The sequence below is a fragment of the Rhodococcus sp. BP-332 genome, assembly GCF_019836065.1.
Taxonomy (GTDB): Bacteria; Actinomycetota; Actinomycetes; order Mycobacteriales; family Mycobacteriaceae; genus Rhodococcoides.
On sequence record NZ_JABUEC010000002.1, the window covers coordinates 627012 to 681834 of the forward strand.

Consider the following 54823-nt stretch of genomic DNA (forward strand, 5'->3'; position numbering starts at 1 on the left):
CGATCACGTCGGTGACCGGTCCGATGGAGGCGCCCAGCCCGTCCGCCAACTCACCACCGCGGTGCAGCTTCCAGGCGAGCGGCGCACGCTGGGTCTCGGCCATCATCTGCGCGGTGTCGAAGAAGGGCTTCAGGCTGTCGCCGAACTCCGACGACACGCGCGACGCCAGGTCGAGCACCCGCTCGGTGTTGTCCGCGTCCAGCACGTCGGTCAGATCGGCGAGTCGGCGGAAGACGCCGGTGACCGTCGCCGTCTCGGTGTCGTCGCCCAGCGCCAGGACGGTGTCCTCGCGCAGCGGGGATCCCTCTCCCTCCGAGTACAATTCGATGACCGTCGCTCCGAAGACCGTCGCGGAGGAGAACCGCGCGGTGACGTCGTCGGTCAGGACCGAGGCGACGGCCGGCTCGATGTGGGCGTGCACTCGCTGCGATCCGAACCCGAGCGGCTCGATCTCGTCGACACGGCCTATGGGGAGTCCGCGGTACTTGATGTCCGACCCGACCGCGAGGCCGTCACCGACGGCGGTGCTGTCGATCGTGAGATCGAAACGGGACTCGAAGTCACCGGTGGCGTACTTGCCGAGCACCACGCCGAGGACCACGAGCACGACGGCCACCACGAGGCCACGTACCCGGAGCGAGCGAGGGCCCGCGGATCTGCGGGACAGATCGTCGAAGACTGCCATGATCCCCTACCCCGAGATCCTGATGCCGACGTCGACTCCCCAGATGACCACGGTGAGGATCATGTCGAGGACGACGATGACGATGAGCGACGCGCGGATCGCGCGGCCAGACGCACGGCCGACACCCTCGGGTCCGCCCGTCGCGTAGTAGCCCTGGTAGCCGTGGATCATGATGACGGCGCCGACGAAGATGGTGGCCTTGAGCAGCGAGTACAGCAAATCCGACGGCTGCAGGAACGCCGAGAAGTAGTGGTCGTACGTCCCCGACGACTGATCGCCGAACGCGGCGACGATGAACGCACACGAGACGTAGCTCAGGATCAGCGTGAGCAGGTACAGCGGGATGATCGTGACCACGCCGGCGATGACGCGCGTGGTGACGACGAACGGGATCGAGCGGATCCCCACCACCTCGAGCGCGTCGATCTCCTCGGAGATGCGCATCGCACCGATCTCCGCCGTCATGCGGCATCCCGCCTGGGAGGCGAACCCGATCGCGGCGATCATCGGGGCGAGTTCCCGCGTGCTGGCGTAGGCCGAGATGAAGCCCGTGAGAGGACCCATGCCGACGAGATTCAGGGCGTTGTAACCCTCGATCCCGATGGACGACCCCACGGCCACGCCGAGGATGACCAGCACCGAGACGGTACCGCCGCCGACCACGAGATTACCGCTGCCCCAGGTGATGTCGGTGAGCACGATCATGGTCTGGCGCCGGTAGGCACGCAGGGTGTGCGGGATCGCGACGAGCACCTGCCACACGAAGGTGAGCTGATGCCCGAGGTGCTCGACCAGCCCGAGCGGTACGCGAGCGATGCGCTTGCCGCCGCGGACGAGCGGCGCGGTGCCGGGCGGGGTGTAGCGGGCGACGGTCATGGCGTCACCCGAGCCGCTGCGGAAGGAACATCGACACCAACTGGGTGGCGAGGACGTTGACGATGAAGGCCGACAGCACACCGACGACGACCGAGGCGTTCACCGCGTTCGCGACACCGCGAGGGCCCGACGTGGCCTCGAATCCGCGCTGGCACGCGACGAGAACCACGATGATGCCGAAGATCTCGGCCTTCACCATCGCGACGACCAGATCGGTGGTCGAGGCGAAGGACGCGAAGGAGGACAGGTAGCTGCCCGGCGTACCGCCCTGGAACCCGACGTTGACGACGTACCCGGACACCAGACCCATGAAGATGACCAGCGAGCACAGCAGCGGTGCGACGACGAGCATGGCGGCGAGCCGGGGAGTCGCGAGCCGACGCACCGGGTCGATGCCCATGACGCGCATCGCGTCGATCTCCTCGCGCACCGTGCGGGCACCGAGATCGGCCGCGATCGCGGATCCTGCTGCGCCGCCCAGCAACAGCGCGGTCACGATGGGCGCTCCCTGGCGGATGACTCCGAGGCCGCCCGCGGCGCCCGCGATGGACGTGGCACCGATCTGATTGGTCAGGCTGCCCACCTGGACCGAGACGATGACGCCGAACGGCACCGAGACGAGAACGGCGGGAAGCACGGTGACCGTGACCATGAACCACGCCTGGTCGAGGAACTCGCGCCAGGCGAAGCGCAGGCCCACCAGGTCCCGCACCAGGTGGCCGAACGCAGCGACCACGAGGTCGGCGAAACGACCCAGCGTGCGGGTGCCGGTGGTGACGCGGGAGACGAGCGGCATGCTGCGCGCCATGTCGATCCCCCCGTACGTCTCGAGTCAGTCGGACGCAGGTGGTGCGCCGCGCTGAAAACTAGCGCGGCAGAACGGGGATCGAGTCGGTTTCTCGGGAGTTCAGTGACGCCTGACAAACATCGGGCCCCGGACTAGGTCGCGATGCGACCGTTGACGTACTCGTAGAACCCGGCACTGGTCTTCTTGCCCAGCAGGCCGGCCTCGACCATGCGGAGCAGGAGAGGCGGCGGCGCGTACAGCGGTTCCTTGTACTCGGCGTACATCGAGTCGGCGATCGACTTCACGGTGTCGAGCCCGATGAGGTCCGACAGTGCGAGCGGGCCCATGGGATGCGCGAGGCCCAGCACCGTGGCCTTGTCGATGTCGTCGCGCGTGGCGAAGCCCGACTCGACCATGCGGATCGCCGAGAGGAGGTACGGCACCAGCAGAGCGTTGACGACGAAGCCGGACCTGTCCGCCGCGCGGACGACCTGCTTGCCGAGGACGTCCGCCGCGAAACGTTCCGCGCGTGCCAGGACGGCATCGGACGTCTTCAGCGACGAGATGAGTTCCACGAGAGGCAGAACCGGCACCGGGTTGAAGAAGTGCATGCCGATGACCCGCTCGGGGCGGGTCGTGGCCACGCCGAGCTTCATGATCGGGATCGACGAGGTGTTGGAGGCGAGCACCGCGTCGGGATCCGTGACCACCCTGTCGAGCTCGACGAAGAGGGCCGTCTTGATCCCCTCGTCCTCGAGCACGGCCTCGACGACGATCTCGCGATCGGCGAAGTCGGACAGCTGGGACGTGAAGGTCAACCGTGCGGCGGCCTGCTCACGTTCGCGCTCGGTGATCTTGCCGCTGCTGACGCCGCGGTCGAGCGACTTCAGGATGCGCGCCTTGCCCGCGGCAGCCAGTTCCCGTGTCTGCTCGAACACGATCACGTCGACGTGGGCGCGTGCGCACACCTCGGCGATTCCGGCCCCCATCTGTCCGGCGCCGACGATCCCGACACGTTCGATCTTGTCCACGGCCACGAAAACTCCTTCGAAATGGGACTCCCTGCGCGACAACGCGAGAGGGTGAGACGGGGGTAACTCTGCTGGGGCACGGGCGAAGCCGGGCCGATACGAGACAGGCGGCCCGCAACGAATGTCGCGAGCCGCCTGACTAGTGCGCTGAAACCTCGGAGTGGCGGATCAGTGGAACTGGCCCTCTTCGGTGGAGCCCTTCAGGGCTGCGGTCGACGTGTTGGGGTCGACGGTGGTGGCGATGCGGTCGAAGTAGCCGGCGCCGACCTCACGCTGGTGCTTGATGGCGGTGAAGCCCCGCTCCTCGGCTGCCTTGAACTCGCGCTCCTGCAGGTCGACGAACGCCGTCATGCCCTCGCGGGCGTAGCCGTGCGCCAGATCGAACATGCCGTAGTTGAGCGAGTGGAAGCCGGCGAGGGTGATGAACTGGAACTTGAAGCCCATCGCGCCGAGCTCCTTCTGGAACTTCGCGATGGTCGCGTCGTCCAGGTGCGCCTTCCAGTTGAAGGAGGGCGAGCAGTTGTAGGCGAGCAGCTGGTCGGGGAACTCGCTGCGGACCGACTCGGAGAACTTCTTGGCGACCTCGAGATCCGGCACGCCGGTCTCCATCCAGATGAGGTCGGCGTACGGGGCGTAGGCCTTCGCACGGGCGATGCAGGGCTCGATGCCGTTCTTCACGCCGAAGAAGCCCTCGGCGGTGCGGGTTCCGTCCAGGAACTCCTGGTCGCGCTCGTCGACGTCCGAGGTGATCAGCGTGGCTGCCTCGGCGTCGGTGCGGGCGATGATGACGGACGGCACGTCGGCCACGTCCGACGCGAGACGCGCGGAGGTCAGGGTGCGGATGTGCTGCTGGGTGGGGATGAGCACCTTGCCACCGAGGTGGCCGCACTTCTTCTCCGAGGCGAGCTGGTCCTCCCAGTGCACGCCTGCGGCGCCGGCCGCGATCATGGCCTTCTGCAGCTCGTAGGCGTTGAGCGCGCCACCGAAGCCGGCCTCGGCGTCCGCGACGACGGGCGCGAGCCAGTTCTTCACGGACGAGTCACCCTCGACCTTGGCGATCTCGTCGGCGCGCAGAAGAGCGTTGTTGATGCGGCGCACGACGCTCGGAACCGAGTTGGCCGGGTAGAGGCTCTGGTCCGGGTAGGTGTGGCCGGAGAGGTTGGCATCACCGGCGACCTGCCAGCCGGAGAGGTAGATGGCCTGGAGGCCGGCGCGCACCTGCTGCACGGCCTGGTTGCCGGTGAGGGCGCCCAGCGAGTTGATGTAGTCCTCGTTGTTCACGAGATCCCAGAGGATCTCCGAGCCGCGACGCGCGAGCGTGGCTTCCTCCACGACGCTGCCCTGCAGGTCGGACACCTGCTGTGCGGTGAAGTTGCGGGTGACGCCCTTCCAGCGGGGATTGGTGTCCCAGTCCTTCTGGATCTCTTCCGTGGTCTTCGGTGTGCCGGTGGTCGACATCGAAAAGCTCCGTCTCTGTTGCGTCTGCGTCGGCAGCGTGCTCGTGCTTCGCAGGCTTGCCAGGCATATCGGATGTACGACCCCACGATGGCACAGAGAAAAAGTGGTGTCTACCTGCTGAGACTGTAAATCTACGCTAAGCAGTACGCGCGTTCTGCGAATATTGCGAAGAACATCGCGAGTGTCGTGGCGGCTCCGTACCCGTCAGTAACCTGATAACCGCAGTTCGGGAACGAAATGCACGCAATGCCGAACACCGACGAGATCGCCGTGCGACACGCTCACTCCCGGCGTCGCCCGCGGCCGGCTGTGACCACCGTCACCGTACGTTCGTACTGTTTTCTGGTGCGTCAGGCTGTCGCGGCGACCCGACGACGCTCGGTCAGCACTCCCAGGACACCCATCGCCGCGATCACGACGCCGCCGACGAGCGCGTAGTAGTCCGCCGTGCTCGCACCGGCGGGGAATGCGAGGACGACGGGTGACGTCGCCAGCACGACACCGAGTACGACGTGGGCCCAATGGCTCGAGCGCGATGCACTGCCCATGGCCCACAGCGCCGAGAATGCCGCCAGCAGACCCAGCACGAGGATGGCGCCGGCCACCTCGCTGCGGTGGGGCACCGGGAGCCAGAGCGTCGACAACACCAGAACGGTGCCTGCCACCAGCACCACCGCGTCGCGGGCGATTTCCTGTCGTACCGAGTGGGCCATCTCGCTTCTCCTCACAGTCGTCTCTCACGTGCACTGCACATCTGCCCCCTGCAACGCCCAGTGTGCGCCCGTCTTCCCCGGCGCGCCCGTGTGTGACAGACCAGACCTGAAACCCGTCTCACCTGCAAGGACCTGGCAAAGACGGGGTAATGCCGGGGGCGTCCTAGACTGTCCGCATGGCACGGACCTACGTCGGCGGCCGGCTTCGCCAACTGAGGGTCGAGCGAGGGTTGAGCCAAGCGGCGCTCGCCAAGCAGCTCGCGATCTCGGCCAGCTACCTCAACCAGATCGAGCACGACGTCCGACCGCTGTCGTCAGCGGTGTTGACGCGCATCACCGCAGTGTTCGGAGTCGACACCACGTTCTTCTCCACCCAGGACGACACGAGGCTCGTCGCCGAACTCCGCGAGGTGACCCTGGACCAGGACGTCGGAGTCGACGCGGACATCGACGAGCTGGCCGAACTCGTGGCCGACCACCCGGCGATGGCGCGAGCGATGGTCACCATGCATCGCCGGTACCGCAACACCACCGCCCAACTCGCGGCGGCGACCGAGGACCGCTTCGCCGACGGCAGCGGCAGCGGATCCATCTCGAAACCGCACGAGGAGGTCCGCGACTACTTCTACCAACGCCAGAACTACCTCGACGCACTCGATCGTGCGGCCGAGGACCTGGCGAACCGATTGCGTTTCCACCGGGCGGACGTCGCGGCCGAGATAGCCAAACGGCTCCGCAATCTGTACGACGTCCAGGTCATCGAGCGCATCGACCTGGGCGAGAACGTCCTGCACCGCTTCGACGCACGGACCCGTGTTCTCGAGATCTCCCCGCGACTGTCGGCCGGCCAGAAGGTGTTCCGCTTCGCGGCCGAACTCGCGTACCTGGAGAACGGCGACCTGATCCGCAGCATGGTCGAGGACGGGGGCTTCACCGGCGCGGAGTCGCGGGCACTCGCACGACTCGGCTTCGCCAACTACTTCGCCGCGGCGACCGTGCTTCCGTACGCGCGCTTCCACGAGGTGGCGGAGGATTTCCGGTACGACATCGAACGACTCTCCGCCTACTACGCGGTGAGTTACGAGACCATCTGTCACCGGCTCTCGACGCTGCAGCGGCCGTCGCTCCGCGGGGTCCCGTTCTCGTTCGTCCGGGTCGACCGTGCCGGCAACATGTCCAAACGCCAGTCGGCCACCGGGTTCCACTTCTCGTCGAGCGGCGGCACGTGCCCGCTGTGGAACGTGTACGAGACGTTCGCCTACCCGGGCAAGATCATGACCCAGATCGCCGAGATGCCCGACGGTCGGCGCTACCTGTGGATCGCGCGCACGGTGGAGCGGCGAGCGGCGCGCTACGGCGAACCCGGCAAGACCTTCGCCATCGGTCTGGGATGCGAAGTGCGTCACGGAAATCGGTTGGTCTACGCCGACGGCCTGGAGTTGGACGGATCCTCCGTGGCGACGCCGATCGGCGCCGGATGCCGCGTGTGCGAGCGTGCCCACTGCCCGCAGCGTGCGTTCCCGCCGCTGGGTAAGGAACTCGACATCGACGAACATCGAAGCTCGGTGTCGCCGTACACCATTCGCTGACTCAGTCCTCTTCGGTCTCGAACTGCTGCTTGCGACGGCGGCTGCGCCGGATCATCAGCGCCACCGCTCCGCCGCCGACGATCCCCCCGACCACCAGGCCCGCCCACGTGTCGGCTCCCGCGCGGCTCGGCAGGTACTTGTCGGGAGCGAGCGTCACGCCGATGCCGACGAATGCGACGAGCATCAACGCGGCAGTCACGTTGGCACGCGCCGTGAACCACCGCGACTCTGCGAACAGGTCGACGTTCTTGGACTTGGCGTACCCGATGGTCGCGTAGTTCACGACCGCACCGAAGACGATGATGCCCAACGCGATCCACGCACCTGTCGGACCGGCAACCCATGGGAGGACGGCGGCGGCGATCAGCCCGCCGAAGATGTGCAATTGCAGACCCACGGCGGCTGCCTCGTTCCACACGTCTCTCTGACGCTCGTCGTCATAGAACTCGCTGTCCAGATCGCCGACCATTCGCATTGACGAGGTGAAGATGCTCATGTCGATTCCTCCTCAGGTTCGAGCCGATCATCGGGGGTGAGCGGGAAGAGATCCTCGACCGTCGAGTCGAGCGCTCCCGCCAGCTTCAGGGCCAGGTACACGCTGGGCGAATAGTCGCCACCCTCGACCGAGACGATCGACTGCCGGCTCACTCCGCACGCCCGCCCCAGTTCCGCCTGGGTCAGGCGCGACGACTTACGGAACTCCCGCACCCGGTTCGTCACGACCATGATCCGAGTCAACTCCACTTGTCATTAGGTGTCAAGACTTCTTGACATCAGATCACCGAGAGGCGGACGACTCGGGTGTTAGCCTCAGCGACGTGACAGGACACCGCACCCCTCCGGCCACCCTCCGCTCGCTGCGTCCCGTCAACTGGGGCATCGCCCGACTGGCCGGGGCGGTCACCCGCACCGGCGACATGCACCTGTTCTCCACTCTGGGACAGACGGGCGGCCTGTTCCGCGCCTGGCTGTTCTACAGCGGCCGCCTGATGCCGTTCGGTGGGTTGACCCGCAAGGACACCGAGACGGTGATCCTGCGGGTCGCCGCACTCCGCGACTGCCGGTACGAACAGGACCATCACCTCCGTCTGGGCGCGCGCGCCGGCATCGACGACGCCCTCGCCGACGCCATCGCCGCCGGTCCCGACGCTCCGGGTCTCGACAGTCGGACCGCCCTGATCCTGCGGGCGGTGGACGAGCTGGTGTCGACGCGCGATCTGTCCGACGCCACGTGGACCGAGCTGACGACCGTCTGGTCGTCCCGATCGCTCATCGAGTTCGTGCTGCTGGTGACCCAGTACGACGGACTCGCCACCACGATCACGACACTGCGCATCCCCCGCGACTACCAGTAGCTGCACAGACGAGAACACCCCGGTCGCTCGTGAGCGGCCGGGGTGTTCTCGTCGGAAGATCAGAAGTTGATCATGTGCCCTGCGAGGCCGTGGATGGCCTCCTGCAGTGCCTCGGACAGCGTCGGGTGCGTGTGCACGTTGCGCGCGAGTTCGGTGGCCGTCAGATCCCACTTCTGCGCGAGCGTCAGCTCCGGGAGGAGCTCCGAGACGTCGGGTCCGATGAGGTGCCCGCCGAGCAGCTCGCCGTGCTTCGTGTCGGCGATGAGCTTGACGAAGCCGGTGGGATCGCCGAGTCCGTGTGCCTTGCCGTTCGCCGTCATGGGGAACGTCGCGACCTTGATGTCGTGGCCGGCGTCCTTGGCCTGCTGCTCGGTGAGACCGAAGCTGGCCACCTGGGGCTGGCAGAAGGTCGCGCGCGGCATGAAGCGGTAATCGTCGATGGGAAGCGTCTCGGCGCCGCCGATGGTCTCGGCCGCCACGACACCCTGTGCCTCGGCGACGTGGGCGAGCTGCAGCTTCGCCGTCACGTCACCGATCGCGTAGATGTGCGGCACGTTGGTGCGCATGACCGAGTCGATGGCGATGGCCCCGCGATCGGTGACCTCGACGCCCGTCTTGTCGAGCCCGAATCCCTCGACGCGAGGAGCGAATCCGACGGACTGCATGACCTTGTCGACGGTGACCGTCTCGGTCTCGCCGCTCTTGTTGTTCTTGATCGCGACGGTGACCTTGCTGCCGTCGTCGTCGATGCTCTGCACCGCGGCGCCGGTCATGATCTTCACGCCGAGCTTCTTGTACTGCTTGGCGATCTCCTTGGAGACGTCCTCGTCCTCGTTCGGGAGCGCGCGATCGAGGAACTCGACGATGGTGACGTCGACGCCGTAGTTCTTCAGGACGTACCCGAACTCCATGCCGATGGCGCCCGCGCCGACGATGAGGATGGAGCCCGGGAGCTCCTTCGTCATGATCTGCTCCTCGTACGTCACGACGTTCTCGCTCAGCGACGTTCCCGGCAGCAGCTTCGTGGTGCTGCCGGTGGAGATGATCGCGTTGTCGAAGGTGACGGTCTCGCTGCCACCCTTCGTCAGCTCCACCTCGATGGTGTTGGCGTCGGTGAACGACCCCTTGCCGTCGAGCTGGTCGATCTTGTTCTTCTTCATCAGGAAGTGGATGCCCTTGACGCGACCGTCCGCGACCTTGCGGCTGCGATCGTAGGCAGCGCCGAAGTCGAACGACACGTCACCGGAGATGCCGAACTGCTTGGCTTCCTTGGTGAACAGGTGCGCCAGTTCGGCGTTGCGCAGCAGAGCCTTGGACGGGATGCAGCCCACGTTGAGGCAGACACCGCCCCAGTACTTCTGCTCGATGATGGCGGTTTTCAGGCCCAGCTGCGCCGCGCGGATGGCTGCGACGTACCCACCGGGTCCGGCTCCGAGAACGACGACGTCATAGTGTGAGGTCACGGTTGTCCACCTTAGTCCCGTCGATCCGGACACACATCGAAAGGTCCGGCTACTGGCTGGTAACCGGACCTTTCGTGTCTTTATTTCAGCGGCTCTACTCAGTCGGGGATCATGTCGAACGTGTCGGGGTTCGGGCCGGTGCGGCCGTCCTCACCCTTGTCCAGCGCCGAGATGTCGGCGATCTGACGGTCGTCGAGTTCGAAGTCGAAGATGTCGAAGTTCGCCTCGACGCGCTCGCGCGTGACCGACTTCGGGAAGATGATGTCGCCGCGCTGGATGTGCCAGCGGAGGGTGACCTGCGCGGTGGTCTTGCCGACGTCCTTCGCGATGCGCTCGAGCTCGGGGTCATCGAGAACCTTGCCCTGTGCGATGGGTGACCACGCCTCGGTGGCGATGCCGTGCTCCGCGCCGTACGCGCGCACCTGGTAGTTCGAGAAGTACGGGTGGACCTCGATCTGGTTGACCGACGGGACGGTCTCGGTCTCCTGCGCCAACTTCTCGAGGTGCGGCACCTGGAAGTTCGAGACACCGATGCTGCGCGCCCGTCCGTCCTTCGTGAACTCCTCGAGCACCTTCCAGGTGGAGACGTAGTCACCGTCGTACTGCGTCGGCAGCGGCCAGTGGATGAGGAACAGGTCGATGTAGTCGGTGCCCAACTTCTCGAGTGTCTCGTCGAACGAGCGACGGGCGTCGTCGGGGCGGTGGAAGCCGTTGTTCAGCTTGCTGGTGATCCAGACGTCGTCACGGGAGACGCCCGAGTCCTTCACTCCCTGGCCGGTCTCCTTCTCGTTGCCGTACATCTGCGCGGTGTCGAGATGGCGGTAGCCGACCTCGATCGCGGTACGGACAGCGTCCGCGGTCTTCTCCGGCTCGATCTGGAAGACGCCGAAACCCAGCTGGGGGATGGACCGGCCGTCGTTGAGGGAGAGGGAAGGAACGTGGCTCATGTGCGTGAACTCCTGTTCGTTGTTCGTGATCCGAGTTCGTGCTCGTGTGCGCGGAGTACCCCAGGACGGGGTCGGTGAAGCCACCCGCGGGCGCCCCGCTCCTCTGGTGCAACGGGTGTGTCGAATCGTTATTCCGGATCGATGGTCGTCGCGACGACGAGGACACCAGAATGACCACCATGAGCGACTTCAACTCGATGGTCGTCGCGGAGTTCCGCGACAACGGTGGACACGTGGCGACAGCCGGGTTCGGCGACAACCTCGTGGTGCTGCACTCGATCGGTGCACGCAGCGGCGAGGTGCGGCTCAACCCGCTCTTCGCGATCTCCGAGAACGGCACCTGGTTGGTGGTGGGCTCCGCGGCGGGGGCGGTGAAGGATCCCGCATGGGTACACAACCTCCGGGCTCACCCACGCATCGACATGGAGGTCCCCGGCGACGACGCGACCGTACGCACCATCGCCGTCGACGTCACCGAGGTGCCCGACGACGAATGGGAGACCCACTGGGCGAAGTTCACCTCGGCGTCCCCCGGCTTCCTCGAATACACGACGACGGCGGAGGGGCGACAGTTCCCGATCTTCCGCCTGACGCCCGCCTGACAGGGTCGGATCCAGCCGGCGTCAGGTCCACACGGCGTCGGCCACGCGGCGGAAGTTGCCGCCGAACACAGCCGCCACCGCACTCTCGTCCCAGCCGCGCTCGGCGAGCACGGCCGGGAGCGTGTGGGTGTCCTCGGGCGGAACCCACTGCAGTGCCCCGTATCTCGTGTACTCCTCGGAGAACGCCTCGGGGTGGAGCGCCAACTCGGCGTTGAAGTCCTCGTGGTCGAAGGAGTAGTCGCTGCCGACACCGATGTGATCGATCCCGACCAGGTCGACTCCGTACTCGACGTGGTCGGCCATGGCGCGCACCCGATCCGCGCGACGTTCGGGTTCGTTGACGCCGAGGAAGATGCCCACCCCGTTGATGCCGACCACGCCGCCGGTGTCGGCGCACGCACGCGCCTGCTCGTCGGTGATGTTCCGCGGATGTTCCCACAGCGCAGCAAAATTGGAATGACTGTAGATCATCGGCCGGGACGTCGTCGCGGCGATGTCGAGCCCCGTCCGCCGGGAACAGTGCGACCCGTCCGCTGCCATGCCCGCCTCGTTCATCGCCCGGATCAGGTCGCGTCCGTGGGCGGTGAGACCCGTGTCGACGGCGTCGAGGCATCCGCATCCCGCGGCGTTCGCATGGTTGTAGGTGGGCAGCATCGAGCGCACGCCCAGTTCGACGAAGTAGCGCACGTTGTCGAGGTCGCCGTCCAGAGGAGCGGAGTCCTCGAGGTCGAAGGCCAGGGCACGCAGTCCCCGTCGTCGGGCCTCGTCGATGTCGGCCACGCTCCGCGCCGGAAGGAAGCGACCGTCCGCGAGTGCCCGCGCACTCCACGTCGTGGCCAACTCCGTCGCCGACGCCTTCGTGTGGGGCGAGTAGCCGACGTTGACGGAGAGGTAGCTCCCCGCCTCGTACCGCGCCAGTTCGGTGATGTCGGTGTCCGCGTACAGCGGCAGGCAGGTGTGCTGTTCCCACAGCGCTGTCACCGCGCACCTCCGGCCAGCGCGCGAGAGAGCAACGGGGCGAACAGCATCGCGAGCAGTGCGTAGAGGCCCACCGACGGGACGAGCAGCGCCACCGCGGAGACCACCAGGAACAGAGCGACCGGAACCCAGGGCACCGCCGCGCCGCGCACACCGGGACGCAGATCTCCACGCAGGAAGCCCGCAGCGCTTACGCGTGCTGCGAGGAGACGGGACACGATCATGGTCACGGCGATGACCCCGAGGTACAGCCCCACCGACAACGGGTCCCCGTGGGGAGCCGCGACCTCCAGCACGGTCGCCACGGGCATCAGCACGATGCCGGCGAGCCACAGGAGGTTGAGCCGCACGACGACCTCGTCGTACCCCGTGACACGAGTGAAGAGCGCGTGATGATCGCGCCAGAACCCCGCGATGACCGCGAAACTGATGCCCGCGGCGACGAGTGCGTAGCCGTTCTCCCGCAGGAACGCTCCCGCACCCTCCGGGGTGTCGCGGGCACTGTCCACGAGGGGGAGCACGACGAGCGTGATGGCGATCGCCACCACCGCGTCGGAGAAGAACACGATGCGGTCCAGCCCCTGCTGAGAGCGCACCTCGGTGTCGGGTTCGGTCACCCGGACGACTCTAGGCCCGGCGGCGCCTCGCGAGAACGACGACCGTGCGCAGGAGTGATCCGACGTTCGGTCGCGCAGTGCCCGACAGCGGCCGCGTGCTCACCGGCACCTCGGCAATGATCCAGCGCTGATGGTGCACGGCGTGGGCGGAGGTGACGAGGGACGGGAGGAGACCTCCGCGCAGCGCCGCGGCGCCGTCGATGGATCGCCAGGCGTCGCCCGTGTACACGCGGAAGCTGGAGGTGACGTCGCGCAGCGGCAGGTCTGCGGTGTGCCGGATCAGCGCGTTCGCCACTCTCGTGCCCACGCGACGCAGCGCGGACGATCCGTCTCGACCACCCGTCGTGCTGCGCGATCCCACCACCATGCCGACACTGCGGCGCGCCGCGGCCTCGAGGAGAGCGGGGACGTCGGCCGGGTCGTGCGACCCGTCCATCAGGACGATCGCCTCACCGTCGACGGACAGCTCGTGCAGACGATCCGCCTCGACGAAGGTCACCTCGGCGCCGGGCAGGATCAGGCGCATCGCTGCCGTGACCACCGCCGATCGGTGACCGAGGTACACGACGTGCACGCCGGCGTAGTCGGTTCCCCGAGCCGAGGTGCCGTGGACACGGCTCCTGGAACCCGTCACACCGTGGCCCGCCACATCGTGGTTCGTCACGGCTCCGACGCCGTCGCTCTGGATCGACACGGTCATCATCCACTCCCTGTGATGGTCTCCCCGACCGAATACGGACTCATTTCGTCCTTTGTGGCGTGATACTACCCCATAAACATACCGCGATCTTGTTTTGATGCCACTGCGATTCCTCAACGCGCTGTTTCCGCACGCGGCGGCGGTGTCGCCCCACGGGCAGAATGGTGCGTGTGACCGACAAGTACGAGTGGCTCGAAGACGTGACCGGCGACGCCGCCCTCGAGTGGGTGCGTGCCCGTAACGAGCGCACGGTCGACGAGTTCACCGCGAACGACGAGTTCCGGACGCTCGAGACCGACATCCGGAGCATTCTCGACACCGACGCGCGCATCCCGTACGCGCGCAAGCGCGGCGACCACCTCTACAACTTCTGGAAGGACGCGTCGCACCCCCGCGGGCTGTGGCGGCGCACCACCATGGAGGAGTACCGGAAGGACAGTCCCGCCTGGGACGTCATCATCGATCTCGATGCTCTCGCCGAGGCCGAGGGCGAGAACTGGGTGTGGAAGAGCGCGCAGGTGCTCCGTCCGTCGTTCGACCGCGCGCTGATCTCCCTGTCGCGCGGCGGCGCGGACGCATCGGTGATCCGCGAGTACTCGCTCACGTCCCGCTCCTTCGTCGCACCCGACGAGGGTGGCTTCGTCGTCCCCGAGGCCAAGACGGACATCGACTGGATCGACGCGGACACGGTCTTCGTCGGCACGGATCTCGGACCCGGGTCGCTCACCGATTCCGGGTACCCCCGGCGCGCACACCGGTGGCTCCGTGGAACTCCTCTCGCAGAGGCTCCCGTCGTGTACGAGGGTGAGCAGACCGACGTCGCGGTGTCCGCCTCGCACGATGCGACGCCCGGCTTCGAGCGCAGCCTGGTCCAGCGCGCCACCGACTTCTTCAATGCCGTCACCTCCATTCTTCACGACGACGGATCGACCACGGTCCTCGACGTGCCCACCGATGCCTCGGTGTCCCTGCACGAGAACTGGTTGACCGTTCGCCTGACGACCGCATGGACCGTCGACGGCACCGAGTACGCCGCAGGGTCGCTGGTGGCCGCGAAGATCGACGAGTTCCTCTCCGGTGCAAGGGATCTGATCGTCGTCTTTGCTCCCGACGCCCGCACGTCGCTGCACCAGTACGCGTGGACCGAGAACCATCTGCTGATGGTGCTGCTCGAGGACGTCCGTTCCAGCGTGCACGTGGTGACGCTGGGCGACACGGTCACCTCCGAACGCCTGCAGGGACTCCCGGACGCCGTCGACGTCACCGTCATCGGCACCGACCCCGAGTTCGGCGGTGACGAGTACTTCCTCGACGCGAGCGGCCACCTCACTCCGTCCACTCTTCTGGTGGGCACCGTCGGGACCGAACCCGAGGTCCTGAAGTCCGCTCCCGCGTTCTTCGACACGACGGGCCTCGCGGTCGAGCAGTACTTCGCCACCTCACTCGACGGCACACGCGTGCCCTACTTCGTCGTACGGAACCCCGGAACGCAGGACCGTCCGACGGCCGCAGGCCCCACCCTCCTCTACGGATACGGCGGTTTCGAGGTCTCACTCACCCCCTCGTACAGCGGCGTGGTCGGCGCGGCCTGGCTGGCTCGGGGCGGTACCTACGTGGTGGCGAACATCCGCGGCGGCGGCGAGTACGGGCCGTCGTGGCACACCGAGGTGCTGAAGTCCGGTCGACACAGGGTGCACGAGGACTTCGCGGCGGTCGCGAGCGATCTGGTGGAGCGCGGCATCACCACCCCGGACCAGTTGGGCGCGCAGGGCGGCAGCAACGGCGGCCTGCTCATGGGCATCATGCTCACCAAGTACCCGGAGTCGTTCGGCGCCATCGTGTGTCAGGTGCCGCTCCTGGACATGAAGCGGTATCACCGCCTGCTGGCCGGGGCGTCGTGGATGGCCGAGTACGGAGATCCCGACGATCCCGACGAGTGGGCCTTCATCTCCGAGTACAGCCCGTACCAGAACGTCGCACCGCCGGGGAACTCGATCGGTGTGTATCCGCCGATCCTCATCACGACGTCGACGAGGGACGACCGTGTGCACCCCGGGCACGCGCGCAAGATGGACGCCCTCCTCGAGGAGTACGGGTACGACGTCTCCTACTACGAGAACATCGAGGGCGGCCACGGCGGTGCGGCCGACAACGCGCAGGCCGCATTCAAGTCCGCGCTGGCGTACACGTTCCTGTGGCGGACGCTCGGGGGCGGTACCCGCTAGGTCAGTCGGTGTCCGGTTCCGCAAGTCCGACGATGGACGGATCCGGGCGCCCCACCACCTCGTGGTCCTTGTTCGAGTAGTCGAAGCTGTTCAGCACGAAGCGCATCGCCTCGAGGCGGGCGCGTTTCTTGTCGTTGCTCTTCACCGTCGTCCAGGGGGCGTGATCGGTGTGGGTGAACCGGATCATGTCCTCCTTGGCCCTCGTGTACGCGTCCCACTTGTCCAGGGAGGCAAGGTCCATGGGCGAGAGCTTCCACTGCCGTACCGGATCGACCTGGCGGATGGCGAAGCGCGTCCGCTGTTCGAGCTGGGACACCGAGAACCAGAACTTGGTCAGCTGCACTCCGTCGTCGACGAGCATCTGCTCGAACAACGGTGCCTGGTGGAGGAATCGGTGATACTGCTCGTCGCTGCAGAATCCCATCACACGTTCCACGCCGGCCCGGTTGTACCAGGAGCGGTCGAACAGGACCAGCTCTCCGGCAGCCGGTAGGTGGGTGACGTACCTCTGGAAGTACCACTCCGTCGACTCGCGTGGCGACGGCTTCTCGAGTGCCACCACCCGCGCGCCGCGAGGGTTGAGATGCTCCATGAAGCGCTTGATCGTGCCGCCCTTGCCGGCGGCGTCGCGACCTTCGAAGACGATGACGTGGCGGCCACCGGTCTCCTTGATCCACATCTGCAGCTTCAGCAACTCGATCTGCAGAAGACGTTTCGTACCTTCGTATTCCGCGCGCGGCATCCGTTCGTCGTACGGGTACGCCTGGCGCCAGGTGTCCACCGGGACTCCGTCACCGGTCAGCAACACGGGGTCGTCGTCGTCGTCCCGCACGCTGAACGACGAGGTGTCCGAGAGGTCCACGATCCGGGACAGGGCGAAGTCATCGAGAGCGGTCACGCCAGGAACCTACGAGCCGCCGGAGACGGGACGGTGATCACGGGGTGAACAGCAGATGCCGTGACAGGCGGAGTTTCAGGGTACGTCTCGGGGTGGTCACCGATGGTGCAGCGCCCGGGCGGAACTCAGGATGGAGACATGACATTCCACGAGAGCAACTCCACCGTCCACCCGAACCCGAACCACACCACGCAGCTGACGCGAAGCCGAGACGACGCCTGGATCGCCGGGGTCTGCGGCGGTGTCGCCGCGTACACCGGATGGGATCCCAGCCTGGTGCGCGCCCTCACCGTGGTCGGCGCCCTCGTCTCGTTCGGCACCGTCGCCCTGCTCTACCTCGCGATGGTCATGCTCGTTCCCCGAGCATGACCATCGCGAGTTCGGTCACTTGCCTCCGGTCACCAACCAACCACAGGGAGAGGCCAAGTCGTTCGCTGCCTCGGGTCCCATCGAGCCGGGCTCGTACGGGAGCACGGCCGGCGGAGAGGTCAACAACGGTGCGGCGACCTCCCACACGTGAGCCAGTCCGTCGGGACGGGTGAACAACGACCGGTCACCGTCGAGTACGTCGAGAATGAGTCGTGAATAGGGCGACAGCGGCTCGGCGTCCGACACCGTCGACAGGTCGAGCGACATCCGACCGATCCCGAGGTCCTCGCCGGGGCCGGGCTCCTTGACCGTCATGGCGATGTCCACTCGGCCGTCGCCCGACAGGTCGAACGTCAGCACGGCGCCGTCGGCCGGCAGGTGCTTCACCGGTCCCTCGGGGCGACGGAACACCAGCGACACCCGCTGCGTGCTGGTTCCCAGCATCTTGCCGGTGCGCAGGACGAAGGGAACGTCGCGCCACCGGTCGGTGTCGACCCACATGCGTGCGGCGACGAACGTGTCGGTCGACGAATCGTCCGCGATCCCCTCGACGTCCTGGTAGCCGCGGTACTGACCGAGGACCACCTCGGACGTGTCGAGCGGGCGGAACGCCGCGATGACCGACTCGCGGGCAGTCTGCAGGTCGTCCGCACCGAGGCTGAGTGGGGGCTCCATGGCCACCTCCGCCGCGACCTGGAACAGGTGCGTCACCAACATGTCGAGCACGGCACCCGTGGCGTCGTAGAACTCGGCACGGTCGTCGATGTCCAGCGTCTCCGGCACGTCGATCTGCACCTGCTCCACGTGTTCCCGGTTCCAGATCCCCTCGATCATCCCGTTCGCGAAGCGCAGGATGTGCAGGTTCTGGGTGTTCTCCTTGCCGAGGAAGTGGTCGATCCGATAGACCTGCTTCTCGTCGACGATGGCATGGACCGCCTCGTCGAGCTTCTCGAAGTTCTCCTGCGACGTGCCGAACGGCTTCTCGTAGACCACCCGCGCGCCCTCGGCGAGATCGTGTGCGCCGAGCGCCTCGGTGTAGTCGATGAAGGTCGAGGGCGGCAGCGCGATGTAGTGCACGAGCTGCACGTCGCCGCCCAGCTCGTCCTTCACGTCTCCGATGACCGACGGCAGGTCACCCGGATCGTCGGCGGTGAATCCGTTGCCCGCGAAGCGAACACGGTCCGCGAACGACGACCACACCTTCTCGTCGATGCTGTCGACACCCTCCCTGGGACCGAACTCCTCGAGCGCCGCGCGGATGTGCTCGCGGAACTCGTCGTCGGTCTTCTCACCTCGACCGTTGCCCACCAACGCCCACTGCTCGGGCAGCAGTCCTTCCTGCGCAAGTTCGTAGAACGCCGGCAGCACCATGCGCTTGGCAAGGTCTCCCGTCGCCCCGAAGAGCACGAAGATGGTCGGAGCCCCGCCGGATTCGGATGTCGCAGTGTCAGCCATGCCTCCATGATGCCCAGTCGGGGGCTCCCCCGAACCTCGATCGCCTCACAGTGCCGCGTCGACGCTACTGTCGAGCCGGTGACACGATCGATCTTCGACGGCGACATCGCCGGTCTCGGGACCTCCAGCGGAACCAGGATCGTCGTCGGCCACTGGACGTCGTCGCCGCTGGGCGACTTCACCGATGTCATGGTCGAGTTCGCGGACGGCGAGCGCCTTCTGCTGGCACCGTCCGACGCGGTCCGCGAGTTCGTCACCGCGACCTACCACTTCGACAAGACGACAATCACCGACGTCTCGTATCACCGCCGAGGTGACCGAGTCGGCGTCTCCGCGGGTGATCTCGAGGTGTCGTTCCAGATCGGCGGCCCGACCCTACTGGGTCGACTGCTCACCCTCGCACCGACGTCGGTGGTCACCGCACCCTGGTTCTGTACGGTGAGCGACCCGATCGCGCGGGTCGTGATGCGCGGCGTGCGGACCAGGGGCACCGCCGGCGGTGGGCGGCGCGAATACTACGGAGCGCGAGGGCAGCGCAGCATCGTCGGCGCGACGGCATCGTGGAAGGGCGACGATCTGGGACACCTGTCGCCGGTGGAGCCGCCGGTGCGGTTCGGATTCGGGTCCACACCCGCGGCCCCGTCGACGACGCGGATACGCACGACGATCGACCACCGCTGACCGAGGTCACCGCAGGGTGGTGTTCTCGTCACGGGAGAGGAAGAACGCGTTCGAGCCGACGCGGGCGCACGCGACTCCGTCCTCCCGAGAGACGCAGAAGCTCTGCCCCGTGTTGATCACCTCGCCGTACTGCAGTGTGCGGATGTTCTCCGAGCCGGTGAAATAGCCCTGATTCGTGCAGTAGTGGATCGGCCCGGTGCTCTCCACGCGGACGGCGTACCTGCTGGTGGCACCGTTCGAGCAGACCTCGCCCTCGTCGGGAGCGACACTGGACACGGCCTGGCATCCCAGGAATCCGACCGAGGTTCCGTTCGGGAAGAGCCCACACGACACATTCCCCGACGGTGTCCGGAAGTAGTACCCCTCACCCGCCCCGCCACTGTCGCGGAAGAGCTCGGGATCCACCGACACCTCCTGCGACCCCGGACGCGGGAGTGCGTCCGCCGACCCTGCCGACTCTCCTGATCGCACGGTGGACTGCGGCTGCTCGGCCGACGGTTCCTCGGCGTCGGGCTGATCCGACGCGGCACCGGTGGGCGGCTCGATCGGGGCCGTGACCGGTGTTCCCGTCGGCGCAACGACCGATGTCCCCGTCGGCGTCACGATTAAGGTGTCAGCGGGCGCCGGAACCGCCGTCGCCGACGTCACCTGGTCCGGAGCCGAACATGCCCCCAGCACCGCGGCGCCGGCGACCAGGGCGGCCGCGACGGCGGCCCGTGTGCTCATCGAGAACGACATGTCGACTCCTGTCCGGAGCCGGCCGGTCGCCGCCCCCTCTGACATACCCATCGGTCTCTTTCGTGGCGTCGTTACCTGTACTCACGTCACGATCAGGACACGAGCCGGCTAACTGCCGTCGAGGGGTGCGATGCCGGCGATGAGTTGGTACGGAGTCAGCGAGAAACCACGCTGAGGTCCGAACCAGCGAATGCAGTCGACCAGGATCGTGGTGCCCTTGGCGCGCTCCGCAGCAGCGACGTCCGGACACGTGGGGAAGATCCCCGGCACCACCTCGTAGTACAGCGGCCCGACGTAGGTCGGCTCCGCGGAGGCGGTTCCCGCCCCTGCCAGCACCGATCCCGCCGTGACGGCTCCGGCGGCGAGCACTCCACCGACCACTCGCCGTAGTCCGATTCGCACCATGACACACACCTTCCGATGGGAGAGCCCCGGCCTTCGAAAACCGTACCGTGCGGACTGTTACGGGGGAAGAGGCATGCGGGAACGCAGGCACGGTTGCCGTAAAATACGAGGGTCCACCAGGCACTTGTTTCGATCAGGGGAGTCACGTGACCGCGCACGTCGAAGAAATGCAGTTCCAGGCCGAGACCCGGCAGCTGTTGGATCTGATGATCCACTCGGTCTACTCCAACAAGGACTCGTTCCTCCGTGAGTTGGTGTCCAACTCGTCGGACGCGCTGGACAAGCTGCGACTCGAGTCGTTCCAGAACAAGGATCTCGGCGCCGACACCTCCGATCTTCACATCGACCTGGAGATCGACAAGGAAACCCGCACCCTCACCGTGCGGGACAACGGCGTCGGCATGTCGCGCGACGAGGTCGTCGATCTCATCGGCACGCTCGCGAAGTCGGGCACCGCCGAGGTCCGCGCGAAGCTGAAGGAAGCGAAGGACGCGGCCGCGTCCGAGGAGCTCATCGGCCAGTTCGGCATCGGCTTCTACTCCACGTTCATGGTGGCCGACAAGGTCACCCTCGTGACCCGGCGCGCGGGTGAGGACACCGCGACGCGCTGGGAGTCCAGCGGTGAGGGCACGTACACCATCGAGGAGGTGTCCGACGCGCCTCAGGGCAGCGCCGTGACCCTGCACCTGAAGCCGGCCGACGACGAGGATCACCTCTACGACTACACGTCCGAGCACAAGATCCGCGAGCTGGTCAAGCGCTACTCCGACTTCATCGCATGGCCCATCCGTATGCAGGTCGAGAAGACCACCGGCGAGGGCGACGACGCCACGACGGTGCTCGAGGACGAGACCGTCAACTCGATGAAGGCGCTCTGGACGCGGTCGAAGGACGACGTCTCAGAGGACGAGTACACCGAGTTCTACCGCCACGTCAGCCATGCATGGGACGAGCCGCTCGAGGTCATCCCCATGAAGGCCGAGGGCACCTTCGAATACCAAGCGCTGCTGTTCATTCCGTCGCGCGCACCGTTCGACCTCTTCATGCGCGAATCGAAGATCGGCATCCAGCTGTACGTGAAGCGCGTGTTCATCATGGACGACTGCGAGGAGCTGGTGCCCGAGTACCTGCGCTTCGTCAAGGGTGTCGTCGACGCGGCGGACCTGTCCCTCAACGTCTCTCGCGAGATCCTGCAGCAGGATCGCCAGATCCGCGCCATCCGGCGCCGCCTGACGAAGAAGGTGCTGAGCACAGTCAAGGATCTCCAGGCGAACGAGCCGGAGAAGTACAGCACGTTCTGGACCGAGTTCGGCCGTGCCCTCAAAGAAGGGCTGCTGTCCGACCACGACAACCAGGAGACCATCCTCGGGCTGTCGTCCTTCGCAACGACGCAGAGCGACGAGAAGCCGACCACGTTGGCGGAGTATGTCTCTCGCATGAAGGACGGCCAGGACGCGATCTACTACATGACCGGTGAGTCGCGTCAGCAGGTGGAGAACTCTCCGCACATGGAGGCGTTCACCGCCAAGGGGCTCGAGGTGCTGATCCTCACCGACGCCGTCGACGAGATGTGGACCGGGTCCGTCCCCGAGTTCGACGGGAAGCCGTTCCGCTCCATCGCGAAGGGTGCCGTGGACCTGGGTGACGACGAGGCGGAGACCGAGGAGAAGGACGCACGAAAGGCGCAGTTCGCCGACCTCACCTCGTGGATGGCCGAGACGCTGTCCGACGACGTGAAGGAGGTCCGCCTGTCCTCACGCCTGACCACCTCACCCGCGTGCATCGTGGGCGACGACTTCTCCCTGAGCCCGCAGCTCGAGAAGATGTACCGCGCCTCCGGCCAGCCGGTCCCCAAGACCAAGCGCATCCTCGAGCTCAACCCGGACCACGCGCTGGTCACCGCGCTGGAGAAGGCCCATGCGGAGAAGAAGGACGAGATGGCGCTGGCCGAGACCGCCAAGCTGCTCTACGGCACAGCCCTGCTCGCCGAGGGTGGCGAGCTGGACGACCCGGCGTCGTTCGCGAAGTTGTTGGCGGAGAGGCTGACACGCACGATGTGACCTGAGGACATATGCCCACCCGTAGGGTGGGCATATGTCGGGGGACGTGGTCGTGATCGGGGCGGGGCTCAGCGGGTTGGTGGCAGCACTCGACCTGAGCAGGGCGGGGCGCTCGGTCATCGTCCTCGAGGCCGCCGACCGGATCGGCGGCAAGGTTCTCACCGTCGACACCGAAGGTCACCACGTCGATCACGGCGCCCACTGGATCGGTGGAGACCAGACCGCGGTGCGCGCACTCGCCGCCGAGTTCGGTGTCGACACGGCTCCCGAACCGCGACGGCGACGCGGTGCGGACGAAGTGTTCGCGGCGGCCGGCCGCGTCCACCGCTATCACGGTCAGGTGCCGCGCATCCCCGTTCGCGAGTGGCTCCCCGTCGGTTCGGGTATCGCGCGCCTCGACCTGGCGGTCCGCACCGTCGACCGCGCGGTGCCGCTGCTGTCGACCTGGCGGCCCGGAGATCACGAGATGTCCGACGTTCTCGCGCGTCGGATGTTTCCCTCCGCCTACGGCCGCGACATCCTCACGTGTTTCTTCCGGCTGATCTTCGGCGCCGACCCGGACGAGGTCCCCGCCCGAGCCGCACTCGAGTACCTGCGCGCGGCCGGCAGCCTGCGGGCGATCGCCGAGGTGCGTGACGGAGCGCAGGAACGCTACTTCGTGGACGGCACCGCATCGCTGATCTCAGCTGTGGCACAGCACCTCTCCGCCCCGCCGGAGACGACTCGACCCGTCATCGCGATCCGGCCGGACACCTCCGGAGTCGACGTGGTCACCGCGGACGGCACAGTCCGCGCATCCTCGGTGGTTCTCGCGGTTCCCCTCCCCCGCGCCGCCGACATCGACGGCGCGCTCCCCGCCGGACTCGGGGACCGGATGCGCACCTCCCGCATGGGCGAGTACGCGAAGACCATCGTCGTGTACGACAGTCCGTGGTGGCGCGAGAACGGACTCACCGGAACGGCACTCGACGTCGACGGCCCGGTCCAGATGATCGTCGACGGCAACGCCGGACGGGACTCGCCCGGCATCCTGGTCGCCTTCAGTGGCGGTCGAGCCGCGGCAGACCTGTTCTCCCGCACAGATCGCCGTGACATCGTCGTCGCCGAGCTGGTGCGGCTGTTCGGCCCTCGGGCGCGGTCACCTCGTCGTGTCGACGACATCACCTGGTCGGCGCAACCCTGGCTGGGTGGGGCGCCCACCGCGATCCCGCCGTACGGAGGCGTCTTCCACCATCAGGACCTGACCACGGACCGCGTGCACTGGGCAGGAACGGATCTGGCCGATCGCTGGCCCGGCTACCTCGACGGGGCCGTGCGTTCCGGTCGGCGAGCGGCACGTGAGATCCTGACTACGTCTCGAGGTGGGACCGTCTGAGATCGGGCAGTCTCCGCGGTGCCGCGAGCCGACGCAGAGCCGGTGCCACCGGTCGGCCTCGGAGAAGCCCCTCGGTGGTGCCCGCCTCGAGGGCCTTCCGGTAGACGAGGACCGCCTCCCGCACAGCATCGACCGTGTGGTCGATGTCCGAGTCCGTGTGCGCCGCGGACACGACGAACGACTGACCGAGGACACCGCGGGACAGCATCTCCTGCAGGAAGAGAGTCCGGTAGGCCTGCGAGGGAACCCCGTCGGCATCCGCGGTGGCGAACACCAGGCAGCTGGGGCGTCCGAGGACCCGAAGGTGCTCCCCGACACCGGCATCGAACGCCACCTCGGTCACGGCGTCACGCAACCGGGCGCCGGCGCGCTCCATGGCGCCCACGGGGTCCTCCGTCTCGTACGCCCGGACGACGGCACGAAACGCGGCGAGCCCCGTCGTCTCCGGTCCGTGCGTCGTCGACAGCAGGAAGACTCGGTCGGAGTCCGTGCGCAGACCGCCTAGTTCCATCAGATCGCGGCGGCCGGCGAGCGCGGACACCGGGAGTCCGTTGCCCATGGCCTTGCCCCAACACGACAGATCGGGAGTCACGCCGTACACACCCTGCGCACCCGCGGACGACCATCGGAACCCGGTGATCATCTCGTCGAACACGAGAACGGTCCCGTGTCGATCACAGGCTGCGCGGACGGCCTCGAGATACCCCGGTGACGGTTCGGCCAGCGCACCGGCTGCCTCCATGACGACGCACGCGATGTCGTGATCGGCCAGGATCCGTTCCAGCGCAGGGGTGTCGTCGAACGGGAACCGATGCACCGCGCCGTGCGGGATACCCGCGTTCATCTCCGTCGTCCCGATGAACCAGTCGTCGACCGAGAAGAACGGCTGCGCACAGACCGCGATCTCGGTACGCCCGGTGACCGCACGCGACAGGCGGACGGCCGCGGTGGTCGCATCGGAGCCGTTCTTCGCGAACTTCACCATCTCCGCGGTGGGAACGGTCCTCAGGAAGTCCTCCGCCGCGAGGACTTCGAGCTCGGTCGGCCTCGAGAAGTTGGTTCCCCTGGCGACCGCGTCCGCCACGGCGTCGACCACGGGACGGTACCCGTGCCCCAGTGTGACCGAACGCAGACCACTCCCGTACTCGACGTACTCGTTGTCGTCGACGTCCCACACACGCGCGCCGACCCCGTGCGTGAGGATCGGGGTGAGGTGCTCCGGGTACTGATCCGAACCCCGTGCGTACGTGTGACTTCCACCGGGGACGAGGCGGTGCAGACGTTCCTGGAGTTCCGAGGATCTCTCGTGTGTCATCGCGTGGCCTCTCGGCGGTCGTCGTGGGAGGGACGGGTGACGTCAGGGTGGTCCGCCTCGCGCCGCAGGACGGTCCGCGCGGTCGTGGCGACGAACCACAGCGTCACCGCCCACTCGGAGACGAGCACCCCGACGACCATGGTCACGACCGATCCGGTGACCGAGGTGATCAGCAGAGCCGACGCCGCGAGGGTGACGCCGAGGACGGCGCCGCCGAGGACCGTGGACGTCCGACCCTGCGCCGGCAGCACGGCGGTGGTGACGTAGGACGTGAGCGTGGTGGCTGGGAGGATCCAGGCGAGGATGCGCAACAGGTCGGTCGCCTGGGCGAACTCGGTGCCGTAGACGATGCGGATCACCAGGGGGGCCACGAGCGTCAGCCCTGCCGCGGCGGCGACCGCGAGTGCGAGACACCCCGCCGCACCCTGCATCGTCCGCGCCCGGAAGGCCTGGCCGTCCCGAATTCGGGTCATCCGCGGGAGCAGCGCGAACCCGATCGGATCGAGAACCGACTGTCCCGCTCGGACCAGCCGGTCCGCGGCCGAGAACAGGCCCAGGGAGACCGCGTCGAGCACCGTGGAGTACGCCGCCGCGCCGCCCTGTCCGTAGCCGGTCAGCAGGAGCCGCGACGCAAGCACCGGTGCCGCCGTTCTCAGAGTGTCACCGACCCGCCACGAGGGAACGAGGCGTCCGAAGTGCCGGTCGGCGTCCACGCCGGTGGCGATCACGGTGACGATGGACGAGCCGCCCAGACAGGCCAGCGCGACCTCGGGCGACGGGAACTGCGGCAGCAGAACGACCAGCGCCAGCAGGTATGCCACACGTCCGGCGGCCTGGTAGGCGGTGGAGGCACCGAAGCGGCCACGACCGATCAGCAGCCAGTCCTCCGACAGTGACCAGACACCCCCGGCGACCGCCCCGAGCAGGATCATTCGGGCGGCACCGTCCACACCGGCGGCCCACCCGACCAGCGCCGCGACGACGAGCACGGCGAAGAGTCCGCACCGCACCACCGCGTACGCGCCACGCACCTGCGTGATGTCGGGGTCGTCGACGCGCGCAGCGAAGTACTGCGTGGCACCGAGATCGACGAGAACCGAGCCGAGGAAGTACGCCGACATCCCCACCGCGACGAGCCCGACTCCTTCGGTTCCGAGCAGCCGGGCTGTCAGCGGCAGGGTGACGAGCGTGACGAGGAACTGACCGTAGGTGCCGAAGCCCACGAGCAGGACATCTCGGGCGAGCCGCAGCATCAGCGCCGCAGGAGGCGGTCGGCCACGTCGCCGGCTCGCGCACGTAACCGGGTGAGCACGGCGCCGAGAATGCGTCCGTCTCCGGCGAGGACGTCGCCGGTGGAGACCAGAGCCGGGAGTTCGCGTGCGAGACGGTGATGCAGCCGGACCGACTCGCTGAGTTTGCTGTAGCTCGACGTCCGGCTGCACAGGTTGAAGGTCGAGTCGCGCCACGCTGCGTCGATGGTGGAGACGCCGTGGAAGTCCCCGTGAGCGCCCATGCGAGCGAACAGATCGACGTCCATCGGGAACACCAGGTCGCCGCGGAAACCGCCGACCCGGTCGAACAGATCCCTGCGGAAGGTGGTGGCCGCGGTCGGCCCGAACTCGGCGGGACCGCGGCGCACGATGATGCCCGCGAGATCCTTGCCCGGGCGTCGACCGAGCAGGCCGGGGAGGCCGAGCCCGGTCTCCTTCACCGACCCCTGCTCGTCGATCACCTCGAACTTGGACGAGACCACCGCGATCCCGGGATCGTCCAGTACGGCCTGCTGTCCCGCCAGCGCACCGGGACGGAGCACGTCGTCGGCGCACACCACCTTGACGAGCCGGCCCGTCGAGGCCCGCACGGCCGCGTTCCAGTTGTCCCCGATGGCGAGCACCCGGTCGTTCCGCACGATCCGGACGCGCTCGTCGCGGAAGGAGCGGGCGATGTCGCCGGTCGCGTCGGTGCTCGCGTTGTCGAGCACCAGGACCTCCATGTCCTCGTCCTGGTCCAGGACGGAGGCCAGTGTGGTCTCCAGGGTGCGCGCGGCCTCGTAGGCCGGGATGCACACCGAGAGCGGAGCGGTCATGAGCGGAGTCCTTCCGTGGCCGAGTCGAGATCGACGAACGACATCTCCGGATGCGCCGCAGCGACCTCCGGGAGGAGATCCGGGACGGTCACCACCACACGGTCGGGACGATGGGTGTACAGCCATTCCGGGCCGACGATGGGAACGTCCGTACCCGGCATGCGGCGGCCCCATTTCGCCGGGGACGCATCGACGACCGCGCCGACCGTCTCCGTGGTCACCCCCGCCATCGCGAACAGAGCGACCGCACGCGACGCCGCTCCGTACGCGGCGAGCGTCACACCCGCGCGAGACGACGCGCCGAGTCTCGCCCGCACCGCCTCGACCTCGGCGACGGCGGCTGCTCCGAGGGACGACACGACGGTGGGATCGGTGACGGCGGCAGCAGCCTCGGCTTCCCGCACGCGCCGTGCCGTCACGAGGTCGTCCTCCCACACCGGGAGGCGCACCGAGTCGTCGCGCATCGCCGAGACCAGGAGAGTCCCGCCGTAGAGGTCCGACTCCCAACACCCGGTGGGCATCAGACCCGCTGCCCACAGAGCGGTCTCGAGCGCGGTCGACGACCAGTAGGCGAAGTGTCCGTGGCGGAGCGCCGTCCACTGGCGATCCCGCACGATGGTCATGAAGGAGTGGACCTGCAGCACCAGTACGCCGCCGTCGCCGAGCAGCGCCCGACGTTCACGCAGAGCGGCCGCCTGGTCCGGCTCGTGCATCAGCCCGAAACCGTCGACGACGAGGTCGGCGGAGCGCGAACCCGCCACGGCCGGACCGGCATCCGCGACGCCACGGGATCTCACGTCGGGGATCCAGGACCCACCGTGGGGGCTTCCGTACTCGCGGACCACGGCGCCGTCGGGGAGCCACCCGCGTCGCACGATCTCGTCCATCGCCCGAGAAGCGGCTCGCGTCAACGCCTCCGGCTCCACTCCACGCGGTTCGTCCGCGCGGGTGTCGTCGTCCAGGAGCTGTGCCAGGCCGCACGTCGTGCACAGGCCCATCGCGAGAGCATGCATCTCGTCGCCCTCGGGAGAGGACTCGGCCGTCGGGAAACTGTCCGCGGCCGGCACGAGGCCGAGATCGAGCACCGTGGACACCGTCGCCGAGGCGCAGGCTCTGCACGAACTCATGAGATTCTCCGGCTCGTCGTACGCGGGGAGCACCCGTCGGCGACACTGGACTCATGCGCGTCGAGACCACACCTCTGCGAGACGTCCTGCTCTTCCTGCCCACCCCGCATCGCGACGATCGGGGTTTCTTCACGAGGACCTTTGACACCGAGATCTTCGACGCGGCGATCGCCGAGCACACGACCCTGTCCACGAGAGCCGCTGATTTCCGTCAGGACTCCCAGTCCCGTTCCGCCGGCGGCGTTCTGCGTGGCCTGCACGGGCGAGGAGGCCGAGGCGAGGCCAAGTTGGTGCGGTGCGCCCGCGGCGCCGTCCAGGACGTCCTGGTGGACACCAGAACGGAGTCGCCCACCTTCGGTCAGTGGTTCGACGTCGTGCTCGACGACGTGGAGTGCGCGCACCTGTTCGTGCCCCCCGGCTTCCTGCACGGCTTCCTCACCCTGGGCGAGACCGCAGACGTGTGCTACCGGATCGACCGTCCGCACGAACCCTCCGAGGACGTGGGCGTCCGCTGGGACGACGCGGATCTGGCGATCCGCTGGCGCGGGACGCCGAGCATCGTGAGCGACCGGGACGCGGCAGCGCGGTCCTGGCGCGACCTCGTCGCCGGCGGGTGATCTCTCACGCACTGCCGACACCCACCCGCGTCCTGCGGAGGTTCTCGTCGATCGCGCCGGTCCGCTGGAGCTCGGTGACGCGGGCCAGACGCGTGAAGCGCTGCGCCAGTGCGTCCGCGGTGAGACCGTGGCGGGCGTATGCGGCGACCAGCTCTTCAGCGCCGGCTCGGACACTCCACTCGGGGACGAAGGCGGGCAACACCTCTCGCGCCGCGGAGAAGTCGACGCGGTAGGACCGCGGGTCGGCGCCGTATTCTCCGGTGACCACCACCTCGGCACCCGTCACGTCGGCGACCGTCTCGGCAATGTCGCGCACCGTCACGTTGTTCGCCTCGGTGCCGATGTTCAACGCCCGGTTCCGAATTCGGTCGACCGGCGCCTCGAGCGCGGCCGCGAAGGCGTACGCGATGTCCCGCGCGTGCACGAGGGGTCGCCACGGCGTGCCGTCGGACTTGACGACGATGCGTCCGGTGAGGAACGCCGACGCCGTGAGATCGTTGACCACGATGTCCGCCCGCAGCCGCGGTGAGTAGCCGAAGGCCGTCGCGTTGCGGAGGAACACCGGCGCAAAGCTGTCGTCCGCCATGGCCGCGACGTCGTCCTCGACGCGCACCTTGCTCACGGCGTAGGGGGTGAGGGGCCTCAGCACCGCGTCCTCCGTGACCGCGTCCTGACCGGCGGCGCCGTAGACCGAACAGGTGGACGCGTACAGGAACCGGCCCACCCCCGCATCCTTCGCGGCACGTGCGAGACGCACGGAGGCATGGTGATTGATGTCGTGCGTGATCTCCGGCGCCAGCGTGCCGAGCGGATCGTTCGACAGTGCGGCGAGGTGCACCACCGCGTCGACACCCGTGAGATCGGCGGCTACGACGTCGCGCAGATCCGTGGCCAGGGTGACCGGATCCGCGGGTGCGTCACCGAGAACGCAGTCCGCGAACAGGCCGCTGTCGAGCCCCACCACGGTGTGACCACGCTCCTGCAGGAGCGGAACCATGACGGTACCGAGGTATCCCTGGTGTCCGGTGACGAGTACACGCATGCTGTTCACGACCCTTTCGTCTGCGGTGCCGGACGGTCCGACCGCAGGTTCTCCGTGTGCAGGAGTATCTTCTCCACGACGAACGCCTCGGCATATCTGCTGCGGCACTGCACTCCTCGCACGCGCGCCAGCCCGAGAAAGGTCTCGGAGTCGTACCAGTCGTGGTGATGCTGCGAGGGGTAGTGCCGCGACAGCAGCTCCGCCTTGCGCACCGCCACGTCGTCGGCGAGCGGATAATAGAGACCGGGTGTCGGAAGATCGGACTCCCACTTGACGATCTCGTAGCCCAGCACCAGATGGTCGCGAAAGACGGTGGGAACCAGCTCCGCCAGCAGGCGGTGATCCTGGTGCGCGTCGCGCCGCTGCGGTGCGAGTACGACGTCGGGCTCGCACGTACGCCGGAACTGTTCGAGTCCGTTCTTCACCGCGCTCCAGTGATCAGGGGAGCGGCCGTCCGGCACGTCGAGCACGGTGAGCGACACCGGTCCGTCCGAACAGAAGTCCGACAGCGCCTTTCGCTCCTCGGCTTCCCGCTCGGTGCCGCCGCCCGTCAGCACCAGAGCGTGCACCTCGACATCTCCCCCACGGGTGAGGTCGAGGAGCGTTCCTCCGGCGCCGATGGCGATGTCGTCCGGATGCGCACCGAGCACCGCCACCGAGCGGATACGGCTGGGGGACAGGCCGATCACGCGACGACGCTCGACAGTGGCGGTCGATTCCGATCGCCCTCCCACACCGCCCACGGGCGAATGCCGCGCCCGTAGTCGTTGTCGAGTTCCGCACGCTCCTTGAAGGTGTCGGCCGGCTTCCAGAATCCCTCGTGCCGGTATCCGAACAGTTCCCCGCGGCCCGCCAGTGTCATACACGCATCGCCGACCAGATCGCCCCCCTCCGGAATGTGGTCGAAGACCTCCTGACTGAGCACGAAGTACCCGCCGTTCTCCCAGATGGGAAAGCGGCTCACCGGAACGATGTCCTTGATCTCGCCGGCCTCCGACACGTCCACGCAGTGGAAGCTCGACTGCGGCGGCACCACCAGCATGGACGCCACGGCGCCCGACTCGTGATAGCGCTCGATCATCGTGTCCAGCGGGGCGTCGGTCAACACGTCCGAGTAGTTGGCGAGGAAGTACGGATCGCCGTCAAGGTGGTCACGGACGCGCCGCAACCTCTCGCCGATGGGCGACTCGACGCCGGTGTCCACGAACGTGATCGACCAGTCGCTCATGTCCGTGCTCAGCAACTCGACCTTGCCGTCGCGCATGACGAAGTCGTTGGACTGCTCCTCGTGATAGTCCAGGAAGAACTGCTTGATCGCTGCCGCGCCGTAGCCGAGGCACAGCACGAAGTCCTTGTGGCCGTAGTGTGCGTAGTACTTCATGATGTGCCAGAGGAGCGGACGGGGCCCGACCATCTGCAAGGGCTTCGGGATGTCGTCGTTGCGGTCGTTGCGCATGCGCATTCCGTAACCGCCACAGAACAGTACGACCTTCATGCCAGAGCCTCCGATGTGTCGAGCCGCCCGATGTCGGCGGTGTGGAGAACGGGGAGTGGGAACACGACGCGCCCACCCCACTCGGCGACGTAGCTCAGCTGCTCGGTGAGCTCGCTCTCGAGATTCCACGGCAGGACCAGGACCACGTCCGGACGATCCGCCGCGATGCGATCGGGATGGTGCACCGGGATTCGCGTCCCCGGTGTGAACCGACCGTGCTTGTAGGGATTGCGATCGACGGTGTACTCCACCAGGTCCGTTCGGATGCCGCAGTAGTTGAGCAGGGTGTTGCCCTTGCCCGGCGCGCCGTATCCGACCACGCGTTCACCCCGCCGGCGACAGTCGAGGAGGAACTCGAGCAACGTCGCTCGGACCCCGCGCGCCGCCTTCTCGAGCCCGCGATAGCCGACCACGTGATGCAGCCCCGCGCGCTGCTCGGCCGCGAGCAGGTCGAGGGTGCGCTCGCTGGGCGGGCCGGCGTTCGCGGACGGTGTCGCCCAGATCCGAATGGAACCGCCGTGGGTGGACAGTTCCTCGACGTCCACGACGGTCAGGTCGCCCCGAGCGAGCGCCCTCGTCGCCGTCAGGACCGTCCAGTACTGGAAGTGCTCGTGGTAGACCGTGTCGAACTGTGCGTCGGCCACCAGGTGGAGGGCGTGGTGCACCTCGATGCTGACCATGCCGTGGTCCGACACCAGCGTGCGCAGCCCCTCGGTGAATCCCGCGACGTCCGGGATGTGGGCGTACACGTTGTTCGCGACGACGAGGTCCGCCGGCCCGTGCGCGGCACGCACCTGCGCCGCGGTCGTCGGATCGAGGAACGCTGTCTCCGTCGGAACACCGGACTCACGCGCTGCCGCACCGACGTTCACGCTCGGCTCGATACCGAGGCAGCGGATTCCGGCGTCCACGACGTGCTGCAGGAGATAGCCGTCGTTGCTCGCCACCTCGACCACGAACGACTCGTCGGACAGATCCAGGCGGCGCACGGACTCCTGCACGAACGTCCGGGCATGGTCGACCCAGCTGCTCGAGAACGACGAGAAGTACGCGTACTCGGTGAACGTCTCGGCCGGCGACACGAGAGCCGGAATCTGCAACAGCAGGCACTCTCGGCAGAGACGCAGGTGCAGGGGGAAGGTGGGCTCCGGATCGTCGAGCTGCGCTGCGGTGAGGAACGATTCGCACGGCGGTGTCGCGCCCAGGTCGAGGACACTCTCGAGGTCGGCGGATCCGCAGAGACGGCAGTGCATGAGCATTCCTCACTGGCAGGCCGCGCGTCCGTGTCGGGCCCCGCCGACGGGGTGGACCGAACGCGCTGCTTTGTACGATTTGCACGTATTCTGCCACAGAAAAAGGCCCAGTGCCGGTTTCCGGCTCCAAATCATTCGCTCGAACTACATCTCACCTCCGCTGCGTGTTGTGAGAACACACGGGCCACAGGGAACGATCCGGTCACTCCTCGGGTTCGGTGAGCCCCGCCCGCTCGTCGCGCTCGGCCCACTCGATCAGCGGGGCGATCGAGTACACGGCATCGTCGATTCCTGCGTGCAGATCACCGAGATCCGCGAATCGGGACGGCACGGTGTACATGGTGAGGTCTCGCGGCTCCACGTCGACGATCTCGTCCCACGTGATCGGCGTCGACACCGTCGCGTCCTGATTGCCGCGCACGGAGTACGCGCTCGCGATGGTGTGGTCGCGGGCGTTCTGGTTGTAGTCGACGAACAACTTCGTCGGGTCGCGGTCCTTGCGCCACCACGTCGTGGTCACGTCGTCCGGCGCGCGCCGCTCCACTTCCCGAGCGAACGCCAGTGCGGCCCTGCGGACATCGGCGAAGCCCTGCTCCGGCGCGATACGCACGTACACGTGCAACCCGTTGCCGCCCGACGTCTTCGGCCACCCGACGGCACCGAGTTCGTCGAGCACCTCGCGCGTCACCGCCGCCACCCGGCGCACCCGGTCGAAGGAGCAGTCCGGCATCGGATCCAGATCGATGCGCCACTCGTCCGGACTCTCCACGTCGGCGCGCCGGCTGTTCCACGGATGGAACTCCACCGTCGACATCTGCACGGCCCAGATCACGTGCGCCAGTTCGGTGACGCAGAGTTCGTCCGCGGTGCGGTTGTAGCGCGGGAAGGTGACCCGCACCGTCTCCATCCAGTCCGGAGCGCCTTTCGGCAACCGCTTCTGGTGCACCTTCTCCCCGGCGAGACCGTCGGGGAACCGGTGCATCATGCAGGGCCGCTCCCGCAGCGCGCGCACGATGCCGTCGCCGACAGACAGGTAGTACTCGACGAGATCACGCTTGGTGGCTCCGCTCGCCGGGAAGTACACGCGGTCGGGGTTGGACACCCGCACCGTGCGTCCGCTGACCTCGAGTTCGATCGCCGGTGACGTGGCTGCCATGACGCGATACTAGTGCGGCCCGAGGGGGTACACAGGAACACGTCGGAGTTCGTACGAGCGAAGGAGCACCCCTTGATCTTCATCACCGCCAAGTTCCGAGTGAAGGCAGAGCACGCGGACGACTGGCCCGAGATCTCGCGAGCCTTCACCGAGGCCTGCCAGGCGGAGGAGGGATGCCTCTGGTACTTCTGGTCGCGCACACTCGACGATCCCACCGAGTACGTCCTCGTCGAGGCCTTCCGCGACCCGGATGCCGGTGCGACACACGTGCAGTCGGACCACTTCAAGCAGGCGCAGAAGGATCTCCCGCCGTACCTGCAGGAGACTCCGAAGATCGTCAGCACCGAGGTGGAGGGCACCGACTGGTCGGAGCTCGGCGAACTCGCGGTCTAGTTCCGCGCGTCCACGATCTCGGCGAGCGTGCGGACGGCGTCGGCGAACACCCCCGGCAGTTCCTGCGGCGGGTTGTGGCCGGCGTCGACCGCACGCACGTCGACGAGATCCGTGAAGTGCGCGCCGTGATCGGGCGATCCGTACAGGGCGGCGACCGTGTCCTCCGTCGGATCGAGGACGACGGTCGGCACCGTGATCGACGGCTGCCCGGCGAGCGCGTCCTGCGTGGCCGCGTACCGCGGGTCCCCCGCCGCGAGTCCGTACCGGTGTCGATACGAGTGCACCGCGACGTCGACGAAGTCCGGGTTGTCGAACGATGCTGCGGTGGCGGCGAATTCGGAGTCTCCGAACCGCCACGTCGGCGACCAGTCGGTCCACAACGTCTGCGCGATCTCGGCGCGGTAGGCAGCGAGGCCGGCGCGGCCGCGCTCCGAGTGCAGGTAGTACTGGTACCAGTACCGCTTCTCGAGGTGCGGCGGTGCCGGCGTCGTCACGGCAGCCTCGATGTCCTGCACCAGGTAGCCGGACACGCTGACCAGACCCGACACCGACTCGGGCCACAGCGCCGCCACCGCGCACGCCGCGCGGCCACCCCAGTCGTAGCCGGCGACGATCGGACGGTCGAGTGCCATCGCCCCGATGAGGTCGTGCAGATCGTGCGCCAACGCGGCCTGCTCTCCCGACCGCATCGTGGAGTCCTCGACGAACCGCGTGGGCCCGAAGCCGCGCAGGTACGGCACCACCACGTCGGCACCCGTGTCGGCCAGCAGTCGGGCGACGTCGTCGTAGGACCGGGTGTCGTACGGAAACCCGTGCAGCAACACGACCGACGGGCCGCTCGGGTCTCCGTACCGCTCGACGCCCACGTCGAGCACTCCTGCGCGCACCAGCTCCATGCCCGCCATCATGCCGTGCGTCGGTTGCTCGCAGACAGCACCAGGGCCGTGCAGTGGTCGACGAAGTGCTGCCGTTCCACCACGATCTCGCCGTCGAGGTACGCCGTGAACAGGGCGGTCAGCGACCCGACGACACCGGTCGCAGTCAGCAGGCGGTCGACGTCGTTCGACTCGGCGGGCAGGTTGTCGCCGATGAGCGCGACGAAGATCGGCATGGTGCGCCGCCCCCAGGTGCTCAGCGCCGGATCGGCGAACGGCGCCGACAACAGCACTCGGCCGTGTTCGGGACGGTCGATCATGAGCTCGACGAACGCGGTGACGGCGCGGCGTGCGCGCTCCTCCGGGCGGCGGGCCTGACCCACCGCGCGGACCAGTGCATCGCGCCCCTCCTCGGCCACCGCGGTGTACACCGTGCGGACGAACGAGTCACGGTCGCCGAAGTTCTCGTAGAAGTAGCGCTCGGTCAACGACGCCCGCGAGCACACCGCCCGCACACTCACAGCGGGACCACCGACCGCTCCCAGCAGATCGATCCCGGCCGTGAGCAGTGCCGCGCGCCGCTGCTCGCGTCGCGCCTCGAGCGTGGTCACGTCGATGACACCTCACTGTTGACTGCCGTGCTCGCTCGACTCTACGGTGACAACATGCGTAGTCAAACGCTCGGCGCCGACTCCCTCACCTGGCGATGGTTCGGGGACTGGCGCGGGATCCTGCAGGGACCGTGGGCCGGCTCGATGCAGAACATACACCCGGGTCTCGGCGCGGCCGTCAGCGAGCACTCGACGTTCGAGGTCGAGCGCTGGGAGCGCGTCATGCGCTCGCTCTATCCCATCGGCGGCGTCGTGTTCGACGGTGACCGCGCACCCGAGACCGCGGAACGAATCAGGCGCTACCACAACGACATCAGCGGTCTCGATGCTCACGGGCGCCCCTACCACGCCCTCGATCCCGACATCTTCTACTGGGCGCACGCCACGTTCTTCGTGGGCACCATGCGCACCGCCGAGTACTTCATGGGCGGCATCACCGAGGCCGAGCGAGAGCAACTGTTCGACGAGCACCGACGGTGGTACGGCCTGTACGGCCTGAGCATGCGCCCCGTGCCCGAGACGTGGTCCGACTTCCAGGCGTACTGGGACCGGATGTGCCGCACCGTTCTGGAGGACACCCCGGCCGCGCGCCTGGTCCTCGACATGTCGTCCGTGCCGGTGCCACCGTTCCTGCCACTACCCGAGTGGCTGTGGGCCCGGATGCGCCCGGTCGTCGACCGCACCTTCCTGCGCATCACCGTCGGGCTCTACGACCCGGCGGTCCGAGACCTGCTGGGCTACACCTGGACCGATCGGGACGAGCGCTGGCTGCGGCGGCTGGGTTTCCTGGTGAACGTGGCGTTCCGGGCCGTGCCGGCGCGGCGGCGCAAGCATCCGCGTGCGCGCGCCGGACTGGACCGCGCCGCCGGCCGGATCCCCGCCACCGCCCCGCTGGTCGAGACCCCGGACCGCAACCTCCCGCCCCCGGGTCGTCGGCAGAACCCGCGGCACTACGTTCCCGGGCGCTGAGGCTGAGTCGTCGGAATCGCCCTCGATTGTGCAGAACCGCGACATCGATCAACATCGTGTGGCTCCACACGCAAGCTGGTGGATCTCGTTGTGCACGAACGAGCGCTTCGTCCACAGGCGCGGACCACCGCCAGACCTCGACAGCACGCGAGCAACTCACACTCGGCCGATGGGAGTCCACACCAGACGACAGCTGATCGCCGGGGGCATCAGCGGCGCGACCGTCGATCGCAGAGCAGCGCGCGGCGAACTGCACCGACTGCTGCCCGGCGTGTACTCCACCGAACCACCCACGTACGAGGACAGGTGTGCGGCGGTCCGACTGTGGAAACCGCACGCCGTCGCGAGTCACGACACCGCAGCCTGGATCTGGGGGCTGCTGCCCGCGGAACCCTCCATGGTCCACGTGACGGTGCCGCCGACGGGGTACGCGGGTGGCCCGAATTGGGTGCGTGTTCATCGCCGGGCTCTGACGAACGTCAGATGGTTGGGGGACACACCTGTCGTGTCCCTCGAACACGCGATCCTCGACGTCGCCGGCACGTTGATCCGGCCGCAGTTCGAGAAGGTGATCGACAGGGCGCTGTCACGGGCGGTGAGCTGGCGTTCCCTGGCTCAGCTGTGCGACGAGGCTGCCGGGAAGACAGGCATGCGGATGCTGCGCGAACAGTTGCGGCGAGCATGCCCGAACACGTTGTCCGAACCCGAGCGCATGGTGGCGCGAGCTCTCACCGCCCGCAACATGCACCTGGAGATCAATGGCAAGGTCGGCCCGTACTACGGGGATCTGGTGGACCGGCGCGGGCGCGTGGTGGTGGAGATCGATGGGCGTGAGTTCCACACGGCTGCAGACGTCTTCACCAGCGATCGTCGCCGACAGAACGCACTGGTGTTGGACGGCTGGCTGGTTCTGAGATACTCCGCTGTCACGGTGAAGGCGAGCGTGGCCGCAGTCGCGGACGAGATCATCGAGACGGTGCGCCGGCGACGATCGCTCGCGCGAGGGTGAGCACACACGATCACCGGTGATTCTGCGGATGCGCGGAATCATCGACGATCGTGTGGCTACAGCCGCATCGACGCCACCACCTCCCCGACAGCACTCTCGAACTGGTGCCCACCCCGCTGGTGCTCGACCACCCGAGCGCCCGGGAGCCGCGCGGAGGCCAGTGCGAGGTGCGCGAACGGCACCACGTCGTCGTCGCGGCAGTGGTGCAGCGTCAGGGAGACCTCCGGCGGGACGGTCGGCCACTCGTACTGGTGGACGTCCCAGCCCGCGGCACTCCAGTCGGGCATCGCGAGCAACGTGGCGGCGGGAACCCGGAGCGAGGCGAGCACGTGCAGCAGGACGGTGGCGCCGAAGGAGTGGGCGATCACGACGTCGGGACTCGCCTCGAGGCCGCGGCGTATCGGTCCTGCCCACGCCTCGGCGCTCATGTCGTCGCTCGGGATGCGGGGCATGTCGACCGTCGCGCCGAGCAGCGCGCCGAACTCCTCCGCCAGTGGCTCGTCGTCGTCCTCGCCGCCGGCGCCGTGGACGAACAGCAGTCTCGTCATACCGATACCGACTCGACGGGGCGCCGGAACTCACCGCGGAACGCACGAGAGCCGGCCACCCGTGAGGGTGACCGGCTCTCGTGCGATCAGGGAGCGGGACTCAGAAGTCCATGCCGCCCATGCCGCCGGTCGGATCGCCCGCGGGCGCTCCGGCCTTCTCCGGCTTGTCGGCGACGACGGCCTCGGTGGTGAGGAACAGAGCCGCGATCGACGCTGCGTTCTGCAGTGCCGAGCGGGTGACCTTGACCGGGTCGTTGATGCCGGCGGCGAGCAGGTCCTCGTACTCGTTGGTCGCGGCGTTGAGGCCGTGGCCGAGGGGGAGGTTGCGCACCTTCTCCGCGACGACGCCGGGCTCGAGGCCGGCGTTGAACGCGATCTGCTTCAGCGGTGCCTCGAGGGCGACGCGAACGATGTTCGCGCCGGTGGCCTCGTCGCCCGTGAGGTTGAGGTTCTCGAGTGCGGGAGCCGACTGCAGCAGCGCGACGCCACCACCGGCGACGATGCCCTCCTCGACAGCTGCCTTGGCGTTGCGCACGGCATCTTCGATGCGGTGCTTGCGCTCCTTGAGCTCGACCTCGGTGGCGGCACCGGCCTTGATGACTGCAACGCCACCGGCCAGCTTGGCCAGGCGCTCCTGCAGCTTCTCACGGTCGTAGTCCGAGTCGGAGTTCTCGATCTCGGAACGGATCTGCGAGACACGACCCGCGATGGCGTCGGCGTCGCCGGAGCCCTCGATGATGGTGGTCTCGTCCTTGGTCACGACGACCTTGCGAGCCTGGCCGAGCAGCTCGAGTCCGGCACCCTCGAGGGAGAGGCCGACCTCTTCGCTGATGACCTCGCCACCGGTGAGGATGGCGATGTCGGCGAGCTGCGCCTTGCGACGGTCACCGAAGCCCGGTGCCTTGACGGCGACGGACTTGAAGGTGCCACGGATCTTGTTCACGACGAGGGTGGAGAGCGCTTCGCCCTCGACGTCCTCGGCGATGATCAGGAGCGGCTTGCCGGACTGGATGACCTTCTCCAGCAGGGGCAGCAGGTCCTTGACGGTGGAGACCTTCGAGCTGACGAGCAGGATGTACGCGTCTTCGAGGACGGCTTCCTGACGCTCGGCGTCGGTGACGAAGTATCCCGAGATGTAGCCCTTGTCGAAGCGCATGCCCTCGGTGAGCTCGAGCTGCAGGCCGAAGGTGTTGGACTCCTCGACCGTGATGACGCCTTCCTTGCCGACCTTGTCCATGGCCTCGGCGATGAGCTCGCCGATGGACGCGTCGCCTGCGGAGATACCAGCGGTCGCAGCGATCTGCTCCTTGGTGTCGATCTCCTTGGCGGACTTCAGCAGGGACTCGGTGACAGCGGCGACGGCTGCCTCGATGCCGCGCTTGAGGCCGAGCGGGTTCGCGCCGGCTGCGACGTTGCGCAGGCCTTCGCGGACGAGTGCCTGAGCGAGAACGGTCGCGGTGGTGGTGCCGTCACCTGCGACGTCGTCGGTCTTCTTGGCGACCTCTTTGACCAGCTCTGCGCCGATCTTCTCGTACGGGTCCTCCAGCTCGATCTCCTTGGCGATGGACACACCATCGTTGGTGATCGTGGGGGCGCCCCACTTCTTCTCGAGTACGACGTTGCGACCCTTGGGGCCCAACGTCACCTTGACTGCGTCGGCGAGGCTGTTCAAGCCCCGTTCGAGGCCACGGCGTGCCTCTTCGTCGAACGCGATGATCTTGGCCATTGCGAAGTGATCCTCCGGATTGGGGGTGACACACGAAGCGACCGCGGGTGGGTCGCTCCCTTTCCACATCCGGCCGAGTCGGTGCCCGCGACGGACGACCAGGGGTGTCGATGATTCCCGATCTCACCTCTTCGACCTGGCACTCACAGTACGCGAGTGCCAACCAGATTTCTAGCAGTCGAGGTGGTCGAGTGCAAGGTCGTCGTCGAGTGGTCGCGATTCACACGGTGTTCACGTGCCGGAACGACGACCGACTCACGCGTGAGAAGAATGTGTGACGCGACCAGTTGTCGCGCGCCACAACAGAATCCACGCGAATCGGACATATACACCCGCCCACCCCTGCGGACGAAAGGACCACATCGTGTCCGATGCAGTCGACACCGGTTACGACAACTCGGCGATGGCACACGAGGAGGAGGGCTACGACAAGGGCCTGAAGCCTCGGCAACTGCAGATGATCGCCATCGGCGGCGCGATCGGCACCGGCCTGTTCCTCGGCGCGGGCGGCCGCCTCGAGTCCGCGGGCCCGGGCCTGTTCATCATCTACGCCGTCTGCGGCGTCTTCGTCTTCTTCATCCTCCGAGCGCTCGGCGAGCTGGTGCTCCACCGTCCGTCCTCCGGATCGTTCGTCTCCTACGCCCGCGAGTTCTACGGCGAGAAGGCCGCCTACGCGGCCGGGTGGATGTACTTCCTCAACTGGGCGATGACGGCGATCGTCGACGTCACGGCCGTCGCGACGTACATGCACTACTGGGGCGCCTTCAAGGGCATCCCGCAATGGACCATCGCCCTGATCGCACTGGCCATCGTGCTCGCCGTGAACCTGGTGTCGGTGAAGTGGTTCGGCGAGATGGAGTTCTGGGCGGCCATGATCAAGGTCGCGGCGCTGGTGACCTTCCTGGTCGTGGGCACCGTCTTCCTCGCCGGTCGTTTCGACGTCGACGGCCAGTCGACCGGCTTCGGCGTCATCTCGGGCAACGGCGGCCTCTTCCCCACCGGGGCGTGGCCGCTGGTCATCGTCACGTCAGGTGTCGTCTTCGCCTACGCGGCCGTCGAGCTGGTCGGGACCGCGGCCGGAGAGACCGAGAACCCGGCGAAGGTGATGCCGCGGGCCATCAACTCCGTCATCTTCCGCATCGCGGTGTTCTACGTGGGATCGCTGATCCTGCTGGCGCTGCTGTTGCCGTACACGACTTACCGGGCCGGGGAGAGCCCCTTCGTCACGTTCTTCTCCCGCATCGGCGTCGACGGCGCCGGCACGATCATGAACATCGTCGTGGTCACCGCGGCGCTGTCCAGCCTCAACGCCGGGCTGTACTCCACGGGCCGCATCCTGCGGTCGATGGCGATGAACGGCAGCGCGCCGTCGTTCACGGCGCGGATGAGCCGGAACGGTGTCCCCTACGGCGGCATCCTGCTCACCGGCGCCCTGACACTGCTCGGCGTGGCGCTCAACGCGTTCAAACCCGGCGAGGCGTTCGAGATCGTGCTCAACATGTCGGCCCTCGGCATCATCGCCTCGTGGGCGACCATCGTGCTCTGCCAGCTGCAGCTCTACCGGTGGAGCCGCAAGGGCATCCTCGAACGGCCGTCGTTCCGGCTCTTCGGGGCGCCGTACACGAGCTACGCGACGCTCGCGTTCCTCGCTGCGGTGCTGGTGCTCATGGCGCTCGACGCGCCGATCGGGACGTGGACCGTCGCCACGCTCGTCGTCATCGTGCCGATGCTCATCGGCGGCTGGTTCCTCGTCCGGGCCCGCGTCCTCAGCGTCGCCGAGGAGCGGATGGGCTACACGGGCAAGTACCCCGTCGTCGCGAACCGGCCGACGGATCCCGAGACGCCGAGCGACTAGCGACGTCGGTACCAGGGCCGGTCGGGCTCAGGTGGCGTGTGGTCCCTCAGGGCCCGCGCCACCGCCACGCTCAGGTCGTGGCACGACGCGAACCGGTCCGGCGGCTCCTTGGCCAGCGCGCGCTGCACGACGGCGTCGAGGCGGGTCGGCAGGTCGGCCCGACGCGAGCTGACGGACGGCGGGGTCCGCCTCAGCTGGGCGTCCATGACGGCGAACGGAGTGGCCAGCGGGAACGGCGGCCGTCCCGTGAGCAGTTCGACGAGGGTGGCACCGAGCGCGTAGATGTCGGTGCGGGCGGTGAGCGTGCCGCCCCGCAGCAGTTCGGGTGCCGCGTAGCCGATCGATGTCAGCACCGTCCCGTCGTCCGACACCAGCGGTGTCGGCGAGGTCGTCAGCCGCGCGATTCCCCAGTCGGACAGCAGAATCTGCTCCCGGGTGTCCGCATCGGCGACACTCGCGAGCAGGATGTTGGCCGGCTTGACGTCCCGGTGGACGATCCCGAGCCCGTGCGCGTGATCGAGGGCTCTCGCCACGCCGTCGACGATGCGGGCGGCTCGGTGGACGTCGAGTGGGATCTGTCCGCGCGCGACGAGGCGGGCGGCGCTGTACCCGTCGACGTGCGACATCGACATCCACGGCCGCCCGCGGAACTCGCCGTGATCGTGCGCCGCGACGATGTTCGGGTGCTGCAGCAGGGCCCCGATCCGCACCTCGGCCGCGAACGCGTCCCGCGGGGCGTCCGCACGCAGGATCTTCAGGGTCTCCGGCGGTGCCGATCCACGTCGGGCGAGATACAACTCGGCGGTGCCGCCGTGACCGAGCAGTCTCTCGACGCGGAACCCCGCGAACTCGGATCCCGGCCGCAGGACCACTACCGACCGATCTCCAGCACCGCCGGCAGGTCCGCGACGGAGTCGACGACGAACGCCGGTTGCATCGCGTACTGGTCGCGTGCGTGCCGGTCGAGGCGTTCCTGACGGAACTTGCCCGTGCGGACCAACATGCCGCGCATGCCGACGACCTGGGCGGCGAGCACGTCGTTGTCGAGATCGTCCCCGACCATCACCACCAGGTCCGGATCGACGCCCATGCGTTCCGCCGACGTCTGGAAACCGAGCGGCGCCGGCTTGCCGACGGCCGTCGCCGTGCGGCCGGACGCCGATTCCATGCCCGTCAGATACATGCCCGTGTCGATGCGCAGCCCCTCGGCCGTGGTCCACATGAGGCTGCGGTGCATCGCGACGACGGGCACGCCCTGACACATCCAGTCGTAGACCCGGCTGAGCGCTTCGTGAGTGAACTGCTCGCCGGCGCCGCCGAGCACCACCACGTCCGGATCGCTGTCGACCCACTCCACGCCGGGCAGATCGTCGGCGATCCGGCCGCTGTTGAGGAGGACGCACCGCGCACCGGGGTACCGCGTCCGCAGGTGGTCGGCGGTGAGAGTGGCCGCGGTGACGATCTCGTCGGCGTGCACCTCGATGCCCGCATCGGTGAGCGCGTCGGAGATCTGCTCCCGCGTCTTCGACGTGGTGTTGGTCAGGAACGCGCACGCCACGTCGTTGCTGCGCAGCGTGCTCACCGTCTCCGCGGCCCCGGGCACGGGACGCCAACTGGTCATGAGCACACCGTCGATGTCGAACAGCACCCCACCGATCGGACTCATGCGACGAGCCTAGTGCCGCTACGGGTTCGGGGCAGGATGGGCGGGTTCGACGTTCTCGGCCGCGCCCGCGGACCGGGCCAGGGCCACCGCCGAGACCACCACGAGAATCAGGGCGGCGACCAGCACCACCGTGACCTCACGATCGGCGTCGAGGTACTCGCCCAGCACGACGAATCCCAGCAGCGACGCGACCATCGGTTCCATCACGGTCGTCGCGGGCAGCGAGGCCTGCAACGCACCCACCTGGAAGGCCGACTGCTGCAGCGAGATCGCGACCACGGCCACGGCGACGAGCGCGTACGGCTCGACCGAGGTCAGCAGCGGCTGCGGTCCGCGTCCGGCGAGGTGGACGACGCTCTTCGTCAGCACGGCCGCGACGCCGAACAGCGCACCGCCGGCCAGTCCCAGCAGCAGGGCGCGCCGGGACCGGGAGCCGCTGCGCGCGCCGAGAACACAGGCGAGAACGAACGGGATTCCGACGCAGAGAACGACGACCCAGTGCCGCGTCTCGGCGCGTTCCACGCCGGGCCGCGGATCGCCCACGACGACGAGGACCGCGATGGCCGCCGTCAGCGCGGCAGCCCACAGCCAGTCCTTCGCCGACACGGTGCGGCCGGAGAACCGAGCACCCAGCGGCAGCGCGAACAGCAGGGACAACACGAGGAGCGGCTGCACCAGGAGAAGAGATCCGAGCCCCAACGCCGCCGCCTGCAGGCCGTAGCCGCCGATGCCGACGACCGTGCCGATCCACCACAGCGGCTCGCGGATCAGCGTGGTGATGGGTCCCAGCCGACCGACGGACTCGTCGGGAATCGACGCCGCCGACCGCTGGCGGACGACGGTACCGACAGCGATGCACACCGCCGCACCGACGGCGCAGAGCACCGCCAGGACGGTGGCGTTCACGACGGTTACAGACCGGCGATGCAGGACCGCCCGGTGGAGAGGTCGAGAGCGAAGGAGTTGAGACCGGCGCAGTTCACGCCCGTGACCGTGCTGGCCGTCGCGCCGCCGCCGTACCCGGCGATGGCGACGGAGGTGGCTCCGTTCGTGGCGAAGGACTGCGAGATGCCGCCACCGAGGGAGTACGAGTACGAGGTACCCGCTCCCAGAACGGCACTCAGCGCGGTGCCGAAGCCGGTGGCGTTCGACGTCGAGCGCCCGCCGTCGGCGACGCTGACCGCGGTACCGCTCTCGGACGCCGACGACGTGGCGACGCCGGCGCCGGTGGCCTTGGCTCCGCAGCTGGCCGTGTCGCTCACCTGGATGTCGTTGGCCGCGGGCGGGGACACGCAGGTGACCGGAGCCGCGGACGCCACCCCGGTACCGAGGATCGCCCCTGCGGCGATGGTGGCGCCGACCGCGACGGCTGCGCCGAATCGCGTTGCACGAGAGGAACTTCGATCCGAGCGCGTGGCGTTGGAGAAGAAGGACGAGGTGGGGATGAACGACACGGACGGCTCCTGAGGCTGTGCGAGAGAATGCATCGTGCAATGCACCGCAGACCTTACCGCCCGCTCGTCCCTACCGGCGGGTAACTCCATAACGATTCGATGTTGGGTTCAGCGGACGTGGCGCTGCCAGTCCCAGGGGACCCGAGACGACGGTCCGGGCACCGTCTGGTCCATCGGATGATGCTGTGGCGCAGCGAGTTCGGGCCCGTCGAAGCCCTCCTCGGTGACGTAGTTCCAGAACCACGTCTCCCCGGGTTCGAACGACTGCACGACGGGATGACCGCTGGTCGCGGCATGGGCACTCGCGTGCTGCGACGGTGAGGAGTCACAGCATCCGACGTGGCCGCACTGAGCGCACCGGCGCAGGTGCACCCACCACCCGTCGGTGGCGTCGCACTCCACGCAGCCCGCGCCGCTGGGCGGTACCGCGGTGTCGATTCCGTTCGTGCTCATCCGACTTCCTCCTCTGCGGTCGGCATCGGCGCCCCGGCCGGGCCGTCGATCGGTATCCGTACCTGGAACCGGGTGTCTCCCGGCTCCGACAGCAACCGTAGGTCGCCGCCGTGCTTCTTCACCACGATCCGCCACGAGATGTCGAGGCCCAGACCGGTGCCCTCGCCCACGGGCTTGGTGGTGAAGAACGGTTCGAAGATGCGGGACCGGATCGCCTCGGGAACGCCCGGGCCGGTGTCCCCGATCTCGATGAGGGCCGTGTCGTTCTCCCGCGTGGTACGCAGAGTGAGCGTTCCTCGGCCGTCCATGGCCTGTACGGCGTTGTCGATGAGGTTGGTCCACACCTGGTTGAGCTCCGCGGCGTACGCCGCGACGGGAGGCAGCGCCGGGTCGAAGTCCTTGACCACCGTGATGTCGTCGCCGATCTTGCGGCCGAGCATCACCAGGGTGCTCTTGAGGAGGACCCGCAGATCCACCTTCTGGAACGGCGCACGGTCCATCTGCGAGTACTGCTTCGCGGCGTTGACCAGCGTCGACACCCGTGTGGTGGAATCGGAGATCTCGTTCATGAGCAGTTCGGTCTCGATGGTGTAGTTCAGCCAGCGGATCGTGCTCTCGAGAAGCTCCGCCCCCGTGTCCGCGGCGACGCGCTCGAGCCAGTCGGCCTCGATGCCGGCCTGCACGAAGGTCGGGGCGAGATCCCACCCGTCGGAGATGCCGTGGTCCTCGAACCACTCCCCCAGCGCGTCCTCCCGGTCGGAGGCCTCCATGGGAGTGAGCTCCGGCGCCTTGCCCACCAGTTCGGCAGCCTCGTCCTGCAGGCGGATCAGACCCGTCAGGGAGTCGGTGTCGTAGACGCCCGACGCGATGACGCCGAGTTTGCGGCGCATGTGCGACACCCGGTCCCGCAGCGCCGCCGTCGCACGGACCGCCGCGGCGGCCGGGTTGTTCAGCTCGTGTGTCAGACCGGCCGACAGCGACCCCAGCGCCAGCAACCGCTCCCGCTGGTCGATGACCTGCTTGCTGCTCTGCTGACCGAAGAACAGTCCCTCGAGCATGTGGACCGCCATGGGGAACCACTCTCGAACCAGGTCTCCGAACCGCTCGGCGTCGAGCACGAAGAACCGGGACGGACGCGTCACGTCCATGCCCGACATGTACTTCTGCGGGGCGCGGTCCCCGAGGTACGCCTGCCACGCACCCGCGTAGACGCCCCGCGACGACGTGCGGTTCACCTCGATCTTCTCGCCACCCGACATCTTGGTCAGCACCAGTTCCCCGTCGAGGAGCACGTAGAAGCACGTGGCGTCGTCGCCCTCCGCGAACACGGGACCGGCCTCGATCATCTCCACGTGCCCGTTGGCACACAGTTGCTCGAGCTGCTGGTCGTCGAGCGACTCGAAGAGGAACAGCGTCTTCAGTTCCTCGGTGCTGCAGTCGAGTTCGGTCATGATGATCCAGCTTCCGGGACGCGTGCGGTGGTCAGGGTTGGGCGAGATAGCGGTGGACGAGCATGACGGCCATCGCACCCTCACCGACGGCCGACGCGACGCGCTTGGCGGAGTCCGCGCGCACGTCGCCCGCCGCGAAGATGCCGGGCACGCTGGTCTCGAGATGGTGCGGTGCGCGGTCGACCGACCAGCCCGGAGGGCGGGCCCCGTCGACCGTGAGGTCCTGACCCGAGACGACGAAGCCGTGGCGGTCGCGCACCACCACGCCGTCCAGCCACTCGGTCCGCGGCGCCGCCCCGATGAAGAGGAACAGGTAGCCCGTGTCGACGGTCTCCTCGTCGCCGGAGACCTTGTCGCGCAGGGTGATCTGTTCGAGGTGGCCGTCGCCGTGCGCGGCGGTCACCTCGGTGCAGGGGCGGACGGAGATGACGGGGTTCTTCTCGATCTGCTGCACGAGGTAGTACGACATGGAGGCTTCCAGCGACTCGGCGCGCACCACGATGGTCACCGACCGCGCCCACTTGGACAGGTACATCGCTGCCTGACCGGCGGAGTTCGCGCCGCCCACGATGTACACGTCCTGATCGGTACAGCCGACCGCCTCGGTGACCGCGGAGCCGTAGAAGACGCCGCGACCGGCGAACTCGTCGACCCCCGGCGCCGGATGCCGGCGGTAGGAGACACCCGTGGCGAGGATGATCGAGTGCGCGGCGATCGCACTGCCGTCGGTCAGACGCACCACGCGCGCCGGCCCGTCGACCTCGACACCCGCGACCTCGCGGGTGGTGACGAGTTCGGCGCCGAACTTCTCGGCCTGCCGACGTGCACGCTCGGCCAGCTGTGCGCCGGACACCCCGTCCGGGAAACCGAGGTAGTTCTCGATGCGCGAGCTCTGGCCCGCCTGCCCACCCGTCGCGGTGCGCTCGACGAGGACCGTCCGGAGACCCTCGGACGCGCCGTAGACGGCCGCGCCCAGGCCGGCGGGCCCGCCGCCCACGACGACGAGGTCGTAGAAGTCCTCCGTCGGCGTGGTGCCCAGACCGAAGTACTCGGCCAACTCGGTGTCGGTGGGGTCGAGCAGACACGACCCGTCCGCGCACACCACCACCGGCAGCGTGCGATCGTCGTGACCCGCCGCCGCCAACAGACGCGCTCCCTCGGGCTCGTCCGCGAGGAACCACCGGTACGGCAGCCTGTTGCGGGCGAGGAACTCGCGCATCTCCGACGATCGAGACGCCCACCGACCCGCGATGATCTTGGTCTCCAGGATGGGCCGGATGTCGGCGGCGTGCCACGCGTCGAGCAGCGTGTCCACCACCGGGTACAGCTTCTCCTCCGGCGGATCCCACGGCTTGAGCAGGTAGTAGTCGAGGTCGACGACATTGATCGCCTCGATGGCGGCGTCGGTGTCCGCGTACGCCGTGAGGAGCACGCGGCGCGCGAACGGGAAGATGTCCATGGCCTGCTCGAGGAACTCGAGACCGCTCATCGACGGCATGCGGTAGTCCGCGAGCAATACCGCGACCTGGTCACCGCGCAACGCGATCTCTCGCAACGCCTCCAGGGCGGACTCGCCGGACTCCGCCCGGATGATGCGGTACTTCTCGCCGTACTTGCGCCGCAGATCGCGGGCGACGGCGCGGGACACCCCGGGATCGTCGTCCACGGTGAGGATGGCCGGCTTGCTCGCGCCGGCCGAACTTCGGGGAGCTGGGTCGCTCACGAACCCGCCTTTCCACTCGTCACGACGGCGACAGTATGTCAGCGTCGTCGGCGGGGCACCTGACTTCGCTTGGCGGCCGGCCCCGGAGCAGCTGCCTTCTTCTTCTTCCTCGGCGGTGTCCCGCGTTCGGACTCGGTACGCGAGCTGTGCGCGGCCCGTCCGCGCACCACCCCCAGGAACTCCTGCGGCAGGTCGAGTGTTCCCTCCTCGGGTGCGGCGACCGATGTGGGCCAGGCCAGGAAGATCCGGGTGGGGTCCGCGTCGGTGACGGGCCGGTAGAGCAGGTCCTTGCGACTGTGCAGTCGGGCCAACGAGTGCGGCACGAGCACCGGGCCGACACCTGCGGCCACCATCTCGAGCGTCGTCGGCAGCGTCGCCTCGGATCGGTCGGAGCCGTCCTGCAGCGACTCGCCCTCGAGATCACCGAGCGTGACGGCGTCGTAGGCCGCGGCCGGATGGTCCTTGGGCACCACCACGACGGCGACCTCGGAGTACAGCGGGACGCAGTGCAGCCCCTCCCGCTCGGCGGGCTCCCGCACGAAGCACATGTCGACCACACCCGTCCGCAGCGCGTGGAGCTGGTCCGACTCCTCGACGACGACCGTCTGCAGGTCGGTGCCGGGGTGGCGATCCGCCCAGATCCGGGTCCATTTCGTGACTGTCACTCCCGGAACGAAACCGACCCGCAGCGTCGGCCGCGCCGGCGCTGCCGCAGCCTCCTCGGCGCGGCGGCGATCGTCCTCCGCCACGATGTCGCGGGCCCGGTCGAGCAGAGCCCGTCCGGCCTCGGTGAGTTCGGTGGGCCCGTCGCCCGGAACGAACAGGGGTTCGCCGACCTCGTCCTGGAGTTCCTTGACCGCGGCACTCAGTCGGAGCCGGGAGATGTTCAGCGCCTTCGCCGCGCGCCCGAACGCGAGCGTCTCGGCGACCTCGATGTACCAGCGCAGGACGGTCACATCGTTCACCGGGCCAGCGTAGTCCCCGCTGCGCTCGGCCGACTTCCCGCTGCGCTCGGCCGACTTCCCGCTGCGCTCGGCCGTGGTCGGCCGTGCGGGCGCTACGCTGGCGCGGTGAGCCAGGACCTGAACGCCCAGACGATGAAGCCTCTGACGGCTGCTGCCAAGCTCGGGATCTTCCTGCCGGCGGCGCCGGAGGAGTTCCGCTCCCAGCCCATCACGCGAGGCGACCTCGAGGCTCTGCGCCAGAACCCGCCGCAGTGGTTGAGCGATCTGTGGACGGCGGGGCCGTTCCCCCGCGACGTCGTGGCGCGCAAACTCGGCGTCACCAACACCGCACTGGCGCGCAACGACGTGTCCGACTCGATGACGCAGGCCGAGATCGACGCGCTGTCCGCCGAGGAACCGGACTGGCTGAAGGCCGAACGCGAGAACTACGCGGAGGTGCAGCGCGAGGCCGTCCGCGTGAAGGAGAAGGAAGAGGCGCGCCGGGCGCAGACCAACAGGCCCCCGAAGAACCGCTGACGGACGCGCGGCCCGGCGAGCCGGGTCAGCCGACGAAGCGCTGGGCGACCACGTCGACCTGCGGAGCCTGATGCGCCGAGCGGCGCCGCCCGACCTCGTCGATGCCGCCCATGAGCGCGGCGACCAGACCTGCGGGGTCGGTGTTCCACTGGCGCTCGATGGCCTCGATCTCACCCGGCAGGAACAGGCCGGTGAACCGCAGATCGGACACCCACTGCCCGATGTCGCCGCACGAGATGGTGGTCAGGACGTCCTGGTCCACGCCGATCTCGAACTCGTCGCAGAAGACCGCGCGGATCATCTCGGTGTGGCCGGTGTTGACCGCGTGTGAGCGGTGCGCCAGAAGGTCGTGCATGTGGTTCTCCCCGACACGAGGGGCGTCGACACGACGCCGAATCTGTGTGTAACGAAGCGGGATCGTGGAGCGATACACCATCTCGTCCGTGGGCCGAAGCGTACGCGCCGGACGAGGGTCCCGGGGCTCCTGTGACAACTTCGTGAGAAAACACAACTGGTGCTGGTCCCGTGCCGTGTGGCAGGTGCGGCGCATACTGACCGGCATGACCGCCGTCGCTGCTGTTCTGGCCGCTCTCGCCGCCGCGCTCCACGTGTACATCTTCGTTCTGGAGTCCTTGGTCTTCCGCACCAAGGGCCGTCACGTCTTCGGCGTGCGGGAGGACTCCCACGTCGACGTCGTCGAGCGGTGGGCCTTCAACCAGGGCTTCTACAACCTGTTCCTCGCGGTGGGTGCCGCGGTCGGCGCGGTGAACCTGGCGGCGGGGAATCACACCGTCGGCGCCGTCCTGGTCTTCGTGTCCGCGGGATCGATGGTCGGCGCCGGCAGTGTTCTGCTCGGCACCGACCGTCGGATGATGAAGGGCGCGCTCGTGCAGATCGTCCCGGCAGGACTGGCCGTCGTGGCCACCGCACTCGCGCTCTGAGCCGCGAGGGTCAGGCCGAGAGCAGTACCCGAACGCCGACGGCACCGTCGCCGACGACCGACGCGACCGCGCTGCGCACGTCCGTCAACTTCTGCGCTACGGTGCGCAGCGATGCGGACTCCTCGGCCCGCACCACCACGGTGATCACCGGGACACGGCGACCGTCGGACCGCTCGTGACGCAGACGCGCACGCGCGGACTTCACCCCGTCGACCTCGCGGGCGGTGTCGGCCGCCCTGTGAGCGACCGATCGCAGATCGACGGTCACGCGGCCGTCGGGACCGCCGGTGACCGGCAGCGACAGGGTGCGCCCCGTTGAGGACGGCAGCCTTCGTACCAGTGAGAACACCACGAGCAGCGCGATCAGCACTCCGGCGCCGAGGAGAGCCCACGGCCACCACTGCTGGTCCTGCGCGTCGGTCACCACCGACGCGTCGACCTCGGTGAGTTCGAACGGGAGTCGATCGCGCTGCCACAGTGCGGCGCCACCGCCGACGGCCACCAGCGCGAGTCCGATGATCAGGACACCGAGGCGGTCGAAGAACACCGTGGTCCGCTTCATTTCTCGCCTCCTGCGACAGTCGGGGTGGCCGTGGTCTCGGGTGCGGCCGCCACCGTGGGTTCCGGCTCGGTCACCTTCGCCAGGTCGGCCTTGTGCACCCACACGTCGTCCGCGATCCCGCTGGACCGGTACCGACGGGCGCGCCACTTGAGCGAGGCCAGGACGACCAGAACTCCGACGACCGCCACGGCGATGCCCGCGGGGAACATCCAGGACAGGGGTGTGAGTCCGTCGATCCAGTCGAGTGCGCTCGCCGTCCACTCTCGACCGCTGATGACGGAGAATCCGACCAGCGCGTCGCGGATCAGCACACCGGCCCCGGCGAGGAGCAGCAGCGACACCACGATCGCGATCGGGGTCGCGGCCGGAGCCGCGAGCGGCCGGGTGGTCGGCGCCGGAGTCGCGCCCGACGCCGGCGCGGCGGACGAGGACACGGAACCGAAGTCGCCGACGTGTACGTCGACGGAATCCGTGCGCAGGCCCGAGTCGGTCATGCCGCGCGCGATGTCGCGGCGGAGATCGTCGGCGACGGACGCCGCCGAGCGCGGCCACGCCACGGTCACGTCGACGGCGGCGCGTACGCGGTCGTCCTGCTTCGTCACCTTCACACGGGACGGTTTGCGGCCGAAGCTCCCGCCGGAGGTGACGACACCGTCGGTGCGACCGAGGGAGGCGTCGGCGATGGACTCGACCGCGCGATCGAGGACTGTGAGCGACCCACGCTGCGCGGGGTCGATCGTCCCGGGGTCGGGCCTGTCGGACAGGTCTTTCGAGACGGTGTCCGCTCCGTCCGCCGTGTCGCTCGGGGCGGTGTCAGCCACGGCCGCGACCTCGCAGGAGTGCCTCGGGGTCGAAGTTTCCGTCGCGGTACGCGCCGACGGCGAACCCGATCGCACCCAGGACGAGAGCGACGAGGAATCCGGTGAATCCGCCGGCTGCGGCAGCGACTGCCAGAAGGAGGCCGGCGAGAAGGCCGATGGTCGAGGAAGTCATGGTGCTCCGATCGTGGAGAGCGGTCAGTTCTCCCGGGAGGGAGAACGTGGGTCCGTGGGTCTGGGTGGCCGGTCGGCCGAGCTCGTGGGCAGGTCGACGTAGGTGCGCCGCGTGGGCAGCAGTCGCCGGACCCGGGACAGGCGGCGAACGGCTAGCCGTCGTCGGGAGACGCCGACGACCACCTGCGTCGCGACGGTCCCGCGGGAGAACTTCGCGTCGATGTCGCGCAACGCACGGATGAGCGACTCGGCGTCGCCCCCGGCGTCGGGATGGTGCGCTCTCGCCGCCGCACGCCGAGCCTCGCGATAAGCGGGGTCGGCGTGCGGCGGACGAGGCTGGGTCACGGGCGGAGAGTACCCCCGGGAGCCGAGATCGACCCCGGCTCGGAGGACTCGGTCGGTTCCGGTCCGGAGGACCCCGTGTCGGCGCCGCCGTCCGACGGCGAAGCCACGTCCTCGACCACGACGTGCACCGGGGCATCGACCACCGCACGGACGGCGCGGCGAACCGCGTCGGCTGTCTCGCGTACGACGGCGTCCGGGGTCACGGCGATGTGGATCTCGGTCCCGTCGTCCCGGATCGCGACCCCGGCGACGCGCCTACCGGGAAGGTAGGTGCCGATCTCGCCGAACATCCCGCCGTGCAACGAGGCGACTCCGTCCACCGCGACGACCGCGTCCGCGACGAGATCGGCGCGATCGCTGCCCGACGGTGCCGCGGGGCTCATCGAACGCGTGCGGGTGCTGCGTCGTCGCGCTCGTCTTCTTCCTCGAACAGGAAGACGTCGTGCACGGTGATGTTGACCTCGGTGACCTGCAGGCCGGTCATCCGCTCGACCGCGTCGATCACGTTGCGACGGATGCCCGCCGCGAGATCCGCGATGGACACGCCGTAGTCGGCCACGATGTCGATGTCGACGGCTGCCTGGCTCTCGCCGACCTCCACGGACACGCCCTGCGAGTGGTTGACCCGGGCGCCGGGGATGCGCTCGCGCAGTGCACCGATGGCGCGGGTCGCGCCGCCGCCCACGTCGTGCACGCCCTGGACCTCACGGGTGGCGATGCCGGCGATCTTGGACACGACGACGTCCGCGATGGTGGTGCGGCCGTCGGACGCGACCAGTGCACCGGTGGAGTCGGTCTTCTTGTCCAGCGCACCGTTCGAGCCGGTGGCGGTGGTGGACGTGGTGGATCCCTGTGCTGTGGTCATCTACGTCATCCTTTCGGGTTCGTTGTGTCGGGAGTAGGTCGAGGCGGACCGAGGAAAACGTATGCGGATGTGATGTATGCCACACCACTGTCGTTTCACACCCGCTGGTTCGAATCTGCTCCGTGCACAGCGATGCGGCTCTCGTCGACGCTGCGGTCATCGGTGACCGCGGCGCGTTCGAGGAGATCGTCCGCACGCACGGTCCCGCGATGTTCCGGTACGCCCGCAACATGTTGCGTGACGACGGCGTCGCGGAGGAGGTGGTCCAGGACGCGTTCGTCGCGGCCTGGAAGAGCCTCGGCAACTACCGGTCCGACTCGGCGCTGCGCACATGGCTGTTCGGTATCACCGCACACAAGGCCATCGACGCCACGCGGCGCCGCATCCCCCGTCCGCACGAGGAGTGGCTGTTCGACGACGCCGTCAGCGACGTGTCGGACGATCCGGAGGTGCGGGCGACGGAATCGGGGTTCCTCGCCGAGCTGCGCGTGGCCCTCGGGGCACTGCCACAGATGCAGCGCTCGTGCTGGTTGCTCCGCGAGGTCGAGGGAATGACTCATGTCGAGATCGGGGAGATCCTGTCCATGTCGCCGTCCGCGGTGCGCGGTCAGGTCACCCGCGCACGAACCACTCTGAGCGAGAGGATGGCGTCATGGCGTTAGACACGGCGGACGAGCCGGACGATCCCGTGCTCAGCCGCGCCGCACAGGAACTCCGAGACGAGGAGGTGCCGTCCTGGGTCGAGGCCAGCACGGCGATCCTCGCCGCACTCCGCGCGACGGCTCGGCGGACACGCGCGCTGGACG

At 68.1% G+C, this 54823-nt stretch carries 62 protein-coding genes (2 of these 62 only partly in view); 17 read left to right on the forward strand and 45 right to left on the reverse strand.

Annotated elements, in window-relative coordinates; all coding sequences use genetic code 11:
• The 6 genes from HQ314_RS08610 to HQ314_RS08635 form a co-directional block, all read right to left on the reverse strand.
• A protein-coding gene (locus HQ314_RS08610) for an MlaD family protein (RefSeq protein ID WP_056441520.1) crosses the window boundary here: on the reverse strand, nucleotides 1-685 show its 5' portion. It extends 362 nt beyond the left edge of the window; the window shows 685 of its 1047 coding nt (coding positions 1-685); its start codon is at nucleotides 683-685; the stop codon falls past the left edge of the window.
• Nucleotides 686-691: 6 nt separating this feature from the next.
• Complete coding sequence (locus HQ314_RS08615; protein WP_056441517.1) at nucleotides 692-1561, reverse strand: ABC transporter permease; 870 nt, start codon at nucleotides 1559-1561, stop codon at nucleotides 692-694.
• A 4-nt stretch (nucleotides 1562-1565) separates the two neighbouring features.
• Nucleotides 1566-2369, reverse strand: coding sequence for an ABC transporter permease (locus HQ314_RS08620; RefSeq protein WP_051613460.1), 804 nt, complete (start codon nucleotides 2367-2369; stop codon nucleotides 1566-1568).
• Nucleotides 2370-2500: 131 nt separating this feature from the next.
• Nucleotides 2501-3385: a 3-hydroxybutyryl-CoA dehydrogenase gene (locus tag HQ314_RS08625; RefSeq protein WP_082544301.1), complete on the reverse strand. Its 885-nt coding sequence runs from the start codon at nucleotides 3383-3385 to the stop codon at nucleotides 2501-2503.
• A gap of 162 nt (nucleotides 3386-3547) precedes the next feature.
• Nucleotides 3548-4837 (reverse strand): isocitrate lyase, encoded by a 1290-nt coding sequence (aceA, locus tag HQ314_RS08630; RefSeq protein ID WP_027506305.1) that lies wholly within the window; start codon nucleotides 4835-4837, stop codon nucleotides 3548-3550.
• A gap of 350 nt (nucleotides 4838-5187) precedes the next feature.
• The gene (locus tag HQ314_RS08635) at nucleotides 5188-5550 is read right to left on the reverse strand and encodes a hypothetical protein (RefSeq protein WP_037186125.1); all 363 of its coding nucleotides are present in this window, start codon (nucleotides 5548-5550) and stop codon (nucleotides 5188-5190) included.
• A gap of 176 nt (nucleotides 5551-5726) precedes the next feature.
• Here HQ314_RS08635 and ramB point away from each other — a divergent pair, with 176 nt between their 5' ends.
• Nucleotides 5727-7139, forward strand: a complete 1413-nt coding sequence (gene ramB / locus HQ314_RS08640; protein WP_027506304.1) for an acetate metabolism transcriptional regulator RamB — start codon at nucleotides 5727-5729, stop codon at nucleotides 7137-7139.
• Nucleotide 7140: 1 nt separating this feature from the next.
• Here the strand turns inward: ramB and HQ314_RS08645 are convergent, their stop codons facing one another.
• Nucleotides 7141-7635 (reverse strand): hypothetical protein, encoded by a 495-nt coding sequence (locus tag HQ314_RS08645; RefSeq protein ID WP_027506303.1) that lies wholly within the window; start codon nucleotides 7633-7635, stop codon nucleotides 7141-7143.
• Nucleotides 7632-7865: a helix-turn-helix transcriptional regulator gene (locus tag HQ314_RS08650; RefSeq protein WP_027506302.1), complete on the reverse strand. Its 234-nt coding sequence runs from the start codon at nucleotides 7863-7865 to the stop codon at nucleotides 7632-7634. Before HQ314_RS08650 ends, HQ314_RS08645 begins: the two co-directional genes overlap by 4 nt.
• A gap of 92 nt (nucleotides 7866-7957) precedes the next feature.
• Here HQ314_RS08650 and HQ314_RS08655 point away from each other — a divergent pair, with 92 nt between their 5' ends.
• Complete coding sequence (locus HQ314_RS08655; protein WP_374197824.1) at nucleotides 7958-8494, forward strand: carboxymuconolactone decarboxylase family protein; 537 nt, start codon at nucleotides 7958-7960, stop codon at nucleotides 8492-8494.
• 59 nt (nucleotides 8495-8553) lie between these two features.
• Here HQ314_RS08655 and lpdA read toward each other — a convergent pair whose 3' ends face one another.
• Together lpdA and HQ314_RS08665 are read right to left on the reverse strand one after the other, a co-directional pair.
• Nucleotides 8554-9957, reverse strand: a complete 1404-nt coding sequence (lpdA, locus tag HQ314_RS08660) for a dihydrolipoyl dehydrogenase (RefSeq protein ID WP_027506300.1) — start codon at nucleotides 9955-9957, stop codon at nucleotides 8554-8556.
• Between the two features lie 98 nt (nucleotides 9958-10055).
• Complete coding sequence (locus HQ314_RS08665; RefSeq protein WP_222638048.1) at nucleotides 10056-10904, reverse strand: aldo/keto reductase; 849 nt, start codon at nucleotides 10902-10904, stop codon at nucleotides 10056-10058.
• Nucleotides 10905-11083: 179 nt separating this feature from the next.
• Here HQ314_RS08665 and HQ314_RS08670 point away from each other — a divergent pair, with 179 nt between their 5' ends.
• Nucleotides 11084-11506, forward strand: a complete 423-nt coding sequence (locus tag HQ314_RS08670) for a nitroreductase/quinone reductase family protein (protein WP_222650072.1) — start codon at nucleotides 11084-11086, stop codon at nucleotides 11504-11506.
• 21 nt (nucleotides 11507-11527) lie between these two features.
• Here the strand turns inward: HQ314_RS08670 and HQ314_RS08675 are convergent, their stop codons facing one another.
• Genes HQ314_RS08675 through HQ314_RS08685 form a run of 3 tightly spaced genes read right to left on the reverse strand, consistent with a single transcriptional unit; the run spans nucleotide 11528 to nucleotide 13801 of the window.
• On the reverse strand, nucleotides 11528-12487 hold the full coding sequence (locus HQ314_RS08675; protein ID WP_222649821.1) for a dipeptidase: 960 nt from the start codon (nucleotides 12485-12487) through the stop codon (nucleotides 11528-11530).
• Nucleotides 12484-13101 carry a TMEM175 family protein gene (locus HQ314_RS08680; protein WP_222649822.1) on the reverse strand — a complete coding sequence of 206 codons (618 nt, stop codon included), beginning with the start codon at nucleotides 13099-13101 and terminating at the stop codon, nucleotides 12484-12486. Before HQ314_RS08680 ends, HQ314_RS08675 begins: the two co-directional genes overlap by 4 nt.
• 10 nt (nucleotides 13102-13111) lie before the next feature.
• Nucleotides 13112-13801, reverse strand: coding sequence for a hypothetical protein (locus HQ314_RS08685; protein ID WP_155957054.1), 690 nt, complete (start codon nucleotides 13799-13801; stop codon nucleotides 13112-13114).
• 161 nt (nucleotides 13802-13962) lie between these two features.
• Between HQ314_RS08685 and HQ314_RS08690 the strand changes: the two genes are divergently transcribed.
• Nucleotides 13963-16026 (forward strand): prolyl oligopeptidase family protein, encoded by a 2064-nt coding sequence (locus tag HQ314_RS08690; RefSeq protein WP_222649823.1) that lies wholly within the window; start codon nucleotides 13963-13965, stop codon nucleotides 16024-16026.
• 1 nt (nucleotide 16027) lies between these two features.
• Here HQ314_RS08690 and ppk2 read toward each other — a convergent pair whose 3' ends face one another.
• Nucleotides 16028-16900: a polyphosphate kinase 2 gene (gene ppk2, locus HQ314_RS08695; protein ID WP_222632634.1), complete on the reverse strand. Its 873-nt coding sequence runs from the start codon at nucleotides 16898-16900 to the stop codon at nucleotides 16028-16030.
• Between the two features lie 162 nt (nucleotides 16901-17062).
• Here ppk2 and HQ314_RS08700 point away from each other — a divergent pair, with 162 nt between their 5' ends.
• Nucleotides 17063-17293, forward strand: coding sequence for a PspC domain-containing protein (locus HQ314_RS08700; RefSeq protein WP_037186123.1), 231 nt, complete (start codon nucleotides 17063-17065; stop codon nucleotides 17291-17293).
• A 15-nt stretch (nucleotides 17294-17308) separates the two neighbouring features.
• Here the strand turns inward: HQ314_RS08700 and HQ314_RS08705 are convergent, their stop codons facing one another.
• Entirely contained in the window at nucleotides 17309-18748 is a 1440-nt protein-coding gene (locus HQ314_RS08705; RefSeq protein ID WP_222649824.1) for a glucose-6-phosphate dehydrogenase (NADP(+)), read from the reverse strand.
• A gap of 78 nt (nucleotides 18749-18826) precedes the next feature.
• Between HQ314_RS08705 and HQ314_RS08710 the strand changes: the two genes are divergently transcribed.
• Nucleotides 18827-19429, forward strand: a complete 603-nt coding sequence (locus tag HQ314_RS08710) for a hypothetical protein (RefSeq protein WP_222649825.1) — start codon at nucleotides 18827-18829, stop codon at nucleotides 19427-19429.
• Nucleotides 19430-19435: 6 nt separating this feature from the next.
• Here the strand turns inward: HQ314_RS08710 and HQ314_RS08715 are convergent, their stop codons facing one another.
• Both HQ314_RS08715 and HQ314_RS08720 read right to left on the reverse strand, forming a co-directional pair.
• Nucleotides 19436-20155: a hypothetical protein gene (locus HQ314_RS08715; RefSeq protein WP_222649826.1), complete on the reverse strand. Its 720-nt coding sequence runs from the start codon at nucleotides 20153-20155 to the stop codon at nucleotides 19436-19438.
• A gap of 120 nt (nucleotides 20156-20275) precedes the next feature.
• Nucleotides 20276-20572 carry a hypothetical protein gene (locus tag HQ314_RS08720; protein ID WP_056441499.1) on the reverse strand — a complete coding sequence of 99 codons (297 nt, stop codon included), beginning with the start codon at nucleotides 20570-20572 and terminating at the stop codon, nucleotides 20276-20278.
• Between the two features lie 167 nt (nucleotides 20573-20739).
• Here HQ314_RS08720 and htpG point away from each other — a divergent pair, with 167 nt between their 5' ends.
• On the forward strand, nucleotides 20740-22632 hold the full coding sequence (gene htpG, locus HQ314_RS08725) for a molecular chaperone HtpG (RefSeq protein WP_261781572.1): 1893 nt from the start codon (nucleotides 20740-20742) through the stop codon (nucleotides 22630-22632).
• 34 nt (nucleotides 22633-22666) lie between these two features.
• Complete coding sequence (locus tag HQ314_RS08730) at nucleotides 22667-24007, forward strand: FAD-dependent oxidoreductase (protein ID WP_222649828.1); 1341 nt, start codon at nucleotides 22667-22669, stop codon at nucleotides 24005-24007.
• Here HQ314_RS08730 and HQ314_RS08735 read toward each other — a convergent pair.
• Genes HQ314_RS08735 through HQ314_RS08750 form a run of 4 tightly spaced genes read right to left on the reverse strand, consistent with a single transcriptional unit; the run spans nucleotide 23982 to nucleotide 28535 of the window.
• Nucleotides 23982-25322, reverse strand: a complete 1341-nt coding sequence (locus HQ314_RS08735) for a glutamate-1-semialdehyde 2,1-aminomutase (RefSeq protein WP_222649829.1) — start codon at nucleotides 25320-25322, stop codon at nucleotides 23982-23984. The two genes, HQ314_RS08730 and HQ314_RS08735, sit on opposite strands and share 26 nt — an antisense overlap.
• A complete protein-coding gene (locus tag HQ314_RS08740) occupies nucleotides 25319-26575 on the reverse strand; it encodes a lipopolysaccharide biosynthesis protein (protein ID WP_222649830.1) in 1257 nt (418 codons plus the stop codon). The genes HQ314_RS08735 and HQ314_RS08740 overlap by 4 nt, the downstream gene beginning before the upstream one ends.
• Nucleotides 26575-27408 (reverse strand): glycosyltransferase, encoded by an 834-nt coding sequence (locus HQ314_RS08745; protein WP_056441485.1) that lies wholly within the window; start codon nucleotides 27406-27408, stop codon nucleotides 26575-26577. Before HQ314_RS08745 ends, HQ314_RS08740 begins: the two co-directional genes overlap by 1 nt.
• Nucleotides 27405-28535: a class I SAM-dependent methyltransferase gene (locus HQ314_RS08750; RefSeq protein WP_027506285.1), complete on the reverse strand. Its 1131-nt coding sequence runs from the start codon at nucleotides 28533-28535 to the stop codon at nucleotides 27405-27407. Before HQ314_RS08750 ends, HQ314_RS08745 begins: the two co-directional genes overlap by 4 nt.
• Nucleotides 28536-28588: 53 nt before the next feature.
• Between HQ314_RS08750 and HQ314_RS08755 the strand changes: the two genes are divergently transcribed.
• Nucleotides 28589-29152 carry a dTDP-4-dehydrorhamnose 3,5-epimerase family protein gene (locus HQ314_RS08755; protein WP_027506284.1) on the forward strand — a complete coding sequence of 188 codons (564 nt, stop codon included), beginning with the start codon at nucleotides 28589-28591 and terminating at the stop codon, nucleotides 29150-29152.
• A 4-nt stretch (nucleotides 29153-29156) separates the two neighbouring features.
• Here the strand turns inward: HQ314_RS08755 and HQ314_RS08760 are convergent, their stop codons facing one another.
• The 5 genes from HQ314_RS08760 to ligD form a co-directional block, all read right to left on the reverse strand.
• Complete coding sequence (locus HQ314_RS08760) at nucleotides 29157-30194, reverse strand: NAD(P)-dependent oxidoreductase (protein ID WP_027506283.1); 1038 nt, start codon at nucleotides 30192-30194, stop codon at nucleotides 29157-29159.
• 5 nt (nucleotides 30195-30199) lie between these two features.
• Nucleotides 30200-30883 carry a PIG-L deacetylase family protein gene (locus HQ314_RS08765; protein ID WP_222649831.1) on the reverse strand — a complete coding sequence of 228 codons (684 nt, stop codon included), beginning with the start codon at nucleotides 30881-30883 and terminating at the stop codon, nucleotides 30200-30202.
• Nucleotides 30880-31689, reverse strand: a complete 810-nt coding sequence (locus HQ314_RS08770; RefSeq protein ID WP_027506282.1) for a glucose-1-phosphate cytidylyltransferase — start codon at nucleotides 31687-31689, stop codon at nucleotides 30880-30882. The genes HQ314_RS08765 and HQ314_RS08770 overlap by 4 nt, the downstream gene beginning before the upstream one ends.
• Nucleotides 31686-32942 (reverse strand): class I SAM-dependent methyltransferase, encoded by a 1257-nt coding sequence (locus HQ314_RS08775; RefSeq protein WP_056442274.1) that lies wholly within the window; start codon nucleotides 32940-32942, stop codon nucleotides 31686-31688. Before HQ314_RS08775 ends, HQ314_RS08770 begins: the two co-directional genes overlap by 4 nt.
• A gap of 202 nt (nucleotides 32943-33144) precedes the next feature.
• Nucleotides 33145-34098: a non-homologous end-joining DNA ligase gene (ligD, locus tag HQ314_RS08780; protein WP_056441480.1), complete on the reverse strand. Its 954-nt coding sequence runs from the start codon at nucleotides 34096-34098 to the stop codon at nucleotides 33145-33147.
• Nucleotides 34099-34170: 72 nt separating this feature from the next.
• Between ligD and HQ314_RS08785 the strand changes: the two genes are divergently transcribed.
• On the forward strand, nucleotides 34171-34491 hold the full coding sequence (locus HQ314_RS08785; protein WP_027506279.1) for a putative quinol monooxygenase: 321 nt from the start codon (nucleotides 34171-34173) through the stop codon (nucleotides 34489-34491).
• Here HQ314_RS08785 and HQ314_RS08790 read toward each other — a convergent pair.
• Nucleotides 34488-35387 (reverse strand): alpha/beta fold hydrolase, encoded by a 900-nt coding sequence (locus tag HQ314_RS08790; RefSeq protein ID WP_200933793.1) that lies wholly within the window; start codon nucleotides 35385-35387, stop codon nucleotides 34488-34490. The genes HQ314_RS08785 and HQ314_RS08790 overlap by 4 nt on opposite strands.
• Before the next feature lie 8 nt (nucleotides 35388-35395).
• Nucleotides 35396-35977 carry a TetR/AcrR family transcriptional regulator gene (locus HQ314_RS08795; RefSeq protein WP_222638034.1) on the reverse strand — a complete coding sequence of 194 codons (582 nt, stop codon included), beginning with the start codon at nucleotides 35975-35977 and terminating at the stop codon, nucleotides 35396-35398.
• A 54-nt stretch (nucleotides 35978-36031) separates the two neighbouring features.
• On the opposite strand from HQ314_RS08795, the gene HQ314_RS08800 reads away from it, so the two are divergent.
• Both HQ314_RS08800 and HQ314_RS08805 read left to right on the forward strand, forming a co-directional pair.
• The gene (locus tag HQ314_RS08800) at nucleotides 36032-36946 is read left to right on the forward strand and encodes an oxygenase MpaB family protein (RefSeq protein WP_222649832.1); all 915 of its coding nucleotides are present in this window, start codon (nucleotides 36032-36034) and stop codon (nucleotides 36944-36946) included.
• Between the two features lie 169 nt (nucleotides 36947-37115).
• Nucleotides 37116-37955: a DUF559 domain-containing protein gene (locus HQ314_RS08805; RefSeq protein WP_222649833.1), complete on the forward strand. Its 840-nt coding sequence runs from the start codon at nucleotides 37116-37118 to the stop codon at nucleotides 37953-37955.
• Between the two features lie 56 nt (nucleotides 37956-38011).
• Here the strand turns inward: HQ314_RS08805 and HQ314_RS08810 are convergent, their stop codons facing one another.
• Nucleotides 38012-38503 carry an alpha/beta hydrolase gene (locus tag HQ314_RS08810; protein WP_222649834.1) on the reverse strand — a complete coding sequence of 164 codons (492 nt, stop codon included), beginning with the start codon at nucleotides 38501-38503 and terminating at the stop codon, nucleotides 38012-38014.
• Nucleotides 38504-38603: 100 nt separating this feature from the next.
• Nucleotides 38604-40229 carry a chaperonin GroEL gene (gene groL, locus HQ314_RS08815; protein ID WP_027506274.1) on the reverse strand — a complete coding sequence of 542 codons (1626 nt, stop codon included), beginning with the start codon at nucleotides 40227-40229 and terminating at the stop codon, nucleotides 38604-38606.
• Nucleotides 40230-40632: 403 nt separating this feature from the next.
• Here groL and HQ314_RS08820 point away from each other — a divergent pair, with 403 nt between their 5' ends.
• On the forward strand, nucleotides 40633-42084 hold the full coding sequence (locus HQ314_RS08820; RefSeq protein ID WP_197027817.1) for an amino acid permease: 1452 nt from the start codon (nucleotides 40633-40635) through the stop codon (nucleotides 42082-42084).
• Here the strand turns inward: HQ314_RS08820 and HQ314_RS08825 are convergent.
• The 8 genes from HQ314_RS08825 to HQ314_RS08860 all read right to left on the reverse strand — a co-directional run bounded on the left by HQ314_RS08825 (nucleotide 42081) and on the right by HQ314_RS08860 (nucleotide 49796).
• Nucleotides 42081-42956 carry a serine/threonine-protein kinase gene (locus tag HQ314_RS08825; RefSeq protein ID WP_222649835.1) on the reverse strand — a complete coding sequence of 292 codons (876 nt, stop codon included), beginning with the start codon at nucleotides 42954-42956 and terminating at the stop codon, nucleotides 42081-42083. The genes HQ314_RS08820 and HQ314_RS08825 overlap by 4 nt on opposite strands.
• The gene (locus tag HQ314_RS08830; RefSeq protein ID WP_027506272.1) at nucleotides 42956-43750 is read right to left on the reverse strand and encodes an HAD-IIA family hydrolase; all 795 of its coding nucleotides are present in this window, start codon (nucleotides 43748-43750) and stop codon (nucleotides 42956-42958) included. Before HQ314_RS08830 ends, HQ314_RS08825 begins: the two co-directional genes overlap by 1 nt.
• Nucleotides 43751-43768: 18 nt before the next feature.
• Nucleotides 43769-44656 carry a DMT family transporter gene (locus HQ314_RS08835; RefSeq protein WP_222649836.1) on the reverse strand — a complete coding sequence of 296 codons (888 nt, stop codon included), beginning with the start codon at nucleotides 44654-44656 and terminating at the stop codon, nucleotides 43769-43771.
• A 5-nt stretch (nucleotides 44657-44661) separates the two neighbouring features.
• A complete protein-coding gene (locus HQ314_RS08840; RefSeq protein ID WP_037186116.1) occupies nucleotides 44662-45237 on the reverse strand; it encodes a DUF6764 family protein in 576 nt (191 codons plus the stop codon).
• Nucleotides 45238-45312: 75 nt separating this feature from the next.
• On the reverse strand, nucleotides 45313-45657 hold the full coding sequence (locus HQ314_RS08845; protein ID WP_222630102.1) for a UBP-type zinc finger domain-containing protein: 345 nt from the start codon (nucleotides 45655-45657) through the stop codon (nucleotides 45313-45315).
• The gene (locus tag HQ314_RS08850; protein ID WP_222649837.1) at nucleotides 45654-47108 is read right to left on the reverse strand and encodes an ATP-binding protein; all 1455 of its coding nucleotides are present in this window, start codon (nucleotides 47106-47108) and stop codon (nucleotides 45654-45656) included. The genes HQ314_RS08845 and HQ314_RS08850 overlap by 4 nt, the downstream gene beginning before the upstream one ends.
• A 31-nt stretch (nucleotides 47109-47139) precedes the next feature.
• Nucleotides 47140-48831 carry an FAD-dependent oxidoreductase gene (locus HQ314_RS08855; protein ID WP_027506267.1) on the reverse strand — a complete coding sequence of 564 codons (1692 nt, stop codon included), beginning with the start codon at nucleotides 48829-48831 and terminating at the stop codon, nucleotides 47140-47142.
• Between the two features lie 38 nt (nucleotides 48832-48869).
• A complete protein-coding gene (locus tag HQ314_RS08860; protein ID WP_056441449.1) occupies nucleotides 48870-49796 on the reverse strand; it encodes a LysR family transcriptional regulator in 927 nt (308 codons plus the stop codon).
• Nucleotides 49797-49901: 105 nt separating this feature from the next.
• On the opposite strand from HQ314_RS08860, the gene HQ314_RS08865 reads away from it, so the two are divergent.
• Nucleotides 49902-50312, forward strand: a complete 411-nt coding sequence (locus HQ314_RS08865; protein ID WP_056441446.1) for a DUF5997 family protein — start codon at nucleotides 49902-49904, stop codon at nucleotides 50310-50312.
• A gap of 25 nt (nucleotides 50313-50337) precedes the next feature.
• Here HQ314_RS08865 and HQ314_RS08870 read toward each other — a convergent pair whose 3' ends face one another.
• Complete coding sequence (locus HQ314_RS08870) at nucleotides 50338-50667, reverse strand: hypothetical protein (protein ID WP_155957051.1); 330 nt, start codon at nucleotides 50665-50667, stop codon at nucleotides 50338-50340.
• A 205-nt stretch (nucleotides 50668-50872) separates the two neighbouring features.
• On the opposite strand from HQ314_RS08870, the gene HQ314_RS08875 reads away from it, so the two are divergent.
• Nucleotides 50873-51253, forward strand: coding sequence for a DUF1304 domain-containing protein (locus HQ314_RS08875; protein WP_027506264.1), 381 nt, complete (start codon nucleotides 50873-50875; stop codon nucleotides 51251-51253).
• Between the two features lie 10 nt (nucleotides 51254-51263).
• Here the strand turns inward: HQ314_RS08875 and HQ314_RS08880 are convergent, their stop codons facing one another.
• The 6 genes from HQ314_RS08880 to HQ314_RS08905 are packed head-to-tail and all read right to left on the reverse strand — an operon-like array spanning nucleotide 51264 to nucleotide 54017.
• Nucleotides 51264-51815, reverse strand: a complete 552-nt coding sequence (locus HQ314_RS08880; RefSeq protein ID WP_222649838.1) for a hypothetical protein — start codon at nucleotides 51813-51815, stop codon at nucleotides 51264-51266.
• On the reverse strand, nucleotides 51812-52636 hold the full coding sequence (locus HQ314_RS08885) for an Asp23/Gls24 family envelope stress response protein (RefSeq protein WP_222632056.1): 825 nt from the start codon (nucleotides 52634-52636) through the stop codon (nucleotides 51812-51814). Before HQ314_RS08885 ends, HQ314_RS08880 begins: the two co-directional genes overlap by 4 nt.
• The gene (locus HQ314_RS08890) at nucleotides 52629-52808 is read right to left on the reverse strand and encodes a DUF2273 domain-containing protein (RefSeq protein WP_027506261.1); all 180 of its coding nucleotides are present in this window, start codon (nucleotides 52806-52808) and stop codon (nucleotides 52629-52631) included. The genes HQ314_RS08885 and HQ314_RS08890 overlap by 8 nt, the downstream gene beginning before the upstream one ends.
• A gap of 23 nt (nucleotides 52809-52831) precedes the next feature.
• The gene (locus tag HQ314_RS08895; RefSeq protein WP_037186113.1) at nucleotides 52832-53152 is read right to left on the reverse strand and encodes a hypothetical protein; all 321 of its coding nucleotides are present in this window, start codon (nucleotides 53150-53152) and stop codon (nucleotides 52832-52834) included.
• Nucleotides 53149-53535, reverse strand: a complete 387-nt coding sequence (locus HQ314_RS08900; protein WP_261781498.1) for a hypothetical protein — start codon at nucleotides 53533-53535, stop codon at nucleotides 53149-53151. The genes HQ314_RS08895 and HQ314_RS08900 overlap by 4 nt, the downstream gene beginning before the upstream one ends.
• Entirely contained in the window at nucleotides 53532-54017 is a 486-nt protein-coding gene (locus HQ314_RS08905) for an Asp23/Gls24 family envelope stress response protein (protein ID WP_056441439.1), read from the reverse strand. The genes HQ314_RS08900 and HQ314_RS08905 overlap by 4 nt, the downstream gene beginning before the upstream one ends.
• Before the next feature lie 122 nt (nucleotides 54018-54139).
• On the opposite strand from HQ314_RS08905, the gene HQ314_RS08910 reads away from it, so the two are divergent.
• Together HQ314_RS08910 and HQ314_RS08915 are read left to right on the forward strand one after the other, a co-directional pair.
• Nucleotides 54140-54679, forward strand: coding sequence for an RNA polymerase sigma factor (locus tag HQ314_RS08910; protein WP_235578871.1), 540 nt, complete (start codon nucleotides 54140-54142; stop codon nucleotides 54677-54679).
• A protein-coding gene (locus HQ314_RS08915) for a hypothetical protein (RefSeq protein WP_222649839.1) crosses the window boundary here: on the forward strand, nucleotides 54670-54823 show its 5' end (the start). It continues 299 nt past the right edge of the window; only the first 154 of its 453 coding nucleotides appear in the window; its start codon is at nucleotides 54670-54672; its stop codon lies off the right edge, out of view. The genes HQ314_RS08910 and HQ314_RS08915 overlap by 10 nt, the downstream gene beginning before the upstream one ends.

Coding starts and splice junctions, on each gene's coding strand:
- HQ314_RS08615 (WP_056441517.1), bottom strand. CDS start 1,561: ATGACCGTCGCCCGCTACACCCCGCCCGGCACCGCGCCGCTCGTCCGC.
- HQ314_RS08620 (WP_051613460.1), bottom strand. CDS start 2,369: ATGGCGCGCAGCATGCCGCTCGTCTCCCGCGTCACCACCGGCACCCGC.
- aceA (WP_027506305.1), bottom strand. CDS start 4,837: ATGTCGACCACCGGCACACCGAAGACCACGGAAGAGATCCAGAAGGAC.
- HQ314_RS08635 (WP_037186125.1), bottom strand. CDS start 5,550: ATGGCCCACTCGGTACGACAGGAAATCGCCCGCGACGCGGTGGTGCTG.
- ramB (WP_027506304.1), top strand. CDS start 5,727: ATGGCACGGACCTACGTCGGCGGCCGGCTTCGCCAACTGAGGGTCGAG.
- HQ314_RS08645 (WP_027506303.1), bottom strand. CDS start 7,635: ATGAGCATCTTCACCTCGTCAATGCGAATGGTCGGCGATCTGGACAGC.
- HQ314_RS08650 (WP_027506302.1), bottom strand. CDS start 7,865: ATGGTCGTGACGAACCGGGTGCGGGAGTTCCGTAAGTCGTCGCGCCTG.
- HQ314_RS08665 (WP_222638048.1), bottom strand. CDS start 10,904: ATGAGCCACGTTCCTTCCCTCTCCCTCAACGACGGCCGGTCCATCCCC.
- HQ314_RS08670 (WP_222650072.1), top strand. CDS start 11,084: ATGAGCGACTTCAACTCGATGGTCGTCGCGGAGTTCCGCGACAACGGT.
- HQ314_RS08685 (WP_155957054.1), bottom strand. CDS start 13,801: ATGACCGTGTCGATCCAGAGCGACGGCGTCGGAGCCGTGACGAACCAC.
- HQ314_RS08690 (WP_222649823.1), top strand. CDS start 13,963: ATGGTGCGTGTGACCGACAAGTACGAGTGGCTCGAAGACGTGACCGGC.
- HQ314_RS08700 (WP_037186123.1), top strand. CDS start 17,063: ATGACATTCCACGAGAGCAACTCCACCGTCCACCCGAACCCGAACCAC.
- HQ314_RS08705 (WP_222649824.1), bottom strand. CDS start 18,748: ATGGCTGACACTGCGACATCCGAATCCGGCGGGGCTCCGACCATCTTC.
- HQ314_RS08715 (WP_222649826.1), bottom strand. CDS start 20,155: ATGAGCACACGGGCCGCCGTCGCGGCCGCCCTGGTCGCCGGCGCCGCG.
- HQ314_RS08720 (WP_056441499.1), bottom strand. CDS start 20,572: ATGGTGCGAATCGGACTACGGCGAGTGGTCGGTGGAGTGCTCGCCGCC.
- htpG (WP_261781572.1), top strand. CDS start 20,740: ATGCAGTTCCAGGCCGAGACCCGGCAGCTGTTGGATCTGATGATCCAC.
- HQ314_RS08730 (WP_222649828.1), top strand. CDS start 22,667: ATGTCGGGGGACGTGGTCGTGATCGGGGCGGGGCTCAGCGGGTTGGTG.
- HQ314_RS08735 (WP_222649829.1), bottom strand. CDS start 25,322: ATGACACACGAGAGATCCTCGGAACTCCAGGAACGTCTGCACCGCCTC.
- HQ314_RS08740 (WP_222649830.1), bottom strand. CDS start 26,575: ATGCTGCGGCTCGCCCGAGATGTCCTGCTCGTGGGCTTCGGCACCTAC.
- HQ314_RS08745 (WP_056441485.1), bottom strand. CDS start 27,408: ATGACCGCTCCGCTCTCGGTGTGCATCCCGGCCTACGAGGCCGCGCGC.
- HQ314_RS08750 (WP_027506285.1), bottom strand. CDS start 28,535: ATGAGTTCGTGCAGAGCCTGCGCCTCGGCGACGGTGTCCACGGTGCTC.
- HQ314_RS08755 (WP_027506284.1), top strand. CDS start 28,589: ATGCGCGTCGAGACCACACCTCTGCGAGACGTCCTGCTCTTCCTGCCC.
- HQ314_RS08760 (WP_027506283.1), bottom strand. CDS start 30,194: ATGCGTGTACTCGTCACCGGACACCAGGGATACCTCGGTACCGTCATG.
- HQ314_RS08770 (WP_027506282.1), bottom strand. CDS start 31,689: ATGAAGGTCGTACTGTTCTGTGGCGGTTACGGAATGCGCATGCGCAAC.
- HQ314_RS08775 (WP_056442274.1), bottom strand. CDS start 32,942: ATGCACTGCCGTCTCTGCGGATCCGCCGACCTCGAGAGTGTCCTCGAC.
- ligD (WP_056441480.1), bottom strand. CDS start 34,098: ATGGCAGCCACGTCACCGGCGATCGAACTCGAGGTCAGCGGACGCACG.
- HQ314_RS08790 (WP_200933793.1), bottom strand. CDS start 35,387: ATGGAGCTGGTGCGCGCAGGAGTGCTCGACGTGGGCGTCGAGCGGTAC.
- HQ314_RS08800 (WP_222649832.1), top strand. CDS start 36,032: ATGCGTAGTCAAACGCTCGGCGCCGACTCCCTCACCTGGCGATGGTTC.
- HQ314_RS08805 (WP_222649833.1), top strand. CDS start 37,116: ATGGGAGTCCACACCAGACGACAGCTGATCGCCGGGGGCATCAGCGGC.
- HQ314_RS08810 (WP_222649834.1), bottom strand. CDS start 38,503: ATGACGAGACTGCTGTTCGTCCACGGCGCCGGCGGCGAGGACGACGAC.
- groL (WP_027506274.1), bottom strand. CDS start 40,229: ATGGCCAAGATCATCGCGTTCGACGAAGAGGCACGCCGTGGCCTCGAA.
- HQ314_RS08820 (WP_197027817.1), top strand. CDS start 40,633: ATGGCACACGAGGAGGAGGGCTACGACAAGGGCCTGAAGCCTCGGCAA.
- HQ314_RS08830 (WP_027506272.1), bottom strand. CDS start 43,750: ATGAGTCCGATCGGTGGGGTGCTGTTCGACATCGACGGTGTGCTCATG.
- HQ314_RS08840 (WP_037186116.1), bottom strand. CDS start 45,237: ATGCATTCTCTCGCACAGCCTCAGGAGCCGTCCGTGTCGTTCATCCCC.
- HQ314_RS08845 (WP_222630102.1), bottom strand. CDS start 45,657: ATGAGCACGAACGGAATCGACACCGCGGTACCGCCCAGCGGCGCGGGC.
- HQ314_RS08850 (WP_222649837.1), bottom strand. CDS start 47,108: ATGACCGAACTCGACTGCAGCACCGAGGAACTGAAGACGCTGTTCCTC.
- HQ314_RS08870 (WP_155957051.1), bottom strand. CDS start 50,667: ATGCACGACCTTCTGGCGCACCGCTCACACGCGGTCAACACCGGCCAC.
- HQ314_RS08875 (WP_027506264.1), top strand. CDS start 50,873: ATGACCGCCGTCGCTGCTGTTCTGGCCGCTCTCGCCGCCGCGCTCCAC.
- HQ314_RS08880 (WP_222649838.1), bottom strand. CDS start 51,815: ATGAAGCGGACCACGGTGTTCTTCGACCGCCTCGGTGTCCTGATCATC.
- HQ314_RS08890 (WP_027506261.1), bottom strand. CDS start 52,808: ATGACTTCCTCGACCATCGGCCTTCTCGCCGGCCTCCTTCTGGCAGTC.
- HQ314_RS08900 (WP_261781498.1), bottom strand. CDS start 53,535: ATGAGCCCCGCGGCACCGTCGGGCAGCGATCGCGCCGATCTCGTCGCG.
- HQ314_RS08905 (WP_056441439.1), bottom strand. CDS start 54,017: ATGACCACAGCACAGGGATCCACCACGTCCACCACCGCCACCGGCTCG.